53 protein-coding genes, 2 tRNA genes and 1 pseudogene (1 of these 56 cut by a window edge) are annotated in these 55096 nt (G+C 67.1%); 31 read left to right on the forward strand and 25 right to left on the reverse strand.

Annotated features, from left to right (window positions below; genetic code table 11):
• Both AC2A1N_RS03245 and AC2A1N_RS03250 read left to right on the forward strand, forming a co-directional pair.
• On the forward strand, positions 1-157 hold the 3' portion of the coding sequence (locus AC2A1N_RS03245) for a hypothetical protein (RefSeq protein WP_061480245.1). 92 nt of this gene lie to the left of the window's left edge; only the last 157 of its 249 coding nucleotides appear in the window; its start codon lies beyond the left edge, outside the window; the stop codon is at positions 155-157.
• A gap of 89 nt (positions 158-246) precedes the next feature.
• Positions 247-2667, forward strand: coding sequence for a DUF3772 domain-containing protein (locus tag AC2A1N_RS03250; protein WP_484371487.1), 2421 nt, complete (start codon positions 247-249; stop codon positions 2665-2667).
• A 506-nt stretch (positions 2668-3173) separates the two neighbouring features.
• Here the strand turns inward: AC2A1N_RS03250 and AC2A1N_RS03255 are convergent.
• Entirely contained in the window at positions 3174-5279 is a 2106-nt protein-coding gene (locus tag AC2A1N_RS03255; protein ID WP_242889873.1) for a phosphoglycerol transferase I, read from the reverse strand.
• Positions 5280-5524: 245 nt separating this feature from the next.
• Positions 5525-7171 (reverse strand): annotated as a pseudogene (locus AC2A1N_RS03260) (ABC1 kinase family protein); the annotation flags it as partial.
• 207 nt (positions 7172-7378) lie between these two features.
• Here AC2A1N_RS03260 and AC2A1N_RS03265 point away from each other — a divergent pair.
• Positions 7379-8305 (forward strand): DUF808 domain-containing protein, encoded by a 927-nt coding sequence (locus AC2A1N_RS03265; protein WP_061480242.1) that lies wholly within the window; start codon positions 7379-7381, stop codon positions 8303-8305.
• A gap of 95 nt (positions 8306-8400) precedes the next feature.
• On the opposite strand, the gene AC2A1N_RS03270 is transcribed toward AC2A1N_RS03265, so the two are convergent.
• Positions 8401-9939, reverse strand: coding sequence for a GGDEF domain-containing protein (locus tag AC2A1N_RS03270; RefSeq protein ID WP_061480241.1), 1539 nt, complete (start codon positions 9937-9939; stop codon positions 8401-8403).
• A 105-nt stretch (positions 9940-10044) separates the two neighbouring features.
• Here AC2A1N_RS03270 and AC2A1N_RS03275 point away from each other — a divergent pair, with 105 nt between their 5' ends.
• The 3 genes from AC2A1N_RS03275 to AC2A1N_RS03285 all read left to right on the forward strand — a co-directional run bounded on the left by AC2A1N_RS03275 (position 10045) and on the right by AC2A1N_RS03285 (position 11982).
• Entirely contained in the window at positions 10045-10680 is a 636-nt protein-coding gene (locus tag AC2A1N_RS03275) for a Rossmann-fold NAD(P)-binding domain-containing protein (protein WP_197467692.1), read from the forward strand.
• Entirely contained in the window at positions 10680-11387 is a 708-nt protein-coding gene (locus tag AC2A1N_RS03280) for a helix-turn-helix transcriptional regulator (RefSeq protein ID WP_061480239.1), read from the forward strand. The genes AC2A1N_RS03275 and AC2A1N_RS03280 overlap by 1 nt, the downstream gene beginning before the upstream one ends.
• A 208-nt stretch (positions 11388-11595) precedes the next feature.
• Positions 11596-11982 carry a VOC family protein gene (locus AC2A1N_RS03285; RefSeq protein WP_061480238.1) on the forward strand — a complete coding sequence of 129 codons (387 nt, stop codon included), beginning with the start codon at positions 11596-11598 and terminating at the stop codon, positions 11980-11982.
• A gap of 195 nt (positions 11983-12177) precedes the next feature.
• Here AC2A1N_RS03285 and AC2A1N_RS03290 read toward each other — a convergent pair whose 3' ends face one another.
• From AC2A1N_RS03290 to pdhA, 4 genes are read right to left on the reverse strand one after another with little or no spacing between them, the layout of a single operon-like run.
• Positions 12178-13572 carry a dihydrolipoamide acetyltransferase family protein gene (locus AC2A1N_RS03290; protein ID WP_061480237.1) on the reverse strand — a complete coding sequence of 465 codons (1395 nt, stop codon included), beginning with the start codon at positions 13570-13572 and terminating at the stop codon, positions 12178-12180.
• Positions 13569-13922, reverse strand: coding sequence for an SH3 domain-containing protein (locus AC2A1N_RS03295; protein WP_005411349.1), 354 nt, complete (start codon positions 13920-13922; stop codon positions 13569-13571). The genes AC2A1N_RS03290 and AC2A1N_RS03295 overlap by 4 nt, the downstream gene beginning before the upstream one ends.
• Before the next feature lies 1 nt (position 13923).
• Positions 13924-14991, reverse strand: a complete 1068-nt coding sequence (locus AC2A1N_RS03300; RefSeq protein WP_061480236.1) for an alpha-ketoacid dehydrogenase subunit beta — start codon at positions 14989-14991, stop codon at positions 13924-13926.
• Positions 14984-16066 (reverse strand): pyruvate dehydrogenase (acetyl-transferring) E1 component subunit alpha, encoded by a 1083-nt coding sequence (gene pdhA, locus AC2A1N_RS03305; protein WP_061480235.1) that lies wholly within the window; start codon positions 16064-16066, stop codon positions 14984-14986. The genes AC2A1N_RS03300 and pdhA overlap by 8 nt, the downstream gene beginning before the upstream one ends.
• Before the next feature lie 335 nt (positions 16067-16401).
• On the opposite strand from pdhA, the gene AC2A1N_RS03310 reads away from it, so the two are divergent.
• The 4 genes from AC2A1N_RS03310 to AC2A1N_RS03325 all read left to right on the forward strand — a co-directional run bounded on the left by AC2A1N_RS03310 (position 16402) and on the right by AC2A1N_RS03325 (position 20949).
• A complete protein-coding gene (locus tag AC2A1N_RS03310) occupies positions 16402-17277 on the forward strand; it encodes a tryptophan 2,3-dioxygenase (RefSeq protein WP_061480234.1) in 876 nt (291 codons plus the stop codon).
• A 181-nt stretch (positions 17278-17458) separates the two neighbouring features.
• A complete protein-coding gene (locus tag AC2A1N_RS03315) occupies positions 17459-18958 on the forward strand; it encodes a peptide MFS transporter (RefSeq protein WP_061480233.1) in 1500 nt (499 codons plus the stop codon).
• Positions 18959-18977: 19 nt separating this feature from the next.
• On the forward strand, positions 18978-19583 hold the full coding sequence (locus tag AC2A1N_RS03320) for a thioredoxin family protein (RefSeq protein WP_061480232.1): 606 nt from the start codon (positions 18978-18980) through the stop codon (positions 19581-19583).
• A 226-nt stretch (positions 19584-19809) separates the two neighbouring features.
• Positions 19810-20949 carry a hypothetical protein gene (locus AC2A1N_RS03325; protein ID WP_061480231.1) on the forward strand — a complete coding sequence of 380 codons (1140 nt, stop codon included), beginning with the start codon at positions 19810-19812 and terminating at the stop codon, positions 20947-20949.
• Between the two features lie 80 nt (positions 20950-21029).
• Here the strand turns inward: AC2A1N_RS03325 and AC2A1N_RS03330 are convergent, their stop codons facing one another.
• Positions 21030-21521, reverse strand: coding sequence for a MarR family winged helix-turn-helix transcriptional regulator (locus AC2A1N_RS03330; protein ID WP_061480230.1), 492 nt, complete (start codon positions 21519-21521; stop codon positions 21030-21032).
• Between the two features lie 129 nt (positions 21522-21650).
• On the opposite strand from AC2A1N_RS03330, the gene hppD reads away from it, so the two are divergent.
• The gene (hppD, locus tag AC2A1N_RS03335; protein ID WP_197467691.1) at positions 21651-22763 is read left to right on the forward strand and encodes a 4-hydroxyphenylpyruvate dioxygenase; all 1113 of its coding nucleotides are present in this window, start codon (positions 21651-21653) and stop codon (positions 22761-22763) included.
• 103 nt (positions 22764-22866) lie between these two features.
• On the forward strand, positions 22867-24165 hold the full coding sequence (gene hmgA / locus AC2A1N_RS03340; RefSeq protein WP_005411339.1) for a homogentisate 1,2-dioxygenase: 1299 nt from the start codon (positions 22867-22869) through the stop codon (positions 24163-24165).
• Positions 24166-24249: 84 nt separating this feature from the next.
• On the opposite strand, the gene AC2A1N_RS03345 is transcribed toward hmgA, so the two are convergent.
• Complete coding sequence (locus AC2A1N_RS03345; RefSeq protein ID WP_061480229.1) at positions 24250-24756, reverse strand: hypothetical protein; 507 nt, start codon at positions 24754-24756, stop codon at positions 24250-24252.
• Positions 24757-24881: 125 nt separating this feature from the next.
• On the opposite strand from AC2A1N_RS03345, the gene AC2A1N_RS03350 reads away from it, so the two are divergent.
• Together AC2A1N_RS03350 and AC2A1N_RS03355 are read left to right on the forward strand one after the other, a co-directional pair.
• Entirely contained in the window at positions 24882-25538 is a 657-nt protein-coding gene (locus AC2A1N_RS03350) for a hypothetical protein (RefSeq protein WP_061480228.1), read from the forward strand.
• A 73-nt stretch (positions 25539-25611) separates the two neighbouring features.
• On the forward strand, positions 25612-26577 hold the full coding sequence (locus tag AC2A1N_RS03355) for a sodium:calcium antiporter (RefSeq protein WP_061480227.1): 966 nt from the start codon (positions 25612-25614) through the stop codon (positions 26575-26577).
• Positions 26578-26660: 83 nt separating this feature from the next.
• Here the strand turns inward: AC2A1N_RS03355 and AC2A1N_RS03360 are convergent, their stop codons facing one another.
• The 8 genes from AC2A1N_RS03360 to AC2A1N_RS03395 all read right to left on the reverse strand — a co-directional run bounded on the left by AC2A1N_RS03360 (position 26661) and on the right by AC2A1N_RS03395 (position 34469).
• Positions 26661-27050 carry a Na+/H+ antiporter subunit G gene (locus AC2A1N_RS03360; protein WP_061480226.1) on the reverse strand — a complete coding sequence of 130 codons (390 nt, stop codon included), beginning with the start codon at positions 27048-27050 and terminating at the stop codon, positions 26661-26663.
• Positions 27047-27331, reverse strand: coding sequence for a K+/H+ antiporter subunit F (locus tag AC2A1N_RS03365; RefSeq protein ID WP_005411334.1), 285 nt, complete (start codon positions 27329-27331; stop codon positions 27047-27049). The genes AC2A1N_RS03360 and AC2A1N_RS03365 overlap by 4 nt, the downstream gene beginning before the upstream one ends.
• On the reverse strand, positions 27328-27834 hold the full coding sequence (locus tag AC2A1N_RS03370; RefSeq protein ID WP_061480225.1) for a Na+/H+ antiporter subunit E: 507 nt from the start codon (positions 27832-27834) through the stop codon (positions 27328-27330). Before AC2A1N_RS03370 ends, AC2A1N_RS03365 begins: the two co-directional genes overlap by 4 nt.
• Positions 27831-29366, reverse strand: coding sequence for a monovalent cation/H+ antiporter subunit D (locus AC2A1N_RS03375; protein WP_061480224.1), 1536 nt, complete (start codon positions 29364-29366; stop codon positions 27831-27833). The genes AC2A1N_RS03370 and AC2A1N_RS03375 overlap by 4 nt, the downstream gene beginning before the upstream one ends.
• Positions 29363-29755, reverse strand: coding sequence for a Na+/H+ antiporter subunit C (locus AC2A1N_RS03380; RefSeq protein WP_010482669.1), 393 nt, complete (start codon positions 29753-29755; stop codon positions 29363-29365). The genes AC2A1N_RS03375 and AC2A1N_RS03380 overlap by 4 nt, the downstream gene beginning before the upstream one ends.
• Positions 29755-32586 carry a monovalent cation/H+ antiporter subunit A gene (locus AC2A1N_RS03385; protein ID WP_154351528.1) on the reverse strand — a complete coding sequence of 944 codons (2832 nt, stop codon included), beginning with the start codon at positions 32584-32586 and terminating at the stop codon, positions 29755-29757. The genes AC2A1N_RS03380 and AC2A1N_RS03385 overlap by 1 nt, the downstream gene beginning before the upstream one ends.
• Before the next feature lie 331 nt (positions 32587-32917).
• Entirely contained in the window at positions 32918-33403 is a 486-nt protein-coding gene (locus tag AC2A1N_RS03390; protein ID WP_061478206.1) for an Mpo1 family 2-hydroxy fatty acid dioxygenase, read from the reverse strand.
• A gap of 139 nt (positions 33404-33542) precedes the next feature.
• Positions 33543-34469, reverse strand: a complete 927-nt coding sequence (locus AC2A1N_RS03395; protein ID WP_061478205.1) for a phosphoribosylaminoimidazolesuccinocarboxamide synthase — start codon at positions 34467-34469, stop codon at positions 33543-33545.
• Positions 34470-34613: 144 nt separating this feature from the next.
• Here AC2A1N_RS03395 and AC2A1N_RS03400 point away from each other — a divergent pair, with 144 nt between their 5' ends.
• From AC2A1N_RS03400 to AC2A1N_RS03445, 10 genes are all read left to right on the forward strand, one after another.
• Entirely contained in the window at positions 34614-34943 is a 330-nt protein-coding gene (locus AC2A1N_RS03400) for a J domain-containing protein (RefSeq protein WP_008265098.1), read from the forward strand.
• 57 nt (positions 34944-35000) lie between these two features.
• Positions 35001-35678, forward strand: a complete 678-nt coding sequence (gene rpe, locus AC2A1N_RS03405) for a ribulose-phosphate 3-epimerase (protein ID WP_061478204.1) — start codon at positions 35001-35003, stop codon at positions 35676-35678.
• Between the two features lie 12 nt (positions 35679-35690).
• Positions 35691-36173: a GNAT family N-acetyltransferase gene (locus AC2A1N_RS03410; RefSeq protein ID WP_061478203.1), complete on the forward strand. Its 483-nt coding sequence runs from the start codon at positions 35691-35693 to the stop codon at positions 36171-36173.
• 223 nt (positions 36174-36396) lie between these two features.
• Positions 36397-37332, forward strand: coding sequence for a lipid kinase YegS (yegS, locus tag AC2A1N_RS03415; protein ID WP_061478202.1), 936 nt, complete (start codon positions 36397-36399; stop codon positions 37330-37332).
• Between the two features lie 200 nt (positions 37333-37532).
• Positions 37533-39008 carry an anthranilate synthase component I gene (trpE, locus tag AC2A1N_RS03420; protein ID WP_061478201.1) on the forward strand — a complete coding sequence of 492 codons (1476 nt, stop codon included), beginning with the start codon at positions 37533-37535 and terminating at the stop codon, positions 39006-39008.
• 67 nt (positions 39009-39075) lie between these two features.
• On the forward strand, positions 39076-39855 hold the full coding sequence (locus AC2A1N_RS03425; RefSeq protein WP_484371499.1) for an SIMPL domain-containing protein: 780 nt from the start codon (positions 39076-39078) through the stop codon (positions 39853-39855).
• 2 nt (positions 39856-39857) lie between these two features.
• Positions 39858-40445 (forward strand): anthranilate synthase component II, encoded by a 588-nt coding sequence (locus tag AC2A1N_RS03430; RefSeq protein ID WP_005419831.1) that lies wholly within the window; start codon positions 39858-39860, stop codon positions 40443-40445.
• Between the two features lie 16 nt (positions 40446-40461).
• Positions 40462-41493, forward strand: a complete 1032-nt coding sequence (trpD, locus tag AC2A1N_RS03435) for an anthranilate phosphoribosyltransferase (protein ID WP_061478199.1) — start codon at positions 40462-40464, stop codon at positions 41491-41493.
• A gap of 74 nt (positions 41494-41567) precedes the next feature.
• A complete protein-coding gene (gene trpC, locus AC2A1N_RS03440) occupies positions 41568-42362 on the forward strand; it encodes an indole-3-glycerol phosphate synthase TrpC (protein ID WP_061478198.1) in 795 nt (264 codons plus the stop codon).
• Entirely contained in the window at positions 42359-43075 is a 717-nt protein-coding gene (locus AC2A1N_RS03445; protein WP_005419826.1) for a haloacid dehalogenase-like hydrolase, read from the forward strand. The genes trpC and AC2A1N_RS03445 overlap by 4 nt, the downstream gene beginning before the upstream one ends.
• Before the next feature lie 97 nt (positions 43076-43172).
• Here the strand turns inward: AC2A1N_RS03445 and AC2A1N_RS03450 are convergent, their stop codons facing one another.
• Both AC2A1N_RS03450 and crp read right to left on the reverse strand, forming a co-directional pair.
• Complete coding sequence (locus tag AC2A1N_RS03450; RefSeq protein ID WP_061478197.1) at positions 43173-43934, reverse strand: sulfite exporter TauE/SafE family protein; 762 nt, start codon at positions 43932-43934, stop codon at positions 43173-43175.
• Positions 43935-44068: 134 nt separating this feature from the next.
• Positions 44069-44758 carry a cAMP-activated global transcriptional regulator CRP gene (gene crp / locus AC2A1N_RS03455; RefSeq protein WP_010482649.1) on the reverse strand — a complete coding sequence of 230 codons (690 nt, stop codon included), beginning with the start codon at positions 44756-44758 and terminating at the stop codon, positions 44069-44071.
• Between the two features lie 149 nt (positions 44759-44907).
• On the opposite strand from crp, the gene speD reads away from it, so the two are divergent.
• Together speD and AC2A1N_RS03465 are read left to right on the forward strand one after the other, a co-directional pair.
• A complete protein-coding gene (gene speD, locus AC2A1N_RS03460) occupies positions 44908-45702 on the forward strand; it encodes an adenosylmethionine decarboxylase (RefSeq protein ID WP_005411315.1) in 795 nt (264 codons plus the stop codon).
• Between the two features lie 168 nt (positions 45703-45870).
• The gene (locus AC2A1N_RS03465; RefSeq protein ID WP_005419816.1) at positions 45871-46191 is read left to right on the forward strand and encodes a DMT family transporter; all 321 of its coding nucleotides are present in this window, start codon (positions 45871-45873) and stop codon (positions 46189-46191) included.
• Positions 46192-46273: 82 nt separating this feature from the next.
• Here the strand turns inward: AC2A1N_RS03465 and coq7 are convergent, their stop codons facing one another.
• Positions 46274-46918: a 2-polyprenyl-3-methyl-6-methoxy-1,4-benzoquinone monooxygenase gene (coq7, locus tag AC2A1N_RS03470; RefSeq protein ID WP_053443613.1), complete on the reverse strand. Its 645-nt coding sequence runs from the start codon at positions 46916-46918 to the stop codon at positions 46274-46276.
• Between the two features lie 197 nt (positions 46919-47115).
• On the opposite strand from coq7, the gene rplM reads away from it, so the two are divergent.
• Both rplM and rpsI read left to right on the forward strand, forming a co-directional pair.
• Complete coding sequence (gene rplM, locus AC2A1N_RS03475; protein ID WP_005414692.1) at positions 47116-47544, forward strand: 50S ribosomal protein L13; 429 nt, start codon at positions 47116-47118, stop codon at positions 47542-47544.
• 2 nt (positions 47545-47546) lie between these two features.
• Positions 47547-47939, forward strand: a complete 393-nt coding sequence (gene rpsI / locus AC2A1N_RS03480) for a 30S ribosomal protein S9 (RefSeq protein ID WP_005411311.1) — start codon at positions 47547-47549, stop codon at positions 47937-47939.
• 323 nt (positions 47940-48262) lie between these two features.
• Here rpsI and AC2A1N_RS03485 read toward each other — a convergent pair.
• Together AC2A1N_RS03485 and AC2A1N_RS03490 are read right to left on the reverse strand one after the other, a co-directional pair.
• Positions 48263-48337, reverse strand: a tRNA-Gln gene (locus AC2A1N_RS03485).
• Positions 48338-48392: 55 nt separating this feature from the next.
• A tRNA-Met gene (locus AC2A1N_RS03490) sits at positions 48393-48469 on the reverse strand.
• A gap of 121 nt (positions 48470-48590) precedes the next feature.
• Between AC2A1N_RS03490 and AC2A1N_RS03495 the strand changes: the two genes are divergently transcribed.
• From AC2A1N_RS03495 to bfr, 3 genes are all read left to right on the forward strand, one after another.
• On the forward strand, positions 48591-49214 hold the full coding sequence (locus AC2A1N_RS03495) for an RNA pyrophosphohydrolase (protein WP_005419809.1): 624 nt from the start codon (positions 48591-48593) through the stop codon (positions 49212-49214).
• Positions 49215-49418: 204 nt separating this feature from the next.
• A complete protein-coding gene (locus AC2A1N_RS03500; protein WP_005411309.1) occupies positions 49419-49628 on the forward strand; it encodes a (2Fe-2S)-binding protein in 210 nt (69 codons plus the stop codon).
• A gap of 142 nt (positions 49629-49770) precedes the next feature.
• Positions 49771-50241 carry a bacterioferritin gene (gene bfr / locus AC2A1N_RS03505; protein ID WP_005419804.1) on the forward strand — a complete coding sequence of 157 codons (471 nt, stop codon included), beginning with the start codon at positions 49771-49773 and terminating at the stop codon, positions 50239-50241.
• A gap of 1 nt (position 50242) precedes the next feature.
• Here the strand turns inward: bfr and AC2A1N_RS03510 are convergent, their stop codons facing one another.
• The 3 genes from AC2A1N_RS03510 to AC2A1N_RS03520 are packed head-to-tail and all read right to left on the reverse strand — an operon-like array spanning position 50243 to position 55030.
• Entirely contained in the window at positions 50243-52477 is a 2235-nt protein-coding gene (locus AC2A1N_RS03510) for an ATP-binding protein (protein ID WP_061478196.1), read from the reverse strand.
• 1 nt (position 52478) lies between these two features.
• Entirely contained in the window at positions 52479-54368 is a 1890-nt protein-coding gene (locus tag AC2A1N_RS03515; protein ID WP_061478195.1) for an EAL domain-containing protein, read from the reverse strand.
• Between the two features lie 44 nt (positions 54369-54412).
• Positions 54413-55030, reverse strand: a complete 618-nt coding sequence (locus AC2A1N_RS03520) for a DUF4126 domain-containing protein (protein WP_061478194.1) — start codon at positions 55028-55030, stop codon at positions 54413-54415.
• Between the last annotated feature and the right edge of the window lie 66 nt (positions 55031-55096).

Raw genomic sequence — 55096 nt, forward strand, 5'->3', positions numbered from 1 at the left:
CTACAGCCTGCGAGCCGGCCCGCGCCAGCCACTGTCGACCGACCACGAGTGGCACCCGGTGGCGGTGTATGCGCCCGATGAGATCACCGAGGAAGAGTTCCAGGACTGGTACGCGCTGCAGCAGCCGACTGTGGAAGAGCTGCGCCTGAAGTACTGATACTGCTGCACGTCCCCCATCCGCCGTTTACCGCCTGTGCCGTATAGTCGCGCGCAGGCGCGGTGGTCCGCGCGAACCGGTGTGGCTGCGTGTCTTCTTTCCTGCGATCGATCCGTGCACGGGGGCCCTGGTGGGTCCTGCTGCTGTGCACTACCTTCCTGCTGTCCGCGCCGGTGCTGGCACAGGAGGAGGACCCCACGCCCAAGCAGCACCTGGCGGACATCGATTCGCGGTTGAAGGATGTCGAGCGCAAGCGTGGCGATGCGGAAGCCACCGAGACGCTGGCGATGCTGTCCGAGAATGCCTCGCAGGCACGGCGTGACGCCGAGGCACTGGAAAAGGCACTGCAGCCCCAGCTGGATCGCATCAACGAGCAACTGGCGCAGCTGGGGACGCCTGCCGAGGGCACCACAGAGCCGCCAGAGCTGGCGGCGCAGCGACGGGCCATAACCAGGCAGCGCGATGGCGTGGCCGCGTCGGTGGCACAGGCCAAGGCCAGTGCCGTGCGTGCACAGCAGCTGGCGGCGGACATCGAGCAGCAGCGCACCGCACAACGTACGGAAGAACTGGGCCAGAAGGTCGCCTCGCCGCTGTCGCCTGCGTTGTGGAGCAAGGTGGCCGAGCGCCTGCCGATCGATATCGCGCGCGTTGCGCCGTTGGCCGAGCAGGGGCGTGATGCGCTGGTCGCCGGCATCCGCAGCCATGGCTGGGGCACGCCGCTGCTGGGCCTGCTGGCCGCGCTGGTGATGATGTTCCCGCTGCGGTTGTGGCTGCGCAGGCTGGGGCGGAAGTTCGCCGCGTCCGAGCGCGCGCCTGACGGACGACTGCGCCGGTCTGGCCTGGCGATGTGGCTGCTGCTGGTGGGCACGCTGCTGCCCGGTTATGCGGTAGTGGTGCTGATGGCGGCGCTGGATGCGATCGATGCCATCGCGCCGCGCCTGCAGGTCGTGGCCGACGGCCTGGAGACCGCCACCTTCCGTGCGGCCTTCATTGCCGCGCTCAGCGCCTGCCTGCTGGTGCCCAAGCGCCCATCATGGCGGCTGTTGAACCTGGACGACACCGCCGCGCTGAAGCTTCGCAAATACGCCTGGGGCGCTGCGGCACTGGCCTGGCTGAGCACGGTGCTGGTGGCCCTCGACCAGGCTACGCGCACCAGCGATGTCACCACGGTGGCGTTGGACGGCTTGATTGCCCTGACCTACCTCGGCCTGATCATGGCCATGCTGGTGACCCTGGCGCGCCTGCATCGGCGGCAGACCGCCGAGGCCGAGGCCAAGCTGGAAGCACAGGCCGATGGCGTGGGGGCAACCATGCCCGTGCGCCGCAGCAGCTGGCTGGTACTGGCCCGGGTAGCGGGCAACATCGCGGTGGTGGCGGCCATCGTCGCCACGTTGCTGGGCTACCTGAATTTCGCCAAGTTCGTGAACCAGCAGCTGATCGGCGGCAGCATCGTGGTGCTGGCGGCGACCCTGCTGTTCAAGTTCGTCGATGACCTGAGCACCTGGATGCTCAACGCCGACAGCAAGGTCGGCCAGACCATCCTGCTCAGCACCGGCCTGAGCGTATCGCGGCTGGAACAGGCGGGCGTGCTGCTGTCGGCGGCGTTGCGCACCATCGTCGTACTGATCGCGCTGCTGGCGCTGGTGGCACCGTTCGGCAACATCGGCGCGGTGGTGGAGCGCTTCTCCTCGCTGTTCACCTCTGGATTCGACATTGGCGGAACCAAGCTGGAGCCGGTGCGCATCGTGCTGGCGGTGCTGGTGCTGCTGGCTGGCCTGGCCGTTACCCAGCTGGTACAGCGCTGGCTGACCGACACCTACCTGCCCAAGACCGAGCTGGACCTGGGCGCGCGCAATTCGGTGAGTACCGTTGCCCGCTATGTGGGCATCATCATCGCGGTGATCTGGGCGCTGTCGGCGATGGGCCTGCAGCTGAGCAAGCTGGCCCTGCTGGTCAGCGCGCTGTCGGTGGGTATCGGTTTCGGCCTGCAGGTGATCACCCAGAACTTCGTCTCCGGCCTGATCCTGCTGGCCGAGCGGCCGGTGAAGATCGGTGACTGGGTGAAGCTGGGTGACCAGGAGGGCGACATCCGCCGCATCAGCCTGCGTTCGACCGAGATCCAGGTGGGCGACAAGTCGACGTTGATCGTGCCCAACTCCGAGCTGGTCACCAAGACCGTGCGCAACATGACGATGGGCAACAACCAGGGCCGCATCCAGATCCAGTTCGCGGTGCCGCCCAGCACGGATGTCGGCAATCTGCGGCAGGCGCTGCTGGATGCGTACACCGCGCACACGAATGTGCTGAAACAGCCGGCACCGACGGTCTACATCGACAGCATTGCCGGTGGCCAGATCACCATCAACAGCTTCGCTTACGTGGCCAGCCCGCGGCAGGTGTACGCCACCCGCAGCGACCTGTACTTCAGCCTGCTGCAGATCCTGGCCGAGCGGAACATTCCGCTGTCGACCCCGACCGACATCCACATCATCCGCGATCCGCAGGAGTAGGGGGTGTTCTGCAGGGCTGCGCCCTGCACCCGCTACGAGCAGAAGCAACAGCAACAGCGTGCATTCCGTGGGATGGCGGGGCGGTGCCGGAGTGCGGGGACGCCGTAAATCCGTCCATGGAGGCTTGGCAGCCGCATCCATGCGGCTGACACCCCGCACTCCGACACCGCCCCACCTCTGACAGATTCCTGAGGCTGTCGGTAGGTGTCGACCTTGGTCGACATTTCTGTCAGATATCGAAATCAATCTGGGATCAGATCCGTTTTTCTCCGGAAAACGGATCTGATCCCATCGGCATGTCCAACAGACCGCAGCAAACTGTCGAAGGCGGTGTGGGTCCGGTTGCGGGGGCGTGAGCCGCATGGATGCGGCGACCGAGCTTACATGGACGTACTTGCAGCGTCCCCCGCAACCGGACCCACACCGCCATCCCACGGAATGCACGCTGTTGCTGTTGCCGTTGCTCCGGTTTGGAGCGGGTGCAGGGCGCAGCCCTGCAAATAGCCCTACCCCCGCGGTCGGCTGCGCGAGGGCACCAGTGCGAACGTATCCACCGCCAGCTTCTCGGCGTGGTTCAACCACGCGCGGATCTCCAGATCGTCCACTTCGTGATCCAGCCCGAACGCCACGTTGATCTTGCCGTTGGCATCGGGCTGCACCCACTGCTGGGCCAGCACCACCTTGCGCTGCGAGGACACCGCTTCGATCCAGAAGCCGCGGTCCGGGCGCGTGCTCGCCACCAGTTGCAGCATGTACTGGCCGGCACGCGTACGGCGTCCCTTCTGGGTGATCATGTGTGCCTGGCGCACGCTCGGGCGCGGGCCCTGGAGCGTATCCAGCGGTGCATCCACCGCGATGCCACCGCGCAGGTCGTTGTCGCGGTACAGCTTGATGCCATTGTCGCGGTTGACGAGCAGGGCGCACCAGTCGCCGTCGGCCGAGCCGTCCTCGAACGCGGTGCAACGGTCGACGTAGGCCAGGGTGTTGTCCGGGTTGGCATCATCGAACTGGCGCGAGGTGTTTTCCAGATACACGGACTTCAGGCCCCAGTCCTTGTCGTACTCCAGCAGCACCGGCGGTTGCACGTGCTGCAGGCCAACGACCACCTGATCATCGCCATCGATCTTCAGTTCGCGGGTCGGCTGGCCCAGCCACAGCGAACGGGCGAAGGCCAGGTACGGCGGGTAGTCGCGGCCGTCATCGCGGCGCGCGGCCACGCTGGCACTGGGCGCGCGCTGCGGGTCGATCAGCGAGCGGCCAAAGCCCATCGTCTTCAGGTTCGGGTCCAGCAGGCTGAGCAGGGTCGCACCGGAATCCAGGGTGGTGCCAGCGTCGGCACTGAGCTGCTGCGGGGCAATGCCGTCGCCAAGGAACAGCAGCAGGTTCTCGCGCTTCTGCTTGGCCAGCACGTGGCTGAGATCGTTGGGCATCGCCAGGTGGTCGGAGGCGATCACGATCAGCGTGTCCTTGCCATACGGGCTGGCCTGGATTCGCTCGACCAGCTGTGAGATCAGGCGGTCGGTGCACTTGAGTGCATTGAGCAGGCCGATGTTGCCGTACCCGCTCCGGTAGCGCTCGCCCTTGCATGACACCGGCAGGTGGCCCGCCGGGTGGTGGGTGTCCATGGTCAGCGTGGTCAGCATGAACGGTGAACCGGCGCGCGAGAGCTGCTCGAAGCGCTGGTAGGCGGTGTCCAGCAGCACGTCGTCGTGCACGCCCCAGGCCGAGTAGTGGATGCGCCCGATCTTCTTCTGCTGCTTGAACCAGGCCAGGTCATGCACTTCGTCAAAGCCATGGCTGGCCAGGAACTGGCCCTTGCCGGCGAACTGGCCGTTGGCGCCGCCCAGGTAATGGTTGGTGTAGCCCTGCTGCTTCAGGTAGTCGCCCAGGCACACCGCCTTGGGCAGGAAACTGCCCATGCGGTCCATGCTGTTCTCGTCGCCCTGCGAGGTGGTCAGCGGCACGCCACACATTGACGACACCAGGCCGGCGATGGTCCAGCCGCTGCCTTCGGCCGAGGCCAGGCCACGCACGTCCAGCGACTCGGACGCCAGGCGGTTGAGGTTGGGCATCAGGCCGGGAAACACGGCCTCGTCCAGATAGGTGCGTTCCAGGCTCTCGCCGTAGATCCATACGATGTTGCGCGGGCGCTGCAACGGCTGCGTCGGCACCTGGTACTCGGGGGCGATGCGGGCGAAATCGACCGGGCGCAGCTGCTGGTAGAGGCGTTGGCCGTCACGGGCCAGCGGGCTGATCAGGATCGTGGCCACCCACACGGTCGCGAAACCGGCGAACAGCGCACCACCGTGGCCGGGCCGGCGCCAGCGCTTCACCCGCGTGGCAAACAGCGGCAGCAGCGAGACCAGCGCCAGCACGATGAAGCCGGCGATGTAGCCCTTGAAGTCGGAGACACCAGCGCCTTCCATGTCGGCGCCGAGGTGATAAAGCGTGGCGGCGTTGAGCCCATCCCCGGACAGCTTGTCGATCAGCCACCACGCGCTGAGCATCAGCAGTAGCAGCGAGAATGCACCGGCCTTCCACCACACCCACTTGTCGGACGCGAGGAACAGCCAGCACAGCAGCAACAACGACAACAGCAGTATCCAGAGCATAGGCAGCTTCGGCAGTGACGGGGTGGTGGTGATGGACGTCGTACCGACGCGTGTCCATCCGACCGGCGCTGCTGCAAGCACATCCACATGACAGGCCGATGACCCGATAGTGCATGCACGAAGCTGACTGAAATGTTTGTTGAAAGCACGCGCGCGCAATCACGCCGCGAAGGTAAAACGAGCGTGAAAGGCTTCGTTGGATTGCATTAAAAAACCGCATGAATACGCGGCTTTTCGCCAATGCATCAGCGGTGCCCGCGTTCCTCGCGCGCCCGCGCGCGACGATCGAACAGCAATGCACTGGTAACGATGCCCAGCCCCAGCACCACGCCGATCAACAGCAGTATCAGTGCGATCAGGGGATAGCCGAACAGGTGCCAGCCGGTGTCGATCTTCATCATCATTGCCGCAGCCATGATCAACGCGGCGCTGATGATGCCGGCCGCCACGCGGTTGGCGATCTTCTGCAGGTTCTCCATCAACCGCGATTCTTCCAGCCCGGTCACCTTCATCTGCAGGCGGTTCTCGGCCAGCAGCGCCATGATGTCCGACAGCTTGCGCGGCCCGTCGCGCAGCAGCTGCTGCAGCTCCATCGCCTCGCTGGCGATGTTGGCCGCCGACAGGGATTTCTTCAGGCGCGCGCGCATCACGTGCTGCAGCTGGCGCTCGACGATGCGGCGCGTGTCCAGCTCCGGCGCCAGCAGCCGGCACACGGTTTCCAGGTTGAGCAGGGCCTTGCCCAGCAGGCTCAGTTCCGGCGGCGTGCGCAGCCCGCAGGCAGTGGCGATGCGCACCATGTCCAGCACCACGCGGCCTTCCGAGAAGCTGCCACTGGCGGCGTAGCGCGCGATCAGCTGGCCGGTCTCGCGCAGGTAGCGCTCTTCGTCGAAGGCCTCCAGCCGCGTGCTGATGCTGATCAGATCGTCGGCCACTTCTTCGCCGCGGCCATCGACGGCGGCGAACAGGATCTTCAGCAGCCGCTCGCGCAGGCGCGGCGGCATGTGCGCGACCATGCCCAGGTCGAAGATCGCCAGCCGGCCATCGGGCATCACCCGCAGGTTGCCCGGGTGCGGGTCGGCATGGATCTCGCCATGCACGAAGATCTGGTCCAGGTAGCCGCGGATCAGCGCCGCTGCCAGCGGATCCATGTCCTGCTCGGTGCGGCGCACGCCAGAGATCGCATCCACGCGCACGCCGGTGGCGAGCTCCATGGTCAGCACGCGCTGGCTGCTGTAGTCCCAGATCGGCTGCGGTACCCACAGGCGGCGGAAGGGCCGCAGATGCCGTCCGAAGCGGGCCAGGTTCTCGGCCTCGGCGTGGTAGTCCAGCTCCTGCATCAGGGTCTTGGCGAACTCGTTGAGCCAGTCGCGCAGGCGCACGCGGCGGCCCACCTGGGTCAGATGATCGGCGGCCAGCGCAAAGCTGCGCAGCGCTTCCAGGTCCGAGCGCAGCTGCGCGGCCACTTCGGGCTTCTGCACTTTCACTGCCACCTGGCGGCCATCGTGCAGCACCGCGCGATGTACCTGCGCGATCGACGCACAACCCAACGGCTCGGGATCGAACGAGGCAAACAGCTTGTTCACCCCCACCCCCAGCTCCTGCTCGATGATGGCGTGGATGCGCTCTACCGGGATCGGCGCCACCTTCTCCTGCATGCGCTCCAGGGCGGTGGCGAACTCCACCGGCACCATGTCCGGGCGGGTGGACAGCATCTGGCCCAGCTTGACGAAGGTCGGCCCCAGGGCCTCCAGGTCACTGACGAACTGTTCCGGGTTGCCATCGGCGGGCACGTCGGCCTGGTTGCTGGCGGCGTCCAGGTTCATGCCGGAGAACACGCCCGAATGGCGGTAGCGCAGCAACAGGCGCAGGATCTGGCTGCGCCGGTTCATGCCTTTGACCAGCGGAGGATTGCCATTGGCGGTGGGCGGATTGCTCAAGCGGAACTCCCATGCGGCAAGGACGGTAGTGCCGGCCGCTGGCCGGCAATGTCCGGATTCGGCAGTGTCGCCGGGGGAAGGTGGGCATGCGGTGAACCCCGCAGCTATCGCAGAGGCCGGCGGATCGGTCAGAATCCGCTCATTCCCATTCTTGGACGCCCCATGGCCGGTGCCAGCCTGTTTGCCCTGCTCGACGATATCGCCTCCCTGCTAGACGATGTCTCGGTCCTGACCAAGGTCGCGGCGAAGAAGACCGCTGGTGTGCTGGGCGACGATCTGGCGCTGAACGCGCAGCAGGTGACCGGAGTCAACGCCAACCGCGAACTGCCGGTGGTCTGGGCGGTGGCCAAGGGCTCGCTGGTCAACAAGGTCATCCTGGTGCCGGCGGCGCTGGCGATCAGTGCGCTGGAAGCCTGGCTGCACAGCCGCGGCTGGAACGTGCCGCTGATCGTGCCGCTGATGATGATCGGCGGTGCCTTCCTGTGCTTCGAAGGCGTGGAGAAGCTGGCGCACCGCTTCCTGCATTCCTCCGACGACGATGCCGAGCGCCAGGCCGAACGCCGCAAGGCGCTGGCTGACGCGCAGGTGGACATGGTCGCGTGGGAGAAGGACAAGGTGAAGGGCGCGATCCGCACCGACTTCATCCTTTCGGCCGAGATCATCGTGCTCACCCTGGGCGTGGTCGCCACTGCGTCGTTCACCAACCAGATCCTCACGCTGAGCGTGGTCGCACTGGCGATGACCGTGTTCGTCTATGGGCTGGTGGCGGGCATCGTCAAGCTCGATGACGTTGGGCTGTACCTGTCGCGCAAGGGCGGTGCCATTGCCGCCTTCGGTCGCGGGCTGGTGGCGTCGGCGCCGTGGCTGATGAAGTTCCTGTCGGTGGCCGGCACCATCGCCATGTTCCTGGTCGGCGGCGGCATCCTGGTGCACAACGTGCCGGCCCTGCACCACGCGGTGCAGGCGCTGGGCGGCGAAGGGCAGTGGGGCTGGCTGGTGAGCGCGGTGGGCAACATGGTGGTCGGCATCATCGCCGGCGCCATCGTGCTGGCAGCGGTGACCGGGTTCCAGAAGCTGCGCGGGAAGTGATCTGTAGAGCCGAGCCCACGCTCGGCTGCTCTACGGCGCTGCGCGCCGCCGCCCGAGCATGGGCTCGGGCGCTACAGCGTCTGCACGCTGGATCATCAGCCCGCCTGCACGCGGTTCTTGCCCTGCCGCTTGGCCGCATACAGCGCGTCATCGGCGCGCCGCAGCAGGGTTTCGGTATCGTCACCGGGCTGCCACTGCGCCAGCCCGGCGCTGAAATGCACCGGCACGCGCTGCTCCTGCACGGTCAGCACGCGATGGGCCAGCGAGCGCTGCAGGCGCTGCACGGTGGCCATGCTGTCGGCGCCCTGGGTTTCCGGCAGCACCAGCACGAACTCGTCGCCGCCCAGCCGCGCGATGCCGTCGGTGGCGCGCAGCAGCAGCTTGCACACGGACACCAGGTGCTGCAGCAGCGCATCGCCACCCGCGTGCCCGTGCGCGTCGTTGGTCTGGTGGAAATCATCCAGGTCGATCACCGCCACGCCCAGCGGTGAGTTGTTGCGCGCGGCTCGGGCCAGCTCGCGCTCCAGCAGTTCGTCCAGGCCACGGCGGTTCAGCGCCTGGGTCAGCGGATCGATGCGTGCCAGGTCACCGGCGGCGCGCAGTTCCTGCTCCAGCTCGGCAATGCGCTGCTCTGCGCGCTCCACTTCCTGCCGCGCATTGGCCAGGTGATCGCGGGCCTGTGCGGCCTGCTGCTGCACTTTGCCGGTATCGCGCATCACCTCCTGCAGCAGCTGGTTGAGGTCGGCGATGCTGCGCGCCTCGCGCAGCTGCAATGCGTAGCTGCCGATGCGGTCGTGGTATTCGCCCGTGCTGGTCGCCATGCCGTCCATGCGCTCGATGAACTCGCCCATCAGCCCACGCATCGCCGCCTTCGAATCGTCGATGCCCTGGCGCAGCAGACCCTGCTTGTAGATCACTTCGCGCAACTCGGCGCGGGTGCGCTCGACTGCCTCGGCTTCCAACGGACCGTCCAGCAACTGGCGCACCGCCGCGATCTGGCCCTGCAGCCAGCTGCGGTCATCCAGCAGCTCGCTGACGTTCTCCAGCAGCAGCGCGAACAGCTCCAGCAGCAGCGCCTGCTGCTCCTGCCAGCTTTCGGCACGCACGCCGACCTGGTGGCCAAGTTCGCGCACGCCCTGTTCGATGGGTTCCAGTGCCGTGCCCGGCTGCCATTGGCGCAGGCGCAGAGCCAGCGCCTGCGCCTGCTCGCGCAGGTCCGGGTCGTGCTGCAGCAGGGCCACCACCGCACCGCCCAGCAGCAGCCGCAACTGCTCGGACAGGCGCAGGCTTTCCGGCTGCCCGTCCGGCGAATGCTGCTCGATGGTGCGGATGTACTTGTCGATCAGCTGCCGCATCGCGCGCCCATAGCGCGGCCAATCGGCGCTGGCCTGTGCGGACTGCAGGCGGTCGCCCATGTCGCCCAGTTCGCCGGGCAGGGTGGCCATGCCGTTGGCGAACGCCGCCAGCAGCGGTTCCGGCGCATCGGCGCCTGCGAACAGCTGCTGCAGCGCCACGCCACCGCCGCCCTGCAGCACTACGCGGTCACCCCGCCCATCGTCCACCACCGCGCGCACGCGTGCCGGCGGCCCAAGGGCGGTACCGGGGGCAGGGCGGTGGTCGGGCTGGTCCGTCATGGAGCGAATCCTGGGGCTGGCAGGGACTGGTTCCAGCATATCGGCGCGGCCGCCGAGGGCTTGAACGGCTAGGATGGGCGACAGGATGCCGCAGTGGAGGTGCTGATGCGCGTGATGTTGCTGGGGGCGACCGGCCTGGTCGGCGGGCTGACCCTTCCCAGACTGCTGGACGACCCGCGCTGCAGCGCCGTGGTGGCGCCCACCCGCCGCCCGTTGGGCGTAACCCACGGGAAGCTGGAGAACCCGGTGCTGGCCTTCGACGCGTTGCCCACCTCGCCCGAATGGGCGCGCGTAGACGCGGTCATCTGCGCGCTCGGCAGCACCATTGCCCAGGCCGGCAGCCGCGAGGCCTTCCATCGCATCGACCACGACTATCCGCTGGCGTTCGCACGGCTCGCACAGGCACAGGGGGCCAGTACCTATGTGCTGAATTCCGCGGCCGGCGCCAATCCACAGTCGTCGATCTTCTACAGCCGGGTGAAGGGCGAGCTGGAGCGTGACCTGCGCGCGCTGGGCTTCAACTCGTTGACCCTGGTCCGCCCAGGGCTGATCGGGGGTGAGCGCAACGAGGTGCGTCGCGGCGAGCGTTTCGCATTGACGGTACTCGGCGCACTGGGGCCAGTACTGCCACGGGCGTGGCGGATCAATCCGGCCAGCGAAATTGCCAAGGCACTGGTCGAGGCCGCACTCGCCCCGCAACCGGGTGAACACGTGGTGGCATCGAGCGCGCTGGCCGGCTGATGTCGCGTGCGCTGCGTCTGACCCAGCTTCAACAGCTGCTGCGCCGCCATCGGCGGCCGGTGGCCGGGCAGGTGCTGGCCGAAGCGCTGGGCATCAGCCTGCGCACGCTGTATCGCGATATCGAGACCCTGCGCGAGCAAGGCGCCGACCTGCGTGGCGAGGCCGGCGTCGGCTACCAGCTGACGCCGAGCGATACCCTGCCGCCGATGACCCTGCCACCGGCCGAGATCGACGCGCTCGTGCTGGGCCTGCGCTGGGTTGCGGCCCGTACCGAACCCGCGTTGGCCGAAGCCGCACGCGATGCTCTGGCGCGTATCGCCCATGTGTTGCCCGCAGCGCGGCGTGAGGCCTTGCGTGACAGTGGCCTGCGGGTGGGCCCTTCGCGTGCGGCGGCCAAGGTTCCCCCAGCTCGTCTGCAGGCCGTGCGAGAGGCTGTCGGTTCACAGCAGCGCCTGAAGTTCGGCTACGAGGACGCGCACGGCCAGCGCAGCGCGCGCGTCGTCTGGCCGTTCGCGCTGGGCTACTTCGATGAAGTGCCGATGCTGGCGGCCTGGTGCGAGCGCCGCGAGGATTTCCGCCATTTCCGCCTGGATCGCATCCGCCAGGTGCGTGTGCTGGAGGACTGCTACCGCGTGCCGCGCGCCACGCTGCTGCGGCGCTGGCAGAAGGCCCAGGGCATCGCGCCGGACTGGCTGGATCGCTCATAACCACAGCAACAGCCGGGACCCGGGGCGTGTAGAGTCGACTGTTAGTCGACTATCGCGCGCAGCGCGGAGTTTTAGGCAGGTTGAGGGAAGAGCAGTCGACTAACAGTCGACTCTACCGACAGACGACTCTACCGACAGTCGAATATGCTGACAGAATCTGTCAGCAGGCCAGTACCACCATGAACGCTCCCAACAACGGAGCTTCCCCATGTTCACGCCCAGCACCCTGCTGCAGTACGTGCGCGACGTCGCCGCCAGCGCCACCTTCTACAGCGGCATCCTCGGCAAACCGCCGGTCGAGCAGTCTCCTGGCTTCGCCCTGTTCCTGCTAGGCGATGGCGCCGCACTCGGCCTGTGGCAGCGCGACGATGTGCAACCACCGGTGTCCGCGCAGGCCGGCGCCGCCGAACTGGCGATGGTGGTGGCCAACCCCGACGCCGTGCAGCAGATGCACGATGCGTGGCGCGCACTCGGCGTGCAGATCCTGCAGGCCCCGGTGACACTGGAGTTCGGCCATACCTTTGTCGGGGCAGATCCTGATGGCCACCGCCTGCGTGTCTACAGTCGCGCCGAGGGTCTGGTCGCGCGCGATTGATCGCACGAATTCTGTAGAGCCGAGCCCATGCTCGGCCGCTTTTCAGTAGATCCACGCCATGCGTGGATGAAAGCATGAAGCAAGCCGAGCATGGGCTCGGCTCTACAGTGGAGCGGGCACAAAAAAACGCCGGGCAGTGCCCGGCGTTTCTCCAATTCATGTGCCAACCAAGGTTGGCACCACCGATCAGCTGGATCAGCTGGCCAGCGCCAGGTCGTCCATCATCGCGCGCAGGAAGCGGGCGGCCTCACCACCGGTAGCCGCGCGGTGGTCGAAGGTGACCGACAGCGGGATCACCTTGTGCGCTTCCACGCCGCCCATCACCGGGGTCATCTGGTGGCGGGCACGGCCGGCACCGACGATGGCCACGCACGGCGGCACCACGACCGGGGTCGCGTAGCGGCCGGCGAACATGCCGAAGTTGGACAGCGAGATGGTGTAGCCGCTCAGTTCCGAGGCGGCGATCGAACGCGATTCCACCTGCTCGCGCAGGCGATTGACGCCTTCGCGGATGCCGCGTGCATCGAGCATGTCGGCATTGCGCAGGGCCGGCACGAACAGGCCGTCGTCGGTGTCCACGGCGATGCCGATGTCTACCTGCGCGTGCAGGGTGCGGGTCAGTGCTTCACCGTCGAACCAGGCGTTCATGGCCGGCACCTTCTGCGCGGCAACGACAATGGCGCGCACCAGGCGGGCGGTGACGTCGTTGCCCGGCAGCCAGGCGTGGATGTCGGCGTCGTCGTTCAGCGTGGTCGGCACGACCTTGCTGTGCGCATCGGCCATGACGCGGGCCATGTTGCGGCGCACGCCCTTCAGCGGTTCCGGCTGGCCCTTGGCGACCACGCCCGGCGGCTGGGTGCGCATCGGCTTGCCGGCGGCGGACAGCGGGGTGCGGGCTTCGCTCTGCACCGGGGCAGACACCTGCGCCGGGGCCGGCGCGGCATACGCGGCGGCAACCGGTGCCGGAGCAGCGCCGAGCTTGGCGGTGCCGTTGGCGGCAGCCTGCTTGACGTCGGCCATGGTCACGGCGCCATCGGTGCCAGTAGCGGCCACGCGGCTCAGGTCCACGCCCAGCTTGCGCGCCATCGCACGCACGGCTGGCACGGCCTTGACGCCACCGACGGCCAGCGCCTGCTCGGCGTGCACGGCATTGGAGCTCTGCATCGCGCCGACCACGGTACCGGCGTCGTCACGCTCGGCCGCGGCGGGCTTGGCGTCCTCGGCGGCAATCGGAGCGGCCGCAGCCGGCAGCGGCGGCGGGGTCGGTGCGGCAGCCGGCGCGGCCGGTGCAGCGTGGCCATGGCTGTGGCCGGTGTCCTGGCCATCGGCACGCTGCGGCAGGTTCGGGTCCAGTTCGAAGCTGGCCAGCACCGAGCCGGTCGGGATGATGTCGCCGGCAGCGCCGGACAGTTTCAGCACCTTGCCGGAGAACGGCGAGGGCACTTCCACCACGGCCTTGGCGGTCTCCATCGACACCAGCGGCTCGTCCAGCTTGATCACATCGCCTTCCTTGACGAACCACTCGACGATGGTCGCGTCCGGCAGGCCTTCGCCCAGGTCGGGCAGGTTGAAGTTCTTGGTCTGGCTCATTTGCAGTTCTCTTCCAGCAGTTCCAGTTCGCGGGCCGGCAGCCAACCCGTCGCGCCATTGGCGCGCTCGGACCACCACCACCCGCCGTGTTCGTGATGAAGCTTCACCATCTCGCCGCTTTCCACATCCAGCTCGCGGGCGTCGTAGTCGCACAGGGCTTCGGCGCGACCCTCGTCCAGCAGCTGCAACCAGGCGATGGGCGCCCATCCAGCGCGCCCATCGTTGGTGCGTACCCAGGCAAACGCCGGCCATTCCTCGTCACGTACACCTACTTCGACGATCTGGCCGGTGTGGAACCGGAGCGGGTTGGGATACTGGCTGCGGTAAGCCCCCAGAAGGCGGGCCCGCATGTCAGCCGGCCGCCACCGAGCGCTTGGCCGCCGCCACGATCCGCTCAACGCTCGGCAGGTACTTCATTTCCAGGCGGAACAGCGGAATGTGGGTGTCGTAGCCAGTAACGCGCTCGACCGGGGCCAGCAGGTCGTAGATCGATTCCTCGGCCAGGCGCGCGGCGATCTCGGCGCCGAAGCCCGCGGTCTTCGGGGCCTCCTGCACGATCACGCAGCGGCCGGTCTTGGCCACCGATTCGGCGATGGTGGCGAAGTCCAGCGGGCGCAGCGTGGCCACGTCGATGACTTCGGCACTGATGCCTTCGCCGGCCAGCTTGTCGGCCGCTTCCAGGGCTTCCTTCACCTGCGCGCCCCAGGTCACCAGGGTCACGTCGGTGCCGTCGCGCAGCACGAAGCAGACGTCCAGCGGCAACGCTTCGCCGTCGTTGACGACCACTTCCTTGTACTGGCGATAGATGCGCTTGGGCTCCATGTAGATCACCGGATCCGGCTCGCGGATCGCAGCCAGCAGCAGGCCGTAGGCACGCTGCGGCGACGACGGCAGCACCACGCGCAGGCCCGGCACGTTGGTGAAGATCGCCTCGTTGGCTTCGCTGTGGTGTTCCGGCGCGCGGATGCCACCGCCCCACGGCACGCGCAGCACCATCGGGCAGTGCAGGCGGCCACGCGTGCGGTAACGCAGGCGCGCGGCGTGGCAGACGATATGGTCGACCATCGGGTACATGAAGCCATCGAACTGGGCTTCGGCCACCGGCTTCATGCCCTGCGCGGCAAGACCAATCGTCAGGCCGGCGATGGTGGTTTCATCCAGCGGGGTGTCGAGGATGCGGTCCGAGCCGAAGCGCTGCTGCAGGCCGGCGGTGGCGCGGAACACGCCGCCGTTGACGCCCACGTCCTCGCCCAGCACCAGCACCGACGGGTCATGTTCCAGCTCCCAGGCCAGCGCCTGGGTGATGGCTTCGATGAGGGTGATCGGGGTGGTGGTCATGCTGTCATCTCCGCGCGCGACAGCAGCGCTGTCGGCGGCGTTGGTGTGCGCGCCGGGCGCGCCGTTCTTGATCTCATCCATGGCGCTTCTCCAGGGCGATCGCCTGGGCACGCTGGGCCAGCAGGTCCGGCGGCGGATCGGCATACAGGAAGTCGAACATCGCCTCGACCGGCTGCACCGGCGTGTTGAGGTACAGGTTCACTTCCTCGTCCACGCGCGTGCCGCACTCGGCGACCCACGCGGCTTCCTCGTCCTCGCTCCACACGCCGGCGTTGACCAGGTACTTGCGCAGGCGCAGCATCGGCTCGCGCTGCCAGGCATCCTTCACTTCGGCGTCGTCGCGGTAGCGGCGCGCGTCATCGGCGGTGGTGTGGTCGGACAGGCGGTAGGTCATCAGTTCCAGCACGGTGCCGCCGTCGCCGGCCAGCGCACGTTCGCGCGCCTGTTCCATTGCCGCCAGCACCGCGATCAGGTCGTTGCCGTCCACCTGCAGGCAGTGCAGGCCGCCCGCCAGGCCCTTCTGCGCCAGCGTTTCGGCACCGGTCTGGGCCGAGCGCGGCACCGAGATGGCCCAGCCGTTGTTGACGATGCACAGAATCAGCGGCAGCTTGTAGGCGCCGGCCGAGTTCAGTGCCGCGTAGAAGTCGGTCTTGGAGCTGCCGCCGTCGCCGCACACCGCCACGGCGATCTGCGGTTCCTTGTTGAGCTTGAACTTCAGCGCAGCACCTGCCGCATGCAGGCACTGGGTGGAAATCGGCACGCAGAACGGGAAGTCCCTGGCCGCGTTGCCGCCGTAATCGTTGCCGCGTTCGTCGCCGCCCCAGTACATCAGCACGTCGTGCGGGCGCACGCCACGCATGAACATCGCGCCATACTCGCGGTACGAAGGCGCGAACACGTCGTCCTTCTGCATCGCCGCGCCGATACCCACGTGCGCGGCTTCATGGCCCAGGCAGGCGGCATAGGTGCCGAGCTTGCCGGTGCGCTGCAGCGCGATGGATTTGCTGTCGAACGTACGTACGAACAGCATCTGCTTGAACAGCGGTACCAGCACCTTGGGGTCGCGCAGCGACGCGGGCAGGTCGTCACGGACGAGCGTGCCGTCCGTGTCCAGGTACTGCAGGTATTCGATCTTGAATTCAGCGGCAACCGTCATTGCGTACTGCACCTTCGACAGAGAAGTTACAAATGATATGAATCGCCATGTTAAGGAACGCGTACGGAATAGCCTTCCTGCGCCGCAACACGGAGATTCCCCGTTTTACCCCTGCCGGCGGGTGGGGGGCCAATAACAACAACGTATTCAGTCGTTGCTGCAAAGCATCAGAATACGCCTCTGGCTGACCGCCGGTACAACGGCGCGGACGGTTCCACGCGCAGGCCCGGCATCGGCCGATGCTCCACGGCCAGCCGCACGCCCCGGTATGGACCCGGCGGCTGCCAGCGCGGCGGCAACGCGCTACCCTTGCCGCCCCCGATCTGGTCCCGCCCATGTCCGTCGACAACAACCAACGCGATCTCGAAGCCGGCATCCACACCGACCTGCAGGGACGCCTGACCTATGGCGGTTACCTGCGGCTGGACCAGCTGCTCAGCGCGCAGCAGCCGCTGTCCAGCCCGCCGCACCATGACGAGATGCTCTTCATCATCCAGCACCAGACTTCGGAGCTGTGGCTGAAGCTGCTGGGCCACGAACTGCGTGCCGCGATCGGCTTCCTGCAGCGCGATGAAGTCTGGCAGTGCCGCAAGGTGCTGGCGCGCAGCAAGCAGGTGCTGCGCCAGCTGACCGAGCAGTGGTCGGTGCTGGAAACGCTGACCCCGTCCGAATACATGGGCTTCCGCGACGTGCTGGGCCCGTCGTCGGGCTTCCAGTCGCTGCAGTACCGCTACATCGAGTTCCTGCTGGGCAACAAGAACGCGCAGATGCTGCAGGTGTTCGAGCACGACCCGGCCGGGCAGGCGCAGCTGCGCACCGTGCTGGAGGCGCCGAGCCTGTACGAGGAATTCCTGAAGTACCTGGCCCGCTTTGGCCATGCTGTCCCGGCGGTCTACGAGGCCCACGACTGGACCCAGCCGCACGTGGCCGACGACGCATTGCAGCCGGTCTTCGAGCGCATCTACCAGGACACCGACCGCTACTGGCGCGAGTACGCGCTGTGCGAGGACCTGGTGGACCTGGAGACGGCCTTCCAGCTGTGGCGATTCCGACACATGCGCACCGTGATGCGGGTGATCGGCTTCAAGCGCGGCACCGGCGGTTCGTCCGGCGTGGGCTTCCTGGCCAAGGCGCTGGAACTGACCTTCTTCCCCGAGCTGTTCCAGGTGCGCACCAGCCTGCAGGCCGTGCCCCCGGCAGCGCTGGGCTGATCCCCATTCAGCTTGGTTCCCGGCCCGCGGCTGGATCGTTTCAGATGCAAGTTCAGGGAGCAGGCTGCCACCTGCCTCAAACGGCGTGTATTTGACGTGAACGCCAGAAGTCGGTGATCCTCGCGCGTTGCTCCAACTGCACAGCGGACGTGCTCGTCATCCACCGAACCAGGAAATCCGCATGAGCGTAAACGCCACTGCGAACACCCCAGAGCCGGCACTGCCGGACTTCAAGACCACGCTGGGCCACCCGCGCCCGTTGTGGATGCTGTTCATGACCGAGTTCTGGGAACGCTTTGCGTTCTACGGCATCCGCTGGGCGTTGGTGCTCTACATCGTTGCCCAGTTCTACAACGGCAGCGCTGCCGGTGAAGGCGACGCCAGCCGCATCTATGGCGCCTACCTGGCCCTGGTGTACGCCGCGGCCATCTTTGGCGGCTACGTGGCCGACCGGGTACTGGGCTACCAGCGCTCGATCCTGACCGGCGCGATCATCATGGCCGCCGGCCTGTTCATGATCTCGCTGCCGCAGGAGCACATCTTCAAGCTCGGCCTGGCCACCATCATCGTCGGCAACGGCCTGTTCAAGCCCAACATCTCGACCATGGTCGGCAAGCTGTACGGCCTGAAGGACGAGCGCCGCGATTCGGGCTTCACCATCTTCTACATGGGCATCAACATCGGCGCGATGATCGCCCCGGTGCTGACCGAGTACCTGGCCCGCAAGGTGTTCGGTACCGATGCGATGCCGTCCTACAAGGTCGTGTTCATCGCCTCGGGCGTGGGCATGCTGATCTCGCTGGTGTGGTTCTACATCGGTCGTGCCGGCCTGAAGGGCATCGGTGCACCGCCGGCCGGCGCGGAAGGCTTCGGCCGCATCATCATGGTGCTGGCCGGTGCCGTGGTCGCCATCCCGGTGGCCTACTTCCTGCTGGCTACCGGCGCCACCGCGCTGGCCTGGATCCTGGGCGCGATGTTCACCGCGCTGGCCATCCTGCTGCTGGTCGAGGGCGTCCGCGAGGGCAAGGTGCAGCGCGACCGCGTGATCGCGATGCTGATCATCTTCGCCTTCAACGTGATGTTCTGGATGTTCTTCGAACAGGCCGGCAGCTCGTTCACCTTCCTGGCCGAGAACATCGTCAACCGCCAGTTCGGCAGCTGGACCTTCCCGACCGCGTGGTTCCAGTCGGTCAACTCGGTGGCGATCATCACCCTGGCACCGGTCATCGCCTGGATCTGGGTGGCGATGGGCCGCGCCAATCCGTCCATCCCGCGCAAGTTCGGCCTGGGCCTGCTGTTCAACGGCGCCGCCTTCGCGCTGCTGATGTTCGCCCTGTCGCAGATGGTGGTGGACGGCAAGATCCCGTTCTGGACCCTGTTCATGGTCTACGTCATCCAGTCCGTGGGTGAGCTGTGCCTGTCGCCGATCGGCCTGTCGATGGTGACCAAGCTGGCCCCGGTGCGCCTGGTCGGCTTCGGCATGGGTGGCTGGTTCCTGTCCACCGGCATCGGCAACAACCTGTCGGGCATCTTCGCTGGCGTGGTCAGTGGTGAAGGCGGCATGACGGTCGAGTCGGCCCTGAAGGGGTATACCTTCGGGTTCTGGGCCCTGATCGGCTCCGGCGTGGTGCTGTTCCTGATCGCCCCGCTGATCAACAAGCTGATGCACGGCGTCAAGTAATGAAGCGAGGGTAGAAAGCATGCGCAGCAAGCTCGGTGGTGCAATGGTGGTGGTCTGTGCGGCGCTGATCGGCGCCTGTTCCCAACCGCAACCGCCTGCCACCGCCGAGCCCACGCAGCCGCTGGACACCCGACCCACCGAGCCACCGGTCGCTGACCCCAGCGAACCGGTGGCCTCGGGCAACACCCCGGTGGCGGCAGACATCGCCGCCATCGCTGGGCTCGGCGCGCAGTTCGACCCGGCCCGCAACCCCGCCGACGACCTGGCCACCGCCAAGGTGGAAGCCCAGCGCGGCAAGAAGCGCATCCTGCTGGAGGTCGGCAACGCCGCCTGCGAACGCTGCCGGGCGCTGGACGATGTGGTGGAAGGCAGCGGCGACCTGCGTCGCTTCCGCGATGCCCACTACGTGTGGGTGAAGGTCAACGCCAGCGACGAACAGCCCAACACCGCCTTCTTCGCCCAGTTCCCGGTGATGGAGCGCGACTACCCGCACCTGCTGGTACTGGACGCCGATGGCAGCCTGCTGGTCTCGCAGGCCACTGCTGAGCTGCGCAAGGGCGAAGCCTTCCAGCCTGCGCGGGTGAGCGCGTTCCTCAAGCAGTGGGCACCCGACAAACCGGAATAGGGGAGTGCCGGCCGCTGGCCGTCATGCTCTGGTGGATGCCGACCGCGGCCGCCTACCCCGGTGGGTGCCGACCGTTGGTCGGCACAGAAGTGCATCCACGCATGGCGTGGCTCTACTGTGGTTGCGGTCACACTCTCTGAATCGGCATCTCAACTTCGCAACGCGCTCGCCGTTACCGGCAAGGACCTCAGTCGACGCCCCGTCGACGCAACCTACCGGAACGCCCATGCACAGCGACCACGCCGAACGATTGCCCGAACCTGCCAGCCACCTGGCCGAGGGTGGGGCAGGCGAGGGCGTGACTTTGCCGGCGCAGGAAACCCTGTTGGACGACGCCGGCACCGGCGAGGAAACCGTCGAACTGGCCCCGCCGCGCCATCGCCTGCCGCAGATCGCGCTGCCCGATAACGTGGTGCTGAAGGGTGCGGTGCAGAAACTGGTCGAGCAGAAGGCGCGCCTTGATGCGCTGGCCGCCGAAGGCCAGCTGGCCGGGCTGCTGCCGCCGGAATGGCAGGGCCATGGCGCGCGCGCGATCGAGCTGTCCACCTTCATCCAGGGCGTGCTGCCGTTCCTGCAGACCGGGGAGCGTGGCGAAACCGCGCCTGCCCGTCTGCCGGTGCGGCACGTGCTGGGGGATGACAGCCGGTGGGGCCTGGAGGATGTCACCGAGCCGAAGTCGTTGGCGTGGTACCTGGCCAGTGACGAGCGCGCCACGGCGGGCAGCAAGGACGTGGCGGAGGCGTACCTGGTGGGTGCGCTGGGCCTGGCGTGGATGCAGGAAGGGCGCAGCCGCCCGGGCTTCCTGCGTGCGATGGGCCAGGACAGCCTGGCGGCGCGGGTGACCATGCTGGGTTATCCGCCCGCCAACGAACTGGCGCTGTACAACGTCACCGCGCAGGGCCAGCCGCAGATCTGGTGCGTGCACGGCCGCCGCCGCATGCGCCCGCTGGTGGCGCCGTGGCTGAGCGTGCCGCTGCTGACCGCTTACGGCGTGCCGGCCCCGGTGGCGTGGCCGTCCAGCTTCCCACCGGTGGAGGCCGTGGCCGAAGTGCTGGCGACCGCCCGCCTGGGGCGCGCGCTGCCGGAAGTGGATCTGGGCAAGGTGGTGGCGAAGATCGCCGAGGATGCCGCGTCCGACGCCTGGCAACCGGTCAGCCTGCTGCAGCTCAATACCTGGTCACCGCGCTGGCATTTCTTCCTGGGCACCTTCGTCGGCCTGCCGTCGCTGCTGCTGGTGGCTGCGGCGCTGGCGCTGCCCGGCGCGGTCGAGGCGGCCACGGTTGCCGCCTCGCTGGGCTTCGCCGGCGGCGCCATCGCAGCACTGGCCGTGCCGTGGATCCACGCAAGGCGCAAGCACCTGAGCTGAAAAAAGGGGACGGAGGGGATTAGGTCGTTTCAGGCACACCTGTGCTCATTACGACTTAATCCCCTCCGTCCCCTTTTCGTTCAGACCCCTTCGCCCATCCGCTCCAGGCCTTCGCCGGCCAGGCGCAGGATCAGCTTTTCCAGCAGTTGTTCTTCCTCGTCGCTCAGGACCGACATCAGCTTGCGGGTGATCTCGATCACCATCGGCGCGATGGTCTCGTACACCTCGAAGCCGGCGGCCGACAGCGCCAGTACCGAGCGGCGGCGGTCGTCGCCATGCGTCTCGCGCTTGATGAAGCCGCGCTCCAGCAGGCGGGCCACGGCGCGGCTGACCGCCACCTTGTCCATCGCCGTGCGGTCGGAGACCTCGCTGGCCGAGGAGCCCGGGTACAGCGCCAGGATGGTGATCACCCGCCACTCAGGGATCGCCAGACCGTAACGATCGCCGTATAGCTTGGCGATGTTGCCGCTGACCCGGTTGGACAGCACGCTCAGCCGGTACGGCAGGAACTGTTCCAGGTCGAGCAGGACGTGCGAGGCACGCAGGCGGGTCGAGGCGGGATCGGGGCTCATGTTGCGGTGCACCTTGCTGGTGGTTTCAAGTGTAACTATAAGGGGTGGGTCCAGACCCTGCATTCTCGCCGGGTCCCTACCTGCCCGCACCTGGTTTGTACCGATGCGGTACCGATTCGGAGCCACGCCATGAATACCGCAGTCCCGACCGCCTCGCATCCCAACCCCGGCATGCAGGTCACCACCTTCGAGAACCCGATGGGCATCGACGGCTTCGAGTTCGTCGAATTCGCCGCCCCGGCCGGCCGCGGCCAGGAGCTGCACGAGTACTTCCGGAAGATGGGCTTCAGCGCGGTGCTCAAGCACAAGCAGCGTCCGATTACCGTCTATCGCCAGGGCGACGTCAACTTCCTGGTCAATGAAGACCCCGATTCGTTCGCCGCCGACTTCGCCGAAAAGCATGGTCCGTGCGCCTGCGGCTTCGCCATCCGCTTCAAGAAACCGGGCCAGGAGGTCTACCAGACCGCGCTGGGCAACGGCGCCGAAGCCATCGCCTTCAAGCCGGACAGCAAGGCGGTCAGCGCCCCGGTCATCAAGGGGATCGGCGACTGCATGCTGTACCTGGTCGATCGCTACGGCGCGGCCGGTAGCATCTACGACGGCGACTACGAGCCGATCGCCGGTGCCGACCTGCACCCGGTGGGCTTCGGCCTGACCTTCATCGACCACCTGACCCACAACCTGTACTTCGGCAACATGCAGCAGTGGTCGGACTACTACGAGCGCCTGTTCAACTTCCGCGAGATCCGCTACTTCGACATCAAGGGCCTGAAGACCGGCCTGGTGTCCAAGGCGATGACCGCGCCGGACGGCATCGTGCGCATCCCGCTGAACGAATCGTCCGACCCGAAGAGCCAGATCAACGAGTACCTGGACGCGTACAAGGGCGAGGGCATCCAGCACATCGCCTGCTTCACCGAGAACATCTACGACACGGTCGAAGCGATGCGCGCGCAGGGCGTGGACTTCCTCGACACGCCGGAGACCTACTTCGACGTGATCGACCAGCGCGTGCCGAACCACGGTGAAGACGTGCCGCGCCTGGCCAGGAACAAGATCCTGATCGATGCCGATCCGGAAACCCACCAGCGCAAGCTGCTGCAGATCTTCACCCAGAACTGCATCGGCCCGATCTTCTTCGAGATCATCCAGCGCAAGGGCAACGAGGGCTTCGGCGAAGGCAACTTCACCGCGCTGTTCGAGAGCATCGAGCGCGACCAGATCCGCCGCGGCGTGCTGTAAGGTCCTGGGCAGCGCCGGGTCACGCCCGGCGCCTGCTTGCCTGTAGAGCCGAGCCATGCTCGGCTGCTTTCCGTTCCGGTCTTGCCGTTTTTCAGGAGCCCCCATGTCCCCCGCCATCACCGCCCGCGGCTACCAGTCCGGCTTCGGCAACGAATTCGCCACCGAGGCCGTCGCCGGCGCGCTGCCGGTCGGGCAGAACTCGCCGCAGAAGGTGGCCCACGGCCTGTACGCCGAACAGTTGACCGGCACCGCGTTCACCGCGCCGCGCGGCAGCAATCGCCGCAGCTGGCTGTACCGGATCCGTCCGGCGGTGACCCATGGCGAGTTCACCCCGTTCGCGCAGTCGCAGCTGCAATGTGATTTCGGCGCACAGCCGGCCTCGCCGAACCAGCTGCGCTGGAGTCCGCTGCCGCTGCCGGAGCTGCCGACCGACTTCGTCGAAGGCCTGTACACGATGGGGGGCAACGGTTCGCCCGATGCGCATGCTGGCGTGGGCATCCACCTCTACGCTGCCAACCGCGACATGGTCGGCCGCTACTTCTACGATGCCGACGGTGAGCTGCTGATCGTGCCGCAGCTGGGCGCGCTGCGCCTGCTGACCGAGCTGGGCGTGATCGAGATCGAGCCGCAGCAGATCGCGGTGATCCCGCGCGGCGTGCGGTTCCGCGTTGAACTGCCCGATGGCCCGAGCCGCGGCTACATCTGCGAGAACTACGGTGCGCTGCTGAAGCTGCCCGACCTTGGCCCGATCGGTTCCAACGGCCTGGCCAATCCGCGCGACTTCGAAACCCCGCACGCGGCGTTCGAGGATGTCGATGGCGATTTCGAGCTGATCGCCAAATTCGAGGGCCGCCTGTGGCGTGCGCCGATCGACCATTCGCCGCTGGACGTGGTGGCCTGGCACGGCAACTACGCGCCGTACCGCTACGACCTGCGCCGCTTCAACACCATTGGCTCGATCAGCTACGACCACCCGGATCCGTCGATCTTCCTGGTGCTGCATTCGCCCAGCGACACGCCGGGAACCAGCAACATGGATTTTGCGATCTTCCCGCCGCGCTGGCTGGTGGCGCAGAACACGTTCCGCCCGCCGTGGTTCCACCGCAACATCGCCAGCGAATTCATGGGCCTGGTGCACGGTGCCTACGATGCCAAGGCCGAAGGCTTCGTGCCGGGCGGCGCATCGCTGCACAACTGCATGAGCGGCCACGGCCCGGACGCACCGACCTTCGACAAGGCGTCCAATGCCGATCTGTCCAAGGCGGACGTGATCAAGGACACGATGGCCTTCATGTTCGAGACCCGCGCGGTGATCCGCCCGACCGCACAGGCCCTGGCCGCCGGCCACCGTCAGGGCGACTACCAGCAGTGCTGGAACGGCCTGCGCAACAACTTCCGCTGACCCGAAAAAGGGGACGGAGGGGATTAAGCCGCAATCAGCACACGTGTGCTTGAAACGACTTAATCCCCTCCGTCCCCTTTTTCTTCAGGCCACCTCGGCGAACGCGTCGCAGTGCTCCAACGGCAGCGCTTCCAGCAGGCGTTGGCGTACGCGCTGGCAGTAGCCTTCCGAGGTCAGCCCGGGCAGCGTCCGCATCGCAGACTGAAGTACCTGCAGGACATCGCTCTCGGCCCGGGCCTGTTGCAGTTCGCGGAACAGGGCCACTGCCTGTGGGTGGCGCTGCATCTCCAGGATCCCCAGCACGTAGATGCGCGCGGCCACCAGTGAGCGGCGGCGTTCGCTGCCGGTTGCGGGTGCAGCCGCGGCTGCGGGTGGTGGCGGGGCGGCTGTGGCGGCGGTCCCGGTGCTCAGGTAACCGGCCTGCACCAGCTGGATGACCATGGCCGCCGCGTCCTGGCCGATCAGGCCGGTGAGGTCGGCCAGGGTGCGCTGGCCGTCGCACAGGATCAACAACCGGCGCTGGCGCATGTCCAGCGGCGCGCGATGGGCTTGCAGCGCGGTTCGGGCGAGTTCGGTCTTGCGCGGTTGCATGGAAGGGACAGCCAGGTCGGTGCACGCCGAGCCTGAACGAGGGCGATGAAACCGCGATGACAATGCAGCCTCTGCACGCGCGCTGCGCTAGCGTGCAGCTACCTTCGTGCCAGGGAACCGCACCGATGAAGCACCTCCCGATTGCTGGTCTGTTGCTCCTTTCGCTCGCCGCCTGCAGTGGCGGCCCCGACAAGCAGGGCGCCGCCGGCAGCGGCAGCGACACCCCGGCGGAAACCGCCTCGGCGACCGGTCCGGCCCAGTCGACGGATCCTGATCTGGCGGCCCGCCCGGCGAACGACCTCCGCAAGGACAGCCCGGCGCGCCTGGATGGCTTCGGCGGCGTCACGCTGGGCGCAGGCATCGCCGAGGTCCGCAGCGGCTTCGGCACGCCGCTGCAGGGACTGGGCACCGACGCCAGTGGCAAGCCCTTGCCCGCCGACGACGGCAACGACGGCTGCTACTTCCTGCGCCCGCAGGATGCCGAGGACCCGCGGCTGATGATCGAAGGCCGCAAGCTGGTGCGCTACGACGTGCGCAGCGCCGCCATCACTGCACCGGGCGGCGGCAAGGTCGGCATGACCCTGGGCGAGCTGCAGGTGCTGTATCCCGAGCGCGCTGACGTCGGTCCCGACAAGTACGACGAGAAGGCCCAGCACCTGCGCGTGCGGCCGGCGCAGGAGGGCGGGGCAGTGATCGACTTCGCGCTCGGTGCCGATGGCCGGGTGGGGGCCTGGCGGGTCGGGCAGACCCCGCAGGTCGACTATGCGGAAGGCTGTGGCTGATCCTTGATCCACCGCCCAGCCATGCGCTCGGGCCACGCGTAGAATCGCGCCACCACTGCTGGGGGAGTGCTCGATGATCGCCATTGCCATTGCCTGGTTCCTGCTTGGCCTGCTGCTGCTGGCCCTGGGCGGGGACTCCATCGTCAAGGCCGTGTCCGGCCTGGCCCAGCGTTTCGGGGCCAGCCCGTTCACCGCCGGATTGCTGCTGCTCGGGGTGGCCACCTCGTTGCCGGAACTGGCGGTCAACGCACGCGCGCTGGCGGTGGGCCAGCCAGAGCTGGCGCTGGGCAATGCGGTCGGCAGCAGCATCGTCAATCTGGGCCTGACCCTGGCCGTGGCCGCCATCGCCGCGCCCCTGTTGCTGCGCGCGCGCCTGCAGGCGGTGCTGTGGTGGTCGCTGCTGGCGGCCGCCGTGCTGCTGATCCTGTTCGGCCTGGATGGTCACCTGGTGCGCTGGGAAGGCGGCGTGCTGGTGGCGGGCTTCATCGTCATGCAGGTGCTGCTGCTGCGCCGCGGCCGCGTCGAGAGCGCCGAGGTGCAGGCAGCCATCGCCGAATCCGCGCTGAGCCGCACCAGCCTTCCGTTGAACGTGCTGCGCGTGCTGATCGCCGCACTGACCCTGTACTGGGGCGCGCGCCTGGTGGTGGGTGCTGCGGCCGACTTCGGTGCCGCACTGGGCTGGACGCCGTTGCTGGTCGGCCTGTTGCCGGTGGCGATCGGCACCGCACTGCCGGAGGTGGCCACTGCCATTGCCGCCTCGCGTCGCGGGCATGGCGACATGGTGCTCGGCCACGTACTGGGTTCCAGCGTGGTCAACCTGCTGCTGGTGATCGGCGCGATGGCGGTGTTGCAGCCGTTGGCGTTGCCGGCCTCGTTCGTGCGCCTGGAACTGCCGGCGCTGTTGGCGTTCGCGCTGGTGCTGTATCCGATGCTGCGCGGCGACCTGAAGATCAGTCGTGGCGAAGGCGGGATCCTGCTGGTCGCGTTCGTAGGCTGGTTCGTGCTGGAGCTGCTGCTGGTCGGCGCACCGGCGCTGTAGAGCCGAGCCCATGCTCGGCCGCTGTTCGTGCCGACCAGCGGTCGGCACCTACCGGGCGTCACATTGCCGGCCAGCGGCCGGCACTACCGCTTCTGCGTGGTTTCTTCTTCCCGCACCGGTTCCGGCGGCGGCAGCTGCTCCTCGGCGGCCGGCTCGTTGCCCGGCAGGCTGGGGCGGGTTTCCATCAGCAGCGACAACGCCGCCTTGGCCATCATGTGCGCGCTGATCGGTGCGGTGATGAACAGGAACACGGTGATCAGCAGCTCGCGTGGCTGCGGGTCCTGGCCGAGGAAGATGTGGTAGCAGACCGAGCACACCAGCACGCACCCCACGCCCAGCGTGCTGGCCTTGGTCGGTGCGTGCAGGCGCTTGAAGAAGGTGGACAGCTTCACCAGGCCCAGTGCGCCGACCAGGATGAAGAAGCAGCCGAACAGCAGCAGGATCGACAGGCCGATCTGGATCGCGGTGATCATTCGACGATGTCCCGGCGCAGCACGAACTTGCTCAGCACCACGGTGCTGCCGAAGCCGAGCATGGCGATGATCAGCGCCGCCTCGAAGTAGATCGGCGAGTTGAGGTACATGCCGAACAGCATCAGCTCGGCGATCGCGGTCACCGACAGCGTGTCCAGCGCGAGGATGCGGTCGGGCACGGTCGGCCCGCGCAGCAGGCGCCAGGTGGCCAGCAGCATCGCCAGGCCGACCACGTGCATGCACACCACCAGGGTGGTCTGGATGACTTCAAAACCGGTCATGGGAAGATCTCCATCAACGGCGCCTCGTAGCGGCGCTTGATCGTATCGATCAGGTCCTGTGGGTCCTCCAGGTGCAGCACGTGCACCAGCAGGAACTTGCGGTCGTCGCTGAGCGCGGCCGAGACCGTGCCCGGGGTCAGCGTGATCATGCTGGTCAGCGCGGCGATGCCGTGGATGTTGGCGATGTCCAGCGGCAGCCAGATGAAACCGGGGTGGATGTTCTTCTCCGGCCCCAGTACCTGCAGGGCGACACGGATGTTGGACATCAGGATGTCCCACAGGGTCACGCACAGCAGTTTCGGCAACGGGCGCAGGGTGCCGATGCGGGCGAACTCGCGATCCAGGCGCGCGGCGAACAGCGGCACCACCACGCCCAGCACCAGCCCCAGCACGATCTGGCCGAGGGTGAAGCTGTCGGACATCAGCAGCCAGAATGCCACCACCATGATGCTGAGCATCGGCGACGGAATCAGGCGACGGAACAGGGAGCGCTGGGCGGTCATGGCTGGCGGATCTCCGGTGCAGTCGCACGCAGCTGCTGCACGTACTCGCTGGGGTGCAGCAGCTGCGCGGCGGTGGCGTCGGTGTAGCGCATCAGCGGTGCTGCGGCCAGGGTCATGCCGATGCCGTAGGCCAGCAGGATGCAGGCCGCGTACAGCTCGACCCGGCGCAGCCGCGCCTTGCGTGGTACCGGCGCTTGCGGATCGACCGGCGGCACGCGCCAGAACAGGCGGATGCCCCCCCGGGTCAGGCCCATGATCACCAGCAGGCTGCTGACCAGAACGGCGGTCCAGACCGGGCCGGTGTACTGCGCCGGCATGCCGGCCAGCAGCGCAGCCTTGGCCAGGAAGCCGGACAGCGGCGGCAGGCCGGCCACCGACACCGCGCCGATCAGGAACAACACGGCGGGCGTCTCCTTGCCCGGCATCGGCGCGACCACTTCCTTGCGGTCGCTGGCGCTACCGCGACGGCGGCGGATCAGATCGGCGACCAGGAACAGCGCGGCAGCGACGAAGCTGCTGTGTGGCAGGTAGTACAGGCCAGCCGAGAGCACCTGGGGCGTGCCCACCGAGAAGGCGATGAACAGCGTGGCCGCCGACACGATCACCAGGTAGGAGATCAGTACGCGCAGGCGGGTCGCGGCCAGCGCGCCGAGGCCGCCCAGCACCAGCGTTGCGACGCCGGCCCACAGCAGCCAGTCGCGGCCATAGCCGGCCATCGCGCCGGCATCGTCGCCGAACCACAGCATCTGGATGCGCAGCACCGAGTACAGGCCGACCTTGGTCATGATCGCGAACAGCGCCGCCACCGCCGCCGGTGCGCGCGAATAGGCTTCCGGCAGCCACAGGTACAGCGGCATCAGCGCGGCCTTGGCGCAGAACACCAGCAGCAACAGGCCCATCGTCGCCTTCACCAGGGTCAGCTGTGCCGGCGGTACCTCGGCGATGCGCTGCGACAGCTCGGCCATGTTCAATGAGCCCAGCGAGGCATACAGCAGGCCCAGCGCGACCAGGAACAGGGTCGAGGCGGTGACGTTGAACACCACGTAGTGCAGGCCGATGCGCATGCGCAGGCCGCGGCCGCCACTGAGCAGCAGGCCGTAGGAGGCGATCAGCATCACCTCGAAGAACACGAACAGGTTGAAGATGTCGCCGGTCAGGAACGCGCCGTTGAGGCCGACCAGCTGGAACTGGAACAGCGCATGGAAGTGCGGCGCGCGGCGGTCCCAGCCCGAGCAGGCGTGCAGCAGGCAGGGAATGGCCAGCAGCAGGGTGGTCAGCAGCATCCACGCCGACAGCCGGTCGGCCACCAGCGCGATGCCCAGCCGCGACGGCCAGTCGCCCAGCAGGTAGACGTTGATTTCACCACTGGCCGTGGTGGCAAACAGCAGGCCGACCGCCAGCGCCAGCGCCGACAGCGCGGTCCAGGCCACCGCGCGCTGCACCCGGGGGCCATAGCGGCGGTGTTCGACGAACAGCGACAGTGCAGCACCCAGCAGCGGAATCAGGATCGGCAGGATCACCAGATGATTCATGCGCGGTCCTCGTCCTGGCGCGGCGGCACGCGCTCATCCTGCAGGTCGTCATCCGGTTCGTGAGCGTCCACGTGGTCGCTGTGGTTGTCGCTGCGGCTGCGCATGGCCAGCACAATGCTCACCGCGGTCATCGCAAAGGCGATCACGATCGCGGTCAGCACCAGCGCCTGTGGCAGCGGGTCGGTGTAGTTGCCCAGGTGGCTGTCCACGCCTTCCTGCAGCACCGGCGCCTTGCCCAGCACCACGCGGCCGCCGGCGAAGATCAGCAGGTTGGTGGCGTAGGACAGGAAGGTCATGCCGAGGATCACATCGAAGCTGCGCGCACGCAGCAGCAGGTAGATGCCGATGGCGGTCAGCACGCCGATCGCGGTAGCCAGGGCCAGTTCCATCAGTGCATCTCCCCGGTGCGGGCCGAACGGCGTTGCAGGTCGATCTCACCCTTGCGGGCGGTGCGGGTACGCGACGGCTTGATCGTGCCCATCATCGACAGCATCAGCATGGCGCCGCCGAACACCACCAGGTAGACGCCGATGTCGAAACCGATCGCGCTGGCCAGCGGCACGTCGCCGATCAGCGGCAGGTGCAGGTCCAGGTGCCCGCTGGTCAGGAACGGTACGCCGAACAGCATCGAGGCGCTGCCGCTGAGCAGGGCGATCAGCAGGCCCATGCCGATGCAGCGGATGTAGTCGAAGCCGAAGCGCGATTCCACCGACGCGGTGCCCTGGATCACGTACTGGATCAGCAGCGGTACCGCCAGCACCAGGCCGGCGATGAAGCCGCCACCCGGTGCGTTGTGCCCGCGCAGGAACAGGAAGATCGACACGGTCAGGGTCAGCGGGAACATGATCTGCGCCAGGTCGGCCGGCACCGGCAGCTTGATCGGCGGGCCGGGCATGATCTGCTCCGGCGCCATCCGCGTGCGCCGCAGCAGGGCGTGCACCACCAGCGCGGCGATGCCGAACACGGTGATCTCGCCGAAGGTATCGAAGCCGCGGAAGTCGACCAGGATCACGTTGACCACGTTCTGGCCGTAGGCCTCGGGCAACGCGCGGGCGAGCAGCTCGCCGGCCATGGTGTTCGGCGGCAGGGTCATCGCCGAATAGGCCAGCGCGCCAAGCCCGGCACCGGCGATGATCGCGATCACCGCGTCGCGGCGCTTGCGCCAGCGCGGCCGCTCCGGGCCGGACTGCGCAGGCAGGTAGTTCATGCCCAGCAGCATCAGCACCAGCGTCACCATCTCCACCAGCAGCTGGGTGAGGGCCAGGTCGGGCGCGGACAGGAACACGAAGGTCAGCGCCACCATCAGGCCGACGCCGCCGACCAGCAGCACCGCCAGCAGGCGCTGCTTGTAGATGCGCAGGGTGGCGACCGCGCAGGCCATCATCACCAGCCACAGGGCCCAGCCCAGCAGCGGAATCGGCTGCGGCGCGGTCCAGTTCGGCGAGGCAGGGTTGGCCACGAACGGCGCAGCGGCAACCACGATCGCCACCAGCACCAGGCCCAGCAGCATGCGCTGCAGGCTGCCATTGGCGATGCCGCTGGTCAGGCGCATGGCCAGCGCGGACACGGCGTCCAGCTGGGCGTGGAACACGTTGCGGCCCGTGCTGACATTGGTCACGGCATGCAGGTTGATCAGCCTGCGCAGGCCGAAGTACAGCGCCACGCCACCGACCACGCCGATCGCGCTCATCGCCAGCGGCAGGTTGAAGCCGTGCCACACCGCCAGGCTGTATTCGGGCATGGCGGTGCCGAGGATCGAGGCCGCAGCGGCGTGCAGCACCGGCGCGACGGTCAGTGCGGGTGCCACGCCCACCGCCACACAGATCACCACCAGCAGCTCCACCGGCACCTTCATCCAGCGCGGCGGCTCGTGGGGCACGCGGTCCAGGTCGTGCGGGCCAGTGCCGAAGAAGGTGTCGTGCACGAAGCGCAGGCTGTACGCCACGCCGAACACACCGGCCAGCAGCGCAGCGATCGACACCGCCGTGCGCATCGCGCCCGGGCCGCCACCGGCGGTCAGTGCCTCGGCGAACAGCATTTCCTTGGACAGGAAGCCGTTGAGCAGCGGGATGCCGGCCATCGCCAGCGAGGCGATGATCGCCAGCGCACTGGTGAACGGCATCAGCCTGCGCAGCCCCCCCAGCTTGCGCATGTCGCGGGTGCCGGTTTCGTGGTCGATGATGCCGGCGGCCATGAACAGCGAAGCCTTGAAGGTGGCGTGGTTGAGGATGTGGAACACGCCGGCGACCACCGCCATCGGCGTGGACAGGCCGAACAGCAGGGTGATCAGGCCCAGGTGGGAAATGGTCGAGTACGCCAGCAGGCCTTTCAGGTCGTGCTGGAAGATCGCGTTCCAGGCACCGATCAGCAGGGTCAGCGCGCCGATGCCGCTGACCGTATAGAAGAACAGGTCGCTGCCGGCCAGCGCCGGATGCAGCCGCGCCAGCAGGAACACGCCGGCCTTCACCATGGTGGCCGAGTGCAGGTAGGCCGAGACCGGGGTCGGCGCTGCCATCGCGTGCGGCAGCCAGAAGTGGAACGGGAACTGCGCGCTCTTGGTGAAGATGCCGGCCAGCACCAGGAACAGGGCGTACGGGTACAGCGTGCTGGCGCGGATCTGCTCGCCGGCGGCCAGCACCACATCCAGGTCGAAGCTGCCGACGATGCGGCCGATCAGCAGCACGCCACCGAGCAGGGCCAGGCCGCCGCCGCCGGTGATCACCAGCGCCATGCGCGCGCCTTCGCGTGCGTCCTGGCGGTGCGACCAGAAGCCGATCAGCAGGAACGAGCTGATGCTGGTCATTTCCCAGAAGATCATCAGCAACAGCAGGTTGCCCGACAGCACCATCCCCAGCATCGCGCCCATGAACAGCAGCAGGTAGCAGTAGAAGCGGTGCGCGTTGTCCTGCTGGCTGAGGTAGTAGCGCGCATACAGCACCACCAGGGCGCCGATGCCCAGCACCAGCCCGGCGAACATCCAGGCCAGCCCGTCCAGGCGCAGGGTGAAGTCCAGGCCGATCTGTGGAAGCCAGGGGACCAGGGTGCGAACCACCTGGCCATCGAGCACCGCCGGGGTCAGCCAGCCGAGGATGGCCAGCCCGCCCAACGGCGCCAGCGCCGCCAGCCAGGCAGCAGTCGAGCGCGAACTACGGGGGAAGGCCGCAACAGCCGCTGCCATCAGGAACGGCAGGGCCAGCAGCAGGGGCAGGCTGGAGAGCATGCAGGGAATCCATGATTCACGAGCAGGTCAGGGAGAATAACAGGCTGCGAAATGTCGCCGAAACCCATCAAACAGCGATCAATTGCATGTAACGTTCGCTGATTCATTTTTTCTGCGGCGCAACATCACGTTCCTGCGGTCCCTCCCGGTTGCCCTCGGGGGACACCCTACGCCCACGCAGGGAGACCGCAGGCCCTGTCGCACAGGGGCTGCCGTCAACAGACGGGAGGCGGGGAGCGAGTCACCGGCGCAGGCTGGCAGGGCCGCCGTGGAGTGTGGGTGATGGAATTCGCCCGTTCAGGAAACGACGGCCGCTGTCGACCGCCGGCGATCAGTAGCGCCAGTCGAGCTTGCGATAGAACTTGGCCATCACCCAGGCCGGGCCGATCAGCAGGTAGGTCAGGTCGGTCAGGAAGCTGGGCTTGCGACCCTCGAACGTGTGGCCGATGAACTGCGCGATCCAGGCCACCACGAACACGCCCACCGCCAGCCAGCGCAGCGCCTGCAGGCCGATCTCGGCCTCCAGCAGGCGGCACAGGCAGCCGAATACGAAGAACTGGACGAGCATGCCGATGCCCAGCGGGCGCGACAGCTTGTTGTAGAAGCACCAGGCGCTGAACATCGCGAACGCCGACCAGATGCCGTACTGGAACCAGGTGATCAGCGGCGGCAGGCACCACAGCAGGGCCACCACCGACCACAGGATCGCCGGCACCGCCACCACGTGGATGCGCTGGTTGATCACGTTGCGGTGGTCGTCGGAGTAGCTGGCGAAATAGCGGTCGATCGGCCGCGCAAGCTCGGTGGATGTCTGCATGCTGCGTCGCTTCCTCGGACAACGGTAGTGCCGGCCGCTGGCCGGCAAACCAGAGCATAGCCGAGTTCGCGACGTTGCCGGCCAGCGGCCGGCACTACCGAACGCGCCCCCAGCCTTTGCGGCCAGGGGCGCAGGCGGATCAGTCGACGCTGATCCCGGCCAGGCGCTGCAGCGCCTCGGCGTACTTGGCGCGGGTGCGCTCGATGATGTCGGCCGGGATGTTCGGACCCGGGGCGGTCTTGCCCCAGTCCAGCGTCTCCAGGTAATCGCGCACGAACTGCTTGTCGTAGCTCGGCGGGCTGGTGCCCACTTCGTACTCGTCGGCCGGCCAGTAACGCGAGGAATCCGGCGTCAGCATCTCGTCCATGATGTACAGCCGGCCATCGGCGTCGGTACCGAACTCGAACTTGGTGTCGGCCAGGAGGATGCCGCGCTCGCGGGCGTAATCGGCGGCGAACTTGTAGATGCGCAGGGTGGCGTCGCGCACCCGCTCGGCCAGTTCCGCACCGACCTGCTTCACCATCGCGTCGAAATCGATGTTCTCGTCATGGTCGCCGACTGCGGCCTTGGTCGAGGGTGTGAAGATCGGCTCGGGCAGCTGTTCGGCCTGGCGCAGGCCGTCGGGCAGGTCGATGCCGCTGACCTTGCCGGTGCGCTGGTAATCCTTCCAGCCGCTGCCGATCAGGTAGCCGCGGGCGATCGCTTCCACCGGCACCGGCTTCAGCTTGCGGGTGACCACCGCGCGCTTGGCGTACAGCGCCGGGTCCACGCCTTCGGGCAGCACGCTGGCCACGTCGATGCCGGTCAGGTGGTTGGGCATCAGGTGCGCGGTCTTGGCGAACCAGAAGTTGGAGACCTGGCAGAGCATCTCGCCCTTGCCCGGGATCGGGTCGGGCAGGACCACGTCGAACGCCGACAGGCGATCGGTGGCCACCATCAGCAGGTAGTCGCCCGGCGGGGTTCCGGCTGGCAGCCGCTCGCGCGGGATATCGAACACATCACGCACCTTGCCGCGATGGCGCAAGGGCAGGCCGGGGAGATCGGATTGCAACAGCGTGGTTGGCACGGGCACTCCTGGGGCGTTGTCGATACGGCTGCTGCCCAACGGACCCGGCGGGCCCGCTGACCAGCGGGCGGCCTAGTGTAAAGCCGTCCGGGCCCGCTGTGACGTAAAATGAGCGTCCATTTCGTCGGTCGACCCCGGAGCGCCATGCGCTGGTACGGAAAACTGCTCGGATTCATCGCCGGCGCCCTGCTGTTCCGGCCCAATCCGCTGTTCGGCGCGGTGGTCGGCCTGCTGATTGGCCACGCCTTCGATTCGGACTGGTTCCGCCTGAACAAGGAGAACCCGTACCGGGAGCTGGGGCTGACCTCCGAGGCCACCGATGCCGAGATCGAGCGCGCCTACCGCAAGCTGATCTCGCAGTACCACCCCGACAAGCTGGGCGGTGCCGCCCCCGAGCTGCAGCAGCAGGCCGAGCAGAAGTCGCGGCGGATCAACGCCGCCTACGACCGCATCAAGACCCTGCGCAAGCGCTGACCCGACAGTCCCGCCTGCGGGCGGGAGAATCCTTTCCCCGTTCCGAAGGCCCCGGCCATGTCCAACTGCCTCATCGCCCCGTCCATTCTCTCCGCCAACTTCGCCCGCCTCGGCGAGGAAGTCGACAACGTCCTCGCCGCCGGTGCGGATTGGGTCCACTTCGACGTGATGGACAACCACTACGTGCCGAATCTGACCATCGGCCCGATGGTCTGCCAGGCCCTGCGCAAGCACGGCGTCACCGCGCCGATCGACGTGCACCTGATGGTCGAGCCGGTGGACCGCATCATCCCGGACTTCGCCGAGGCCGGTGCCACCTACATCAGCTTCCACCCGGAGGCCAGCCGCCACGTGCACCGCACCATCCAGCTGATCCGCTCGCTGGGCTGCAAGCCGGGCATCGTGCTCAATCCGGCCACCCCGGTGGACATCCTCGACTGGGTGCTGGACGACCTGGACCTGGTGCTGCTGATGTCGGTCAACCCGGGCTTCGGCGGCCAGGCCTTCATTCCCTCGGCGCTGGACAAGTTGCGCGTGGTCCGCCAGAAGATCGATGCCAGCGGCAAGGACATCCGCCTGGAGATCGACGGTGGCGTGAAGGCCGACAACATCGGTGAGATCGCTGCCGCCGGCGCCGACACCTTCGTGGCCGGTTCGGCCATTTTCAACGCCAGGACCAGCTACCAGGACGTGATCGCGCAGATGCGCGCCAACGTCGCTGCGGCACGGGGCTGAGCCATGAGTACGGTGGCCGTGTTGAACATTCGCCCGGCCACCGTGGCCGATGCTGGCCTGATCCTGCATTTCATCCGCGAGCTGGCGATCTACGAGAAGGCCGAGCATTCGGTGCAGACCGATGAGATCGGCATCGCCGAGAGCCTGTTCGGCGCCGACGCCACCGCCCGCGCGCTGATCTGCGAGGCCGACGGCGAGGCCATCGGCTATGCGGTGTACTTCTACAACTACTCCACCTGGCTGGGCCGCAAGGGCATCTACCTGGAAGACCTGTACGTCAGCCAGGAAAAGCGCGGTGCCGGTGCCGGCAAAGCGTTGCTGAAGTACATCGCACGCCAGGCCGTGGCCGAGGGTTGCGGTCGTTTCGAATGGTCGGTGCTGGACTGGAACACTCCGGCCATCGAGTTCTACACCGCTGCTGGCGCGAAACCGCAGGATGAGTGGACCGTGTACCGGCTGCAGGGGCAGGCGCTGCACGATTTCGCCGACGGTTGACGTGAAATGCATCCACGCATGGCGTGGATCTACTGCCGGCAAAAAAAGGCCACGCCAATCACTGGCGTGGCCTCGCTGCATGCGTGGGAGGCTGATCCTGCCTCCATCCGTCGTCCCTGCTATGGCCTTCCATTCTCCAGCAGCTGAATGACATCTGCGTGACATTCACCGCGGGCAAACAGCGCGTTGCTAGCCTGTGCCACCGCATCCCTGGAAGCTCTGCATGACCACCCCGCGCTGGCGCCTGATCCTCAACGGCAAATCCGCCGGCAACGATGAGTTGCGCGACGCCGTCGGCCATTGGCGCGGACAGGGCGTGCAGCTGGAAGTGCGGGTGACCTGGGAGGACGGTGACGCCGAGCGCTATGTCGCCGAGGCGATCGATCATGGCGTGGATGTGATCGTGGCCGCCGGTGGCGATGGCACGCTCAGTGCGGTGGCCGAGACACTGGCGCATCGTGAGGAGCTGGCAGATGCGCTGCCCTCGCTGGCGCTGGTCCCGATGGGGACCGCCAACGATTTCGCCACGTCGGCAGGCATTCCCACCGAGCCCGCCGATGCCCTCGCGCTGATCGGCCAGGTGCCGGCACGGCCCATCGACCTGTTGCGCGTGGATGCCGATGGCACGCCCTGGTGGTGCGCCAACCTCGCCAGTGGTGGCTTCGGCACGCAGGTGACGGTGGAGACCGATGCCGGCTTGAAGAAGATGCTCGGTGGGCTGGCCTACGTGATCACCGGCATCGCCAAGCTGGGCCGCATCGAGCCGATCGCCGCGCGGCTGTCCGGCCCGGACTTCGCCTGGGAAGGTGACTTCATCGCGCTCGGCATTGGCAATGGCCGGCAGGCCGGCGGTGGCCAGCAGCTGTGCCCGCAGGCACTGATCGATGATGGGCTACTGGATGTCACGGTGCTGCCGGAGCTGGAAGGCGAGGTCACCGCCACCCTTGGCCATATGCTGAAGGCGGGCACCCAGGCCGCACTGGAACAACTCGCCACGCGCGCGCGGTTGCCGTGGCTGCAGGTGGAATCCGAGCGTCCGTTGACGCTCAACCTGGACGGCGAACCGGTGCAGGCCCGTCACTTCCGCGTCGAGTGCGTGCCGGGCAGGGTGCGGATGCACCTGCCGGTCGGTTGCCCGTTGCTGGACGGGCAGGGGTAGAGTCATCGGTCCCCGTGGCCGCTGCGGGCGTCCCGTGGTTCAGTCTCCCGGGGTTCCCCTGCCGTCCAAGCTGCGATACAGTCAAGGGGTGTCCAGCCTGACGACCCCGCATACTCTTTCTTCCGCACGCCGTTGGTGGCGATGGTGGCCCGTTGCCGTCGTCCGCCCCCATAACGCTGTGTCCCGGAAGGAAAGTCGTCTTGAACTCGCACGCTCAGTTTCAGCAGCAGGCCGCTGAAGGCCACACCCACATTCCCGTCGTCCGCGAAGTGCTGTCCGACCTGGACACGCCGCTCTCGGTCTATCTGAAGCTCGCCGACGGCCCCAATACCTACCTGTTTGAATCCGTCGAAGGCGGCGAGCGCTTTGGTCGTTACTCGATCATCGGCCTGCCGGCGCGCCGCGTGTATGCCTTCCACGGCCACACGCTGACCGTGCGCGAAGACGGCCAGATGGTGGAAACCCGCGAGGTGGCCGACCCGTTCGCCGAGGTCGAGGCGCTGCGCAGTGCTCACTCGGTGCCCAAGCTGGACGGCCTGCCGGGCTTCACCGGTGGCCTGGTCGGCTGGTTCGGTTTCGAATGCATCGGCTACATCGAACCGCGCCTGGCGCCGCCGGCCGGCCGTGATGAACTGGGCACCCCGGACATCCTGCTGCTGGACTCCAATGAGCTGGCGGTGTTCGACAATCTCAAGGGCCGGCTGTACCTGATCGTGCATGCCGACCCCCGGGTCGAGGGCGCCTTCGAGCAGGCGCAGGCGCGCCTGGATGCACTGACCGTCAAGCTGCGCGCACCGGGCGCCGGTTATCCCGCCCCGCTCAACAGTGATGTGCTGGACGAGTCCGATTTCGTCTCCGGTTTTACCCGCGAAGGCTTCGTCGATGCGGTCCAGCGCAGCAAGGAATACATCCGCGCCGGTGACATCTTCCAGGTGGTGCTCAGCCAGCGCCTGAGCGTGCCGTTCAAGGCGCGCCCGGTGGATGTGTACCGCGCGCTGCGTGCACTGAACCCGTCGCCGTACATGTACTTCCTGGATGTCGGCGACCTGCAGGTGGTCGGCTCGTCGCCGGAAATCCTGGTGCGTCTGCAGGATGGCGAAGTCACCGTGCGCCCGATCGCCGGCACCCGCCCGCGTGGCGCCACGCCCGAGCTGGACCTGGCACTGGAAGCCGAGCTGCTGGCCGACCCCAAGGAACGCGCCGAGCACCTGATGCTGATCGACCTCGGCCGCAACGATGCCGGGCGCGTCTCCAGGGCCGGTACCGTGGAAGTGGGCGAGCAGTTCGTGATCGAACGCTACAGCCATGTCATGCACATCGTCAGCGAAGTGACCGGCCAACTGCAGCCGGGCCTGAGCTATGCCGACGTGCTGCGCGCCACCTTCCCGGCCGGCACCGTCAGCGGCGCGCCAAAGATCCGCGCGCTGGAAGTGATCCGCGAACTGGAGCCGATCAAGCGCAACGTCTACGCCGGCAGCATCGGCTACATCGGCTGGCACGGCGATGCCGATACCGCGATCGCGATCCGCACTGCGGTCATCAAGGATGGCCGCCTGTACGTGCAGGCCGGCGCCGGCATCGTCTACGACTCGGACCCGGACAAGGAATGGGACGAGACGATGAACAAGGGCCGTGCGCTGTTCCGCGCCGTCGCCCAGGCCGCCAAGGGCCTGTGACGCTCCCCGTGCCGTGGCCTGCGCCGCGGCATCTTCCGCTGTTCCCATTGAAGACAAGGAGTACCGCATGAAGCTGCTGAGCGCATTGCTGTGGTCGTCGCTGCTGGCCACGATGGCCCCGTCTGCGTGGGCGCAGGCCAATACCATTCCGTCGCAGCCGCACCTGCTGGTGAAGGGCGAGGCGCGTCGGGTGGTGATGCCGGACCGGTTCGGCCTGCAGTTGAACATCGAAGAGACCGACATGGATGCCGACGCCGCGCGGCGCCGCGTGCAGGACAACGTTGCCCGCGTGCTGGCGCTGTTCAAGCAGCACAAGGCGGTGGACGGCAGCGTGCGTGCGGACAACCTGCGGATCGGCCCGGCGACGCGCTATGAGCAGAACCGGCAGGTCTTCATCGGTACCCGCGTATCGCGCCAGCTGCGTGCGAGCTTCGCCAGCGTGAAGGCGATGCAGGATGTGCTGGGTGCGTTGAAGGCCGACGAGAACGTACAGGTCAGCAGCCTGGCGCCAACCTATTCGGGTGAAGTGGCGCTGCGCCGCGAACTCAAGGGTGAGGCGGCGGCCCAGACCCGCGAGTCCGCGCAGGGCCTGGCCAAGGCCTACGGCACCCGGCTGCGCGGCCTGTACAGCATTTCCGACGTAGCGCCGAACTTTGCTTATGGCATCCAGGCCGGCAGTTGGCCGAGCAGTGGGGATCTGGTGACGCCGCCTTCGCCGCCCGCGCCCGAGGCACCGATGAACAGCATCGAGACCACGGGCTCCCGCCTGCCCGAGTCGGTCGAAGCCGGCCCCATCACCTACACCGAAAACGTGTACGCCATTTTCCTGATAAGCGACGGAACCTGACCATGTTGTGGATGATCGACAACTACGACAGCTTCACCTACAACCTCGTGCAGTACCTGCAGACGCTGGGCGCCGAGGTGAAGGTGGTGCGCAACGATGCGATGAGCGTGGACGAGATCGCCGCGCAGAAGCCCGAGCGCATTGTCATTTCGCCCGGCCCGTGCACGCCCAACGAAGCAGGCGTGTCGCTGGAGCTGATCCAGCGGCTGGGCCCGACCACGCCGATCCTCGGCGTGTGCCTGGGCCATCAGGGCATCGGCCAGGTCTACGGCGGCACCGTGATCCGCGCCGGCAACATCATGCATGGCAAGACCTCGCCGATCCGCCATGAAGGAAAGGGCGTGTTCGCCGGCCTGCCGGACCGCTACCAGGCCACCCGCTACCACTCGCTGGTGGTGGACAAGAACAGTCTGCCGGACTGCCTGGAAGTGACCGCCTGGACCGAGAACGAGGACGGCTCGATCGAAGAGATCATGGGCCTGCGCCACCGCCAGTTCCCGGTGGAAGGCGTGCAGTTCCACCCCGAATCCATCCTCACCGAACACGGCCACGCCCTGCTGCGCAATTTCCTGCAGCGTCCGGCGGCCTGATCCAAGGAGCATTCCCATGAGCTTCTCCCCCCAGGAAGCCCTGCAACGCACCATCGAGCACCGCGAGATCTTCTTCGACGAGATGGTCGACCTGATGCGGCAGATCATGCGCGGCGATGTCTCGCCGATGATGACCGCCGCCATCCTCACCGGTCTGCGGGTGAAGAAGGAAACCATCGACGAGATCGCCGCCGCCGCCACGGTCATGCGCGAATTCGCGCTGGCGGTGCCGGTGGCCGACAGCACCCACCTGGTCGACATCGTCGGCACCGGTGGCGATGGCTCGCACACCTTCAACATCTCCACCTGCGCGATGTTCGTGGCGGCTGCGGCCGGTGCGCGCGTGGCCAAGCATGGCAACCGCAGCGTGTCGTCCAAGTCCGGCAGCGCCGATGCGGTCGAGACGCTGGGCGCGGCCATCGAGCTGCAGCCAGCGCAGGTGGCCGCTGCCATCGAGCAGACCGGCATCGGCTTCATGTTCGCGCCGATCCATCATCCGTCGATGAAGGTGGTCGCGCCGGTCCGGCGCGAGATGGGGGTGCGCACCATCTTCAACATCCTCGGTCCGCTGACCAACCCCGCCAGCGCGCCGTCGGTGCTGATGGGCGTGTTCCATCCTGATCTGGTGGGTATCCAGGCGCGCGTGCTGCGCGAGCTGGGCACCGAGCGCGCCATGGTGGTCTGGGGCCGCGACAACATGGATGAGATCTCGCTGGGCGCCGGCACCCTGGTGGGCGAGTTGCGCGACGGCAAGGTGCGCGAGTACGAGATCCACCCGGAGGACTTCGGCATCGCCATGTCGGCCAGCCGCAACCTGCGCGTGGACAGCCCGGAGCAGTCCATCCAGATGCTGCGCGCGGTGCTGGACAACGAGCCCGGCCCGGCGCTGGACATCGTCGCGCTCAATGCCGGCGCCGCGCTGTACGTGGCCGGCGTGGCCAGCGACATCGGTGATGGCCTGGCCCGTGCCCGTGCTGCCATCGCCAATGGCAGCGCCCGCCAGCGCCTGCAACAGTATGTGGAGACCACCCGCGCGCTGGTTGCCTGAGCGCGCGGTTCAGCCTGACCCCGTCGATGGCCGATAATGGCCGTCCTCAGCGCCCCCGCACCGAATCGAAGACGATGAGCGACATCCTGCAGACGATCCTGGCCCGCAAGGCCGAAGAAGTGGCCCAGCGCCGCGCCCAGCGCCCGCTCGAGGCGCTGCAGGCCGCCGTGGCCAGCGCCCCGCCGGTACGTGGCTTCGTACGCGCGTTGCAGGCGGCCGTGGCCAACGGCGACCCGGCGGTGATTGCCGAGGTGAAGAAGGCCAGCCCGTCCAAGGGCGTCATCCGCCCCGATTTCCGGCCGGCCGATATCGCGGTCAGCTACGAGTTCGGTGGTGCCAGCTGCCTGTCGGTGTTGACCGACGTGGACTTCTTCCAGGGCGCCGATACCTACCTGCAGCAGGCCCGTGAAGCCTGCACGCTGCCGGTGCTGCGCAAGGACTTCGTGATCGACGCCTACCAGGTGTACGAGGCGCGCGTGCTGGGCGCCGACTGCATCCTGCTGATCGTCGCCGCGCTGGACGACACCCAGCTGGCCACGCTGTCCGAACTGGCGTTGTCGCTGGGCATGGACGTGCTGGTGGAAGTGCACGACATCGACGAGCTGGAGCGTGCCCTGCAGGTGCCGGCGCCGATGATCGGCATCAACAACCGCAACCTGCGCACCTTCGAGGTGTCGCTGCAGACCACGCTGGACATGCAGCAGGCGGTGCCGCGTGACCGCCTGCTGGTCACCGAGAGCGGCATTCTCGGCCCGCAGGACGTGGCGCTGATGCGCGATGCAGGCATCCATGCCTTCCTGGTCGGCGAGGCCTTCATGCGCGTGGAAGAGCCGGGCGAGGGCCTGCGTCAGCTATTCTTCGCAACATGACAACGCACTATCCGACGCCGCGCGAGGATGCGCCGCTGGTGGTCTTCGACTTCGACCACACCCTCTACGACGGCGATTCGGGTACCCACCTGTTCGCCTCGCTGATCAAGCGCAACCCGTTGCGCATGCTGGCGGCGCTGCTGGTCACGCCGATTGCCGGGCCGATGGTGGCGATGCTGCCGACCCGTCGCGCGGGCATCTCGGTCTATGTGTGGATCGGCAGCTTCGGCCTGCACCGTGCGCGCGATTTCAACAAGGTGATCGACGCCTACGTGCTGCGCAACCAGGCGCAGATGCGCGCCAAGCTGCTGCCGCAGGCGCTGGAGGTGTTCGCCGCGCACCGCGCCAAGGGCGATCGCGTGGTGGTTGCCACCGGCGCGCCGCCGGAGCTGGCCCGCGCGATCCTGGCCTTCGTCGCCCATCAGGATGTGCCGGTGATCGGCACCGAGGTCGGCCCGCGGCTGGGCGGCGTCGGTCCCACCCGTCACTGCCACAACGAAGAGAAGATGCGCATGCTGCGCGAACGCGGCTATGGCGACATCGATATCGCCTATTCCGACAGCACCGCCGACCTTCCGCTGCTGCTGGCGGCCAAGGCGCCGGTGGTGGTGAACCCGAAGCCGGGGCGGGTGGCGTTCTTCCGCCGCGTGCTGCCGGCCGGCACCCGCATCCTCAACTGGGGATGCGTGGATCGCGGCGGCGACAAGGCCTGACCCGCGCCTGTTGTAGAGCCGAGCCATGCTCGGCTGCTCTTCGTTGCGGGATCCGTGCGTCCTCAGCCGAGGATGGCTCGGCTCTACAGGGGATGCTTCAGCGGTAGAGGTGCCCGTACACCGCATGCCCGATCTGGAACAGGCTGATGCCCAGCACCAGCACGCCGACGGCCACCAGCACCCAGCGCTCCTTCACCCGCTTGACCAGGATCGCCGCCACCGGCGCGGCCATCATGCCGCCGATCAGCAGGCCGGCGACGATCTGCAGATGCTGCACGCCCATCGACAACAGGAAGGTCGCTGACACCGTCAACGTGACCACGAACTCGGCTGCGTTGACTGTTCCGATGGTGGTGCGCGCCTGGCCGCCGCGGGCGAGCAGGGTGGACGTCGCGATCGGCCCCCAGCCACCGCCGCCACTGGCGTCGAGCAGGCCGGCGAAGAAGCCCAGCACCGGCACCCGGCGTATCTCGCCCTTGGGCATCCAGCGCCCAGCGGCGCGGGCCAGGATGAGGATCGCCAGCACCAGCAGGTACAGGTAGATCAGTGGCCGGATGATCTCGCCCGGGACCTGCGTGAGCACGTACGCGCCCACGGCACCGCCCACTGCGCCGGGCAGGGCCAGGCGCAGGAACAGGCGTTTATCGACATTTCCGGCTGCGAGGTGCGACACCCCCGAGGCGCCCGTGGTGAACACTTCTGCGGTGTGGATGCTGGCGCTGACCTGTGCCGGGGGCAGGCCCATGCTCAGCATCACCGACGAGGACACCAGGCCGAACGCCATGCCCAATGCACCGTCCACCAGCTGTGCGCCGAGGCCGATGAGGATGAACCACCAGAATTCGCTGCTCAGCTCCATGTACCGAGCCTAGCCCAGCGGGCCGCGCAGGGGCCGTGTAGAGCCGAGCCCTTGCGCGGCTGCCTTTGACGTACCGCAGCCGAGCGTCGGCTCGGCTCTACAGGATGGCTCGGCAGCGTTGGGTTGCCTTGCAATCAACGGGTGCCGTACAGCACCACGGTCTTGCCGCGGGCATGCAGCAGGCCGTCGGTCTGCAGCTTCTTCAGCACGCGGCCGGCCATTTCGCGCGAGCAGCCGACCAGTCGCGCCAGTTCCTGTCGCGAGACGCGCAGCTGGCTGCCCTGCGGGTGGCTCATCGCCTCCGGTTCCTGCGCCAGGTCGTGCAGGGTGCGCACGATCCGGTCGGTAACGTCCAGGAATGCCAGGCGGCTGGCCTTGCGGCTGGTGTCGAGCAGGCGCTTGGAAATCTGCTGGCCCAGCGCATACAGCAGGCGCGGGGCATCGGCCGACAGCGGGCCGAGGAAAAGCTGATGCAGGCGCTCGTAGCTGATTTCAGCCAGCTCGCAGGCGGTACGGGTCCGCAGGATCACCTCGCGGCGGTCCGATTCGACGAACAGGCCCATCTCGCCGACGAACTCGCCGGCACCGAAGTAGCCCAGCACAAGCTCGCGATCGTCATCTTCCTCGGCCATGATCGAAACCGAGCCGCTGATGACGTAATACAGGGTTCCCGCCGGGTCTCCGGGCCGGAAGACGTCGGTACGGGTGGGATATCGCCGCCTGTGGCTGTGCGCCAGGAAACGATCGATTGTGGCGATATCCAGGGCCAGTGGACTGCTAGCTAGGCGCACGGTTGACACGATAGGAGCGCTCCCTCTGCGCATGAACGGATTCACGGGGTCGATAGCGGAGCTTAACCAGCGCAATTGTTAAGGGCAAACAGTGTGCCAGAACTCTTGCGTCTTCACGTTCCCCCCGGGGGCAGTTTGCCCCATAATTCCCCCTTTCCCTTCTTACACAGGAATCGACCGCCGTGGTCAAGCCGTTGCCTCGCCTGAGGCTGCAGGGTTTCAACAACCTCACCAAGGCGCTGAGCTTCAACATCTATGACGTGTGTTACGCGCGCACCGAAGAGGAGCGTCAGCGTTACATTGAATACATCGATGAAGAGTACAACGCCGACAGGCTGACTCAGATCTTGACCGATGTCGCCGAGATCATCGGCGCCAACATCCTGAACGTGGCCCGCCAGGACTACGATCCGCAGGGTGCCTCGGTGACCATCCTGATCTCCGAAGAACCGGTGATCGACAAGAAGCTGGCCGGCAAGGAGCTGATCTCCGACGCCGTGGTCGCGCACATGGACAAGAGCCACATCACGGTCCATACCTACCCGGAAACCCATCCGCAGGAAGGTATCGCCACGTTCCGCGCGGACATCGACGTGGCCACCTGTGGCGTCATTTCCCCGCTGAAGGCCCTGAACTACCTGATCGAGAGCCTCGAGTCGGACATCGTGATCATGGACTACCGCGTCCGTGGCTTCACCCGCGATGTGAAGGGCAAGAAGCACTTCATCGACCACAAGATCAACTCGATCCAGAACTTCCTGGCCAAGAACATCAAGTCGCGTTACGAGATGTTTGACGTCAACGTCTATCAGGAGAACATCTTCCACACGAAGATGCACCTGAAGGACTTCGACCTGGACCAGTACCTGTTCGAGGAAAAGGCCAAGAACCTGTCGTTCAAGGAACGCATGAAGATCGAAGCGCTGCTCAAGCGCGAGATCGAAGAGCTGTTCCACGGCCGGAACCTGTCCGAGTAAGCCCCATGTGCGATGCCCGCAGGCATCGCCACCCAGGCGGGACGACCCGCCCCGTGGAACCAGTGCCCCGCACGCGTTACAGTTCCACGGTGATGTACCGACCCACGGCCCGGTGTGAAAACACCGGGCCGTTTCGTTTTTCTCAAGAAAGGTAAGGAGCCCCCACCCATGCCCTGGATCTACCTGCTGCTGGCCGGCCTGTTCGAGATCGGTTTCGCCCTCGGAATGAAGTACTCCGAAGGCTTCAGCAAACCCCTGCCCACCGTTGCCACGGTGGTATCGGCCCTGATCAGCCTGTACCTGATGAGCCAGGCGATGAAGAGCATCCCGGTCGGCACCGCCTATGCGATCTGGACCGGCATCGGTGCCATGGGCGTGGCTGTGCTCGGCATCTACCTGTTCAATGACAGTGCGTCGCCGGCCCGCCTGGCCTGCGTGGGCCTGATCGTGGCCGGCGTGATCGGCTTGAAGCTGGTGTCGCCCAACTGATTGATGGCCCGACCAACGGTCGGGCCCCACCGTCGCCCCCCGCACCTCCTGGTAGGCCCGCACCGTTGGTGCGGGCGACCCTTCAAATGCGGTAGGCGATGGTCTTCATCACCCTGGAGGCCAGCGCCATCACGCCCGGGATCGGGAACGGCAGGCGGCGTGCGCCGGCCTGCTCGGCGTGCTCCGCATGGCGGGCTTCGTCTTCCTTCATCACCTGGATGACCGCGCGGCTGCGCAGGTCGCTGGCCGGCAGGTCGACCAGGTGTTCGTCCAGATGGGCTTCCACCTGGCGCTCGGTTTCGACCACGAAGCCCAGGTTCCAGCCGTCGCCACGCAGCCCGGCCAGGGTGCCGATGGTGTAGCTGCCGGCATACCAGAGCGGGTTGAACAGGCTCGGACGGCTGTCCAGTTCGCCCAGGCGGGTGGCGCACCAGGCCAGGTGGTCGGTCTCTTCCTGGGCCGCTTCCAGCAGGTGTTCACGCGTGGCCGGGTCGCGGGCCACGGCGGCCTGGCCGAAGTACAGGCCCTGCGCGCAGACCTCGCCGACATGGTTGATCCGCATCAGCCCGGCCGCATGGCGGCGTTCAGTGCTGTCCATGCCCGGCTCGTCGGTGTCCGCAGCCGGGTAGGGACGGGCCGCCGGCGGGTTGCCGAACACCGTGTCCAGGGCGCGCTGCGCCTCGGTCAGCAGGTGGTCCAGCGGGGTGATCTGGCGGAGCACGGTCATGGCGGTACACGGTGGGGCGGAAGACCCCGCGATTCTCGCCCGGCCCCGTCCCCCTGCCAACCCGGTCAGGGGCCGGCTTGCAACGGGGGTCTGACCTGCGTACAATCCCGCCTCTTACGCTTCACCTTTTCACAACGCGTGGCAGAGTTCCGGTGAGCCTTTCGCCGCAATGAGCCCGACCTAACCTAGAGTTCTTCATGAGCACTTTCACTGCCAAGAACGAGACCGTCCAGCGCGACTGGTACCTCGTCGACGCCGAGGGCAAGACCCTGGGCCGTCTCGCCACCGAGCTGGCCCGCCGTCTGCGCGGCAAGCACAAGCCGGTCTACACCCCGCACGTTGATACCGGCGACTACCTGGTCGTCATCAATGCAGAAAAGATTGCCGTCACCGGCAAGAAGCTGCAGGACAAGATGTATCACCGTTTCACCGGTTACATCGGCAACCTGAAGACCGAATCCTTGGCACAGGCGCTGGAGCGCCACCCGGAGCGCGTGATCGAGATCGCCGTGAAGGGCATGCTGCCGAAGGGCCCGCTGGGTCGCCAGATGTACCGCAAGCTCAAGGTCTACGCCGGCACTGAGCATCCGCACGCCGCACAGCAGCCGCAGGTTCTGGATATCTAATCATGGCTATCACTCAAAACTACGGCACTGGCCGCCGCAAGTCCTCCACCGCTCGCGTGTTCCTGCGCAAGGGTTCGGGCAACATCACCGTCAATGGCCGTCCGCTGGACGAGTTCTTCGGTCGTGAGACTGCGCGCATGATCGTGCGCCAGCCGCTCGAGCTGACCAAGAACACCGAAAGCTTTGACATCCTGGTCACCGCCGCTGGCGGCGGCACCACCGGCCAGGCCGGTGCGATCCGTCTGGGCATCGCCCGTGCTCTGGTCGAGTACGACGAAACCCTGAAGTCCGAGCTGCGCAAGGCTGGCTTCATGACCCGTGACGCCCGTGAAGTCGAGCGTAAGAAGGTTGGTCTGCACAAGGCCCGCCGCGCCACCCAGTTCTCCAAGCGCTGATCTACCGCGCCTGGTTGGGCTCCTTCGGGAGCCCGCTGGATGGGAAAGCAAAAGCCCGGCTTCGGCCGGGCTTTTGTCGTTTCGGGGGGATGCATTTCCGGGTTGCCGGCCAGCGGCCGGCACTACCCATGGTTTCGCATCTCGGAAGGGGTGGGGTCAGAGCCCTTTCCTTTGGAAAAGGATCCGACCCCGGGCCTCTCTCTGGAGAAGAGTCCCCTTGTTGTTCAAGGGGGCGCGCCGACAGGCGCGGGGATAAGGTGGAATGCGCGACCAAATTAAAAGCAAAAGGCCAGATCTTTCGATCTGGCCTTTTGCTTTTAATTTGGCTGCCCCGGATGGATTCGAACCACCGAATGCCTGAGTCAGAGTCAGGTGCCTTACCGCTTGGCGACGGGGCAAAACGTGCAGCTATTTTCTCACTTTTCACACTGAAAAACAACTTGATTTTCAATGTGGTGGCTATGGGTGGACTCGAACCACCGACCCCAGCATTATGAGTGCTGTGCTCTAACCGGCTGAGCTACATAGCCTTGGTGAGCCCGCTATTCTGCGGATGTGTATCGGCCCTGTCAACACTTTTGTGCCGTGCTTGTGGGCCGACAGAGGGCATGGGATAGTCCCGACCAGTAGATTTTCTTAGGAGTCCGCATCGTGATCGATCCGGACGGCTATCGACCGAACGTCGGCATCGTGCTGATGCGGCAGGACGGCCAGGTGTTCTGGGCACGACGCGTGCGCCGGGACGGCTGGCAGTTCCCGCAGGGCGGCATGAACACCGACGAGACGCCTGTCGAGGCCATGTATCGTGAACTGCAGGAAGAGACCGGCCTGCTGCCTGAGCACGTGGAAGTGCTCGGGGCGACGCCCGGCTGGCTGCGCTACAAGCTGCCGGCACGGGCCATCCGCCGCAATGAGCGGCAGGTCTGCATCGGCCAGAAGCAGGTCTGGTTCCTGCTGCGCCTGACCGGCGATGAATCGCATGTGCAGCTGGACCATACCGACTCGCCCGAGTTCGACCACTGGCGGTGGGTGGACTTCTGGTACCCGGTGGAGCACGTGGTGATGTTCAAGCGTGGCGTCTATGCGCGCGCGCTGCGACACCTGGCGCCGTTGGCGCGTGGGGTGGCCGGGCAGGGCGTCAGCGCCATGCCCAAGAGTGCCGCCGAGGCCTGGATGCCGGGCCACGCAGCCGGCCACGACAGGCCCCGGAAGCGCACGCCCAAGCGCGGCGGCTACTGGCCGCGCAAGGCCAAGGGGGAGTCCGGGGCGGTTTGAATGGGAGGCCACGCAGGCTGTGGGCCGATCCGTCACGACGCGTCCCCCGCCGGCTGTTTCCACCAGGACCTGGCTGCCCGCCGGGCCGGTCAATCCGACTCTGAACGGTATCGAGAATGGTTCAGGTCTCTGATTGACAACCATTCTCGTTTCCATTGGAATACGCAACAGGCCGCTTCTGGCCTGTCAGCCCGGTTCCCGCCTGTGTACGTCTGCATCTGCAACGGAGTCACCGACCACCAGATCCGCGAAGCCGCCAGCCATGGCGTCAGCACGGTGGCCGAACTGACCATGCGTACCGGTTGCGGTGCCACCTGCGGTTCGTGCCTGGACATGGCCGGCGACCTGCTGGCCAAGGCACGCGCGACGCACGATCTGCCGCTGCCGGTATTGGGCCTCGCCCAGGTCGCCTGATCGTTTCCTCGCGGCCTGTTGACGCCGCGCTTTCGCGTCCTTCACCTGCAACCGCGCAGGCCAATGCGCACGATTCGCGTTCCTTCACCACCGCACGCAAGGCGTTACAGTGCCTGCGTTTTCAGCGTGCAGGAGCATCCCCATGAAGGGCGACACCAAGGTCATCGAATTCCTCAACAAGGTCCTCTACAACGAGCTGACCGCGATCAACCAGTACTTCCTGCACGCCAAGATGCTGAAGAACTGGGGCATCAAGGAACTGGCCGAACATGAGTACAAGGAATCGATCGACGAGATGAAGCATGCCGACATGCTCGCCGACCGCATCCTGTTCCTTGAAGGCCTGCCGAACTTCCAGGCGCTGGGCAAGCTGCGCATCGGCGAGAACCCGACCGAGATCCTGCAGTGCGACCTGTCGCTGGAACGCGATGGCGTGGTCACCCTGCGCGAGGCCGTGGCCTATTCCGATTCGGTGGGTGACTACGTCAGCCGCCAGCTGTTCGTGAAGATCCTCGACTCGGAGGAAGAACACATCGACTGGCTGGAAACCCAGCTCGACCTGATCGAGCGCATCGGCGAGCCGAAGTACCTGCTGAGCAAGCTGGAAGAGTGAATCAGCGGTCCTGGCCGGCGCGATGCTGTGCCAGGTAGCCCGTCAGTGCAACGCGCGCCCGGGCGAATTCCGCAACCAGCAGCGCCACCGCCACTGCGGGGCGCTGCAGGCTGCCACTACGGGCTTCGTGCTCGATCCGCTGCGCGATCGCCGACAGCGACAACGCTCCCACGTTCGCGCTTGATGATTTCAGGCTGTGCGCGACGGCCTGCATGCGCGGTTCATCGCTGTTCCGCGCGGCCAGCTGCAACTGCTGCACCATCGCCGGCACATCTTCAAGAAACACCGTGACGATCTGGGTGGCAGCATCGCCGATCACCGCGTGCAGTTCATCCAGCACATCGCGGTCGAGCACCGGTTGTGGTGCTGGCGCCACCTGCTTTTCCGGATTCGGTAGAGCCGAGCCATGCTCGGCTGATGGCGTGCGACTGCAGTTGGCCGTCAGCCGGGCATGGCCCGGCTCTACAGAAGGCCGTGCAGGTGATGCCGCTTTACCGCCACCCCAGCGCTGCAGCAGCGCATGCAGCGTTGCGCGCGCGATCGGCTTGGACAGGTAATCGTCCATGCCGGCCTGCAGGCAGCGCTCGCGGTCGCCGGCCATCGCATTGGCGGTCATCGCGATGATCGGCAGTCGCGCACGCCCGGTTTCCGCTTCTTCGGCGCGCCAGCGGCGCGTGGCGGCGTAGCCGTCCAGCACCGGCATCTGGCAATCCATCAGCACGATGTCCATCCCGCCTTCGCGAAGGGCGGCCAGGGCCTGTTCGCCATCGGCGGCGTTGCGCACCTCGCACTGGAACACCCGCAGCAGCTGCTCGGCCACCATCCGGTTCACCGTATTGTCCTCCACCACCAGCACGCGCAGATGCAGCGGCGGCAGCGTGGCAGCCGGTTGCTCGTGTTCCGCGCTGGCCAGCAGCGCAGCGGGGCGGGCAGAGGCGACCGGTGCCGCCAGCAGTGCATGCAGGGCGGCGTCGTCGAAGTGGGAGGGCAGCTGGCGCTGGCGGGGGCGTTGCGCAATCGCATCCTCCTGCAGCCACAGTACCTGCAGTGCATCGTCGTCGCCGCGTTCTCCCAGTGCAAGCTGCAGCGTGGCCTCGCCATTGCGGCGTGCGCGCGCATCGACCAGCAGCCAGGCGGGTGCCGGTTTTCCGGGCCGCGCCGGAGCGCGCAGGCGCTCGACCACGCTGTCCAGTTGCGCCAGCACCTGCACCTGCAGTCCATGGTGGGCAGCGACGCGCTCGATGCGTGCCTGCAGCGTTGCATCGGCACTGAACAGCAGCAGCGGTGCCGGCGCGCGCGTCATCGCTGGCAGGTCGCCAGGAACCTTCAGCAGCGGGATCTCGAACCAGAACGTAGCACCCTGGCCGGGCGTGGACTGCACACCGATACGCCCATGCATCAGGTCGATGATGCGCTTGCAGATGGCCAGGCCCAGACCGGTGCCGCCGTAGATGCGCGTGGTGGATGCGTCGGCCTGGCTGAAAGACTGGAACAGGCGTGCCTGCAGCGTGTCGTCGATGCCGATGCCGGTATCGATGATCTCGAAGCGCAGCTGGTGCTGCGCGGCACCTTCGCCCAGGCGCAGCACACGCAGCTGCACCTGGCCGCGGGCGGTGAACTTGATCGCATTGGCCAGCAGGTTGCTCAGCACCTGGCGCAGGCGCACCGGGTCGCCGCGCACCGGCAGGCGCACCGATGGATCCAGCTGCAGGCCCAGTGCCAGGCCCTTGGCGTCGGCGGCGCGCTGCATCAGCTGCACCACGCCATCGAGCAGATCGCGGAGGTTGAAGCTGGTGATTTCCAGCTCCAGCGCCTGTGCTTCCAGCCGGGAGTAGTCGAGGATGTCGTCGACGATGCGCAGCAGCTGCTGCGAGCTGGCCGAGGCGGTGGCCAGCATCTGCCGCTGGTCCTCGCCCAGTGGCCCGCGTGCGATCAGCTCCAGCATCGGCAGGATGCCATTGAGCGGGGTGCGGATCTCGTGGCTCATCGTGGCCAGGAACTCGCCCTTGGCCAGCACGGCCGCCTCGGCGGCCTGCTTGGCCTGCAGCAGCTGTTGTTCCAGCTGGCCCTGGCGTTCAGTGGTATGGCGTAGCTGGTCCCGTTCAGCGGCCAGCGCGCCGTGCGTGCGCTGCAGCTGCGCCAGCGCACGGTCGCGCGCACGAAGCCGCAGGCCCAGCACCATCAGCGCGATGGTGGCCGCGGCGAGGGCAACCAGCAGCACGCCCCACAGCGGCACGTCAGAGCACCGCGTTGTGGAAGTCGAAGTTCAGGTCGCTGCCGGCCGACTGCACCATGTTGCCCTGGATGTAGTCGACGCCGCCGACCCACATCGCCGCCGCAGCCTGCGGATCCTCGATCTGCTGGCCGATGATCTGCAGCCCGGCGGCATGGGCCTGATCGATCGCCTTGCGCAGCTCCTCGCGCATGGCCGGATTGGCATGGCTGCTGGAAAAGCGCGCAGCCATGCGCACGAACGACAGCGGCAGCTGGTTCAGCAGGGCATCGGCCTCGCCGCTGGGTTCGAACTGGCTCAGGCAGAAGCGCACCCCGACACTGGCCATGCGCTGGCAGAACTGCTGCAGCGGCACGGTGTGGATCAGTGCGTCCGGCAGGCGCACGTCGATCACCAATGCACTGCCCGGCAGGTCACGCTGCTGCAGTGATTCCAGCAGCCAGTCGGCGAAGGCGTCGCGCTGCAGGGTGCGCAGCGACTGCGAGACGAACAGGTTCATTGGCTGCGTCGCGTGGCGGTACAGGTCCAGCAGCCCCAGCGCGTGGTCCATCACCTGCTGGTCGAGATCGGCGATGCGGCCCGCGGCTTCCGCGGCCGGGATCACCTGCCCGGCCGCCAGCACGGTGCCGTCGGCCTGGCGAAGGCGCAACAGCAACTGGTACTGCGCGGTGTTGCCGCCGGCAACAGCGACGATCGGCTGATAGGCCAGTTCCAGCTGTCCTTCCAGCAGCGCCAGGTGTTCCTGTTCGGTGACTGCCTGGCGGTGCACATGGCCGGCCACGCCGGCGCTGAGCAGGCGCGCCTGCAGGGTGGTGCGCTCGACGGCTTCCAACGCACTGCTGGCATCGTCGAAGCCCGGTGACAGCGGTGCATAGCCGACTACGCCGCGCAGGTGCACGGATTCGTCGTCGCGGATCACGAAGGCACGTGCCGACAGCTGCTCGCGCAGGCTGGCAGCGATGCTGTCAAGGGCGTCCTCGTCGGCGCTGCGGGCCAGCAGCAGGAAACTGTTGTCGTTCAGGCGTGCCAGCAGGTGCGGATGGCCGGCTTCGGCCAGGCGCTGCCCGGCCTGCACCATCAGCCGTTCAAACGCGGCATAGCCATAGCGTTCGCGCAGGCCCAGCGCGCTGGCCACTTCGATGAAGAACACGCCGCCCTGATCGCGGTGGGCGAGTGCGGTGTTGAGCTGCTGCAGCACGTGGTGGCGCGTCGGCAGGCCGGTTTCCGGATTGCTGGTGGCCGGTGCACCGGTGGCGCCGGGGAGGGTGGCGGCCTGGGCTCGTGCGCGGCGGATGCGGTTGGCCACCGCTGCGATCAGGTGGCGGGGCCGGATCGGCTTGCTCAGGTAGTCGTCCGCGCCGCTGTCGAGGACTTCGAACTGGCGCTCCGGATCCGGATCACCGCTGAGGAACACGATCGGAAGCAGCTGCAGGCCGGGCTGCTGGCGGATCAGCGCGGTCAGGCGCATGCCGTCCAGGCCGGGCAGATGAAGATCCATCAGGATCAGGTCGGGGCGGTGCTCCTTGATGGCCTGCAGCGCGGCATCGGCATCGTTGTGGACGATCGCCTGCATGCCGGCGCCGTGCAGCACGCTCTGCGCGAACAGGGCCTGCGCGCGATCGTCTTCAACGATCAGCACGCGGTAGGGCGAGTCCGATGGCGACGGGGCCAGATCGTTGTTGCCGGCGTCGGCCAGTGCGACCGGGCCGGGCAGCGGCGGCGGCGCGCTGTTGGCCGGCGTGGACGCATCGGCCGCGACAGGAGATGGGGTCGCCGCCATCGGTGGGTCCACGGCCGGAGGTGCCGTCTCGGGGGCCCAGCGTTGCCAATGGTCAGCCGGAGGGGTTTCAGCGCGTCCCGGGCGGGCGCCCGCGGGGGATTCGTTTGCGGCCATCGGTGCTCCTGGTGTTCGCGTCCATTATGCGACAAGCCCGGCGCTCAGCCGGTACCGGTGTGCCCTGGCGGTGCTGCCGATGCACCGCGCGCCAGCCAGCGCACGCCCTTCCACAGGGCGCGCCAGACCAGCCACACCAGCAGCGCACCGGCCAGGCTGCAGGCCAGCACCACGATCAGCGCGATCCACGGGTGTGCCAGGGCGAGGGCCAGGCCACCGATCACGACGGTGTCTTCGGCCGCAGAGGCGACCCAGTTGCTGGCCGGTTCCGGCGAGGTGTTGAGCAGGGCGCGGGTACCGGCCTTCAGGCCATGGCTGGCCAGGGCGACGCCGGCACCGGCGGCGAGCGCACCGGTGCCCAGCTGGCCATCCGGCGACAGCGTGGCCGCCGCAAGGAATGCGCCGGCGGGTACGCGCGCGAGCGTCTGCACCAGGTCCCACACCGAATCCACGCCAGGGATCTTGTCGGCGAAGAACTCGGCCACCGCCAGCGTCGCCGAGGTGCCCAGCACCCACCAGGATTCGGTGGCCTGCAGGGCGGGGGGCAGGTCGACCCAGCCAAGCAGCCCGGCCAGGCCGACACCGAACACGGTGAGGTAGACGCGGATACCGGCCAGCCAGGCCAGCAGGATGCCGATCACGAACAGGTGGGCTTCGGTCATGGCGGTGCTCCGGCGACGGAACTGTGCAGGGGGCCACACTATCGACGATGGCGTGCCTGAACGCCA

The sequence above is a fragment of the Stenotrophomonas maltophilia group sp. SKK55 genome, from assembly GCF_057179845.1.

Coding starts and splice junctions, on each gene's coding strand:
- AC2A1N_RS03265 (WP_061480242.1), top strand. CDS start 7,379: ATGGCCGGTGCCAGCCTGTTTGCCCTGCTCGACGATATCGCCTCCCTG.
- AC2A1N_RS03315 (WP_061480233.1), top strand. CDS start 17,459: ATGAGCGTAAACGCCACTGCGAACACCCCAGAGCCGGCACTGCCGGAC.
- AC2A1N_RS03300 (WP_061480236.1), bottom strand. CDS start 14,991: ATGGATGAGATCAAGAACGGCGCGCCCGGCGCGCACACCAACGCCGCC.
- yegS (WP_061478202.1), top strand. CDS start 36,397: ATGACCACCCCGCGCTGGCGCCTGATCCTCAACGGCAAATCCGCCGGC.
- hmgA (WP_005411339.1), top strand. CDS start 22,867: ATGTCCCCCGCCATCACCGCCCGCGGCTACCAGTCCGGCTTCGGCAAC.
- AC2A1N_RS03280 (WP_061480239.1), top strand. CDS start 10,680: ATGTCGCGTGCGCTGCGTCTGACCCAGCTTCAACAGCTGCTGCGCCGC.
- rpe (WP_061478204.1), top strand. CDS start 35,001: ATGTCCAACTGCCTCATCGCCCCGTCCATTCTCTCCGCCAACTTCGCC.
- AC2A1N_RS03365 (WP_005411334.1), bottom strand. CDS start 27,331: ATGACCGGTTTTGAAGTCATCCAGACCACCCTGGTGGTGTGCATGCAC.
- coq7 (WP_053443613.1), bottom strand. CDS start 46,918: ATGACCGTGCTCCGCCAGATCACCCCGCTGGACCACCTGCTGACCGAG.
- AC2A1N_RS03255 (WP_242889873.1), bottom strand. CDS start 5,279: ATGCTCTGGATACTGCTGTTGTCGTTGTTGCTGCTGTGCTGGCTGTTC.
- AC2A1N_RS03370 (WP_061480225.1), bottom strand. CDS start 27,834: ATGACCGCCCAGCGCTCCCTGTTCCGTCGCCTGATTCCGTCGCCGATG.
- AC2A1N_RS03375 (WP_061480224.1), bottom strand. CDS start 29,366: ATGAATCATCTGGTGATCCTGCCGATCCTGATTCCGCTGCTGGGTGCT.
- AC2A1N_RS03400 (WP_008265098.1), top strand. CDS start 34,614: ATGCGCTGGTACGGAAAACTGCTCGGATTCATCGCCGGCGCCCTGCTG.
- AC2A1N_RS03310 (WP_061480234.1), top strand. CDS start 16,402: ATGTCCGTCGACAACAACCAACGCGATCTCGAAGCCGGCATCCACACC.
- AC2A1N_RS03355 (WP_061480227.1), top strand. CDS start 25,612: ATGATCGCCATTGCCATTGCCTGGTTCCTGCTTGGCCTGCTGCTGCTG.
- AC2A1N_RS03520 (WP_061478194.1), bottom strand. CDS start 55,030: ATGACCGAAGCCCACCTGTTCGTGATCGGCATCCTGCTGGCCTGGCTG.
- AC2A1N_RS03465 (WP_005419816.1), top strand. CDS start 45,871: ATGCCCTGGATCTACCTGCTGCTGGCCGGCCTGTTCGAGATCGGTTTC.
- trpD (WP_061478199.1), top strand. CDS start 40,462: ATGAGCTTCTCCCCCCAGGAAGCCCTGCAACGCACCATCGAGCACCGC.
- AC2A1N_RS03290 (WP_061480237.1), bottom strand. CDS start 13,572: ATGAGCCAGACCAAGAACTTCAACCTGCCCGACCTGGGCGAAGGCCTG.
- AC2A1N_RS03350 (WP_061480228.1), top strand. CDS start 24,882: ATGAAGCACCTCCCGATTGCTGGTCTGTTGCTCCTTTCGCTCGCCGCC.
- AC2A1N_RS03450 (WP_061478197.1), bottom strand. CDS start 43,934: ATGGAGCTGAGCAGCGAATTCTGGTGGTTCATCCTCATCGGCCTCGGC.
- AC2A1N_RS03515 (WP_061478195.1), bottom strand. CDS start 54,368: ATGGCCGCAAACGAATCCCCCGCGGGCGCCCGCCCGGGACGCGCTGAA.
- bfr (WP_005419804.1), top strand. CDS start 49,771: ATGAAGGGCGACACCAAGGTCATCGAATTCCTCAACAAGGTCCTCTAC.
- AC2A1N_RS03425 (WP_484371499.1), top strand. CDS start 39,076: ATGAAGCTGCTGAGCGCATTGCTGTGGTCGTCGCTGCTGGCCACGATG.
- AC2A1N_RS03275 (WP_197467692.1), top strand. CDS start 10,045: ATGCGCGTGATGTTGCTGGGGGCGACCGGCCTGGTCGGCGGGCTGACC.
- hppD (WP_197467691.1), top strand. CDS start 21,651: ATGAATACCGCAGTCCCGACCGCCTCGCATCCCAACCCCGGCATGCAG.
- rpsI (WP_005411311.1), top strand. CDS start 47,547: ATGGCTATCACTCAAAACTACGGCACTGGCCGCCGCAAGTCCTCCACC.
- AC2A1N_RS03360 (WP_061480226.1), bottom strand. CDS start 27,050: ATGATCACCGCGATCCAGATCGGCCTGTCGATCCTGCTGCTGTTCGGC.
- pdhA (WP_061480235.1), bottom strand. CDS start 16,066: ATGACGGTTGCCGCTGAATTCAAGATCGAATACCTGCAGTACCTGGAC.
- AC2A1N_RS03320 (WP_061480232.1), top strand. CDS start 18,978: ATGCGCAGCAAGCTCGGTGGTGCAATGGTGGTGGTCTGTGCGGCGCTG.
- AC2A1N_RS03330 (WP_061480230.1), bottom strand. CDS start 21,521: ATGAGCCCCGATCCCGCCTCGACCCGCCTGCGTGCCTCGCACGTCCTG.
- crp (WP_010482649.1), bottom strand. CDS start 44,758: ATGCGCAGAGGGAGCGCTCCTATCGTGTCAACCGTGCGCCTAGCTAGC.
- rplM (WP_005414692.1), top strand. CDS start 47,116: ATGAGCACTTTCACTGCCAAGAACGAGACCGTCCAGCGCGACTGGTAC.
- AC2A1N_RS03390 (WP_061478206.1), bottom strand. CDS start 33,403: ATGCAGACATCCACCGAGCTTGCGCGGCCGATCGACCGCTATTTCGCC.
- AC2A1N_RS03270 (WP_061480241.1), bottom strand. CDS start 9,939: ATGACGGACCAGCCCGACCACCGCCCTGCCCCCGGTACCGCCCTTGGG.
- AC2A1N_RS03430 (WP_005419831.1), top strand. CDS start 39,858: ATGTTGTGGATGATCGACAACTACGACAGCTTCACCTACAACCTCGTG.
- AC2A1N_RS03445 (WP_005419826.1), top strand. CDS start 42,359: ATGACAACGCACTATCCGACGCCGCGCGAGGATGCGCCGCTGGTGGTC.
- AC2A1N_RS03295 (WP_005411349.1), bottom strand. CDS start 13,922: ATGCGGGCCCGCCTTCTGGGGGCTTACCGCAGCCAGTATCCCAACCCG.
- AC2A1N_RS03285 (WP_061480238.1), top strand. CDS start 11,596: ATGTTCACGCCCAGCACCCTGCTGCAGTACGTGCGCGACGTCGCCGCC.
- trpC (WP_061478198.1), top strand. CDS start 41,568: ATGAGCGACATCCTGCAGACGATCCTGGCCCGCAAGGCCGAAGAAGTG.
- AC2A1N_RS03325 (WP_061480231.1), top strand. CDS start 19,810: ATGCACAGCGACCACGCCGAACGATTGCCCGAACCTGCCAGCCACCTG.
- AC2A1N_RS03345 (WP_061480229.1), bottom strand. CDS start 24,756: ATGCAACCGCGCAAGACCGAACTCGCCCGAACCGCGCTGCAAGCCCAT.
- AC2A1N_RS03380 (WP_010482669.1), bottom strand. CDS start 29,755: ATGGAACTGGCCCTGGCTACCGCGATCGGCGTGCTGACCGCCATCGGC.
- AC2A1N_RS03385 (WP_154351528.1), bottom strand. CDS start 32,586: ATGCTCTCCAGCCTGCCCCTGCTGCTGGCCCTGCCGTTCCTGATGGCA.